Raw genomic sequence first — 57671 nt, 5'->3', positions numbered from 1 at the left:
CAGTTGTATTTTTGCTTACATTGCCAAAAGGCCAAAGCAATATTATTGATTATTCGGCTATTATTTGCGCTTTTGAATGCAAAAATTGAAATAGTGCTTTACAACCGATGGATAACTCCATAAAATGCGCGCCAACAACGGAGAGATGGCTGAGTGGTTGAAAGCACCGGTCTTGAAAACCGGCATACGTTAATAGCGTATCTAGGGTTCAAATCCCTATCTCTCCGCCACCTCATTCCCAAAACCGCCTCCAAATGGCGGTTTTTTTCGTTTGGAGGCGTGTATGTCTGCGGCTAGTAACATGGCAATAATAAAACATAGTTCTATTTGGATTGTATTTAGTTATTTTTATCTTAGTGGTCTAAATATGGCGCTAACGTTGTCGATTGATTCGCAACAAGACCCTGATATCACAATGACGCTGCTGCATGTTTTTTTATTCAATTGCCTTGTTGGCCATCTGATCACTAAATATGAAAAATCTTGGCCAGAAATCGCCAGTGTGGTTATTGCATTATTTGGTGTGGTTGGATTTGGACACTACTTTGTTGGTAGCTTGGGAGAGTACAGTGATGAGCTTAATATTGGTCTTGTATTATTGCTGCCATTTGCAACCTTTGTAATGAAAAAACTCAAACAATATGCCGAAGAGAAAGCCGCTAGTTAGCGGTTTTTTTGTGTCCGACGAATAGCTTGACTGCTTGATAATCAAGCAGCTCCGGTATCTTGCCTATTTTGGCTGTGATACAATCTAAGATTCTTGTTAATAAAAAATATGGAAAGACTATGTCTCAATTCAACACAGACGCAGATAAAGCGAGTTACGGTATTGGTTTACAAATGGGGGAGCAACTTAAAGCAAACCCTTTTGAAGGTCTAAACCTTAACTCTGTATTCGAAGGTATGAAAGACGCTTATGCTGGTGACAGCTTCCGCGTTGAGATCCCTGAAATTCAAGCGGCATTTGAGAAGATCAATGCTGAGATCCAACAGCGTCGTGAAGAAGAAGCTAAAGTGTTAGCTGCTGAAGGTGTTGCATTTCTAGAAGAAAATGCGAAACGTGCTGAAGTAACAGTAACTGAGTCAGGTCTTCAGTATGAAGTAGTTGAAACTGGCGAAGGCGATAAGCCTGTTGAAGATTCAAAAGTACGCGTTCATTACCACGGTACTCTAATCAACGGTACGACTTTTGACAGCTCTTACGAGCGCGGCCAACCAGCTGAATTCCCAGTAAATGGCGTGATCAAAGGTTGGACTGAAGCACTTCAAATGATGCCTGCAGGTTCTAAATGGCGTCTATACGTACCGCATGAGCTTGCATACGGCGAGCGTGGTGCAGGTGCTGCAATCGCACCTTTCTCAACGCTAATTTTCGACGTAGAGCTACTAGAAGTTTTATAATAGTATCGTGTGATCAAAAAAGGCCTTCTCAATGAAGGCCTTTTTGCGTTTAGCCAAAGCTGCTGAGAACACAACTTTGGCTGTTCGACAAGACTTTAGTAAGTCGCACTGCCTTTAGTACGAGGGAAGGCAATAACGTCACGTACGTTGCCCATGCCAGTAACATAAGCAACCAAGCGCTCAAAGCCAAGGCCAAAGCCTGAGTGAGGCACTGTTCCATACTTACGTAGGTCACGGTACCAGCTGTAATCTTCTTTGTTTAAGCCCATCTCTTCAAGACGCGCATCTAGCACATCTAAACGCTCTTCACGCTGTGAGCCACCAATGATTTCACCAATACCAGGCGCAACGACGTCCATAGCGGCAACGGTTTTACCGTCTTCGTTTTGGCGCATGTAGAATGCTTTGATATCACGAGGGTAGTTTTTGATAACTACTGGTGCGTTAAAGTGTACTTCAGCAAGGTAACGTTCGTGCTCTGATTGTAAGTCGACGCCCCACTCAACAGGGAATTCAAACTCTTTATCACATGCTTTTAGAATTTCGATAGCGTCTGTGTAATCTACCTGAGCAAAGTCTTTATCGATGAATGATTCTAGGCGAGTAATGGCATCTTTTTCGATGCGCTGTGCGAAAAACTCCATATCATCACGACGTTCATCAAGTACTGCTTTAAACACATACTTCAACATGTCTTCTGCAAGCGCTGCGATGTCGTTAAGGTCGGCGAATGCCACTTCAGGCTCAACCATCCAAAACTCTGCTAAGTGACGAGAAGTGTTTGAGTTTTCAGCACGGAATGTTGGACCAAAAGTATAGATTTTTGAAAGGGCACTCGCGTATGTTTCACCGTTAAGCTGACCAGATACGGTCAAGAATGCTTCTTTACCAAAAAAGTCTTCTGAATAGTCTACATCGCCTTTGTCTGTGCGTGGTAGGTTGTTCATATCAAGTGTAGATACACGGAACATCTCGCCTGCGCCTTCACAGTCACTTGCGGTAATGATAGGCGTGCTGATCCACTGGTAGCCACGCTCATGATAAAAACGGTGAATAGCTTGCGCAAGACAGTTACGTACACGCGTAACCGCGCCCATAACATTAGTGCGAGGGCGAAGGTGCGCATGTTCGCGTAAGTATTCAATACTGTGGCGTTTTGCAGCCATTGGGTATGAATCTGGATTCTCAACCCAGCCTAATACCTCAACGCTGTTCGCTTGGATCTCAAAAGATTGACCTTGACCTTGTGATTGTACAAGCACACCAGTCACCGCTACTGAACACCCAGCAGTAAGACGAGTCACTTCGTCATAATTATTCAGCGAATTAGGGACTACGGCTTGAATAGGGTCAAAACAAGAACCGTCATGAACGGCTAGAAATGAAATACCTGCTTTTGAATCACGTCGTGTACGGATCCAGCCCTTTACTGTTACTTGGCTGTCAACCGCAACGGTGCCTGCTAGTAGCTCCGTTATCGCTGTGTGGCTCATCTTTACTCCAAATGATTTATTTTTTATTTGTAAATTAAAAGACAGAGTGTCTTATCGTCATGTAAGCCGTATCTTACCTGCGATGGACAAATAAAAAAACACTGAAATGCAAAAAACTGGGCTGAAAAGAATGAGTAAAAGCCATGAAAAAACAGTCGGACTGTGGCATTATGAATGTTCGATGATAAAAATAGCTTTATTAATACTAACAGTGACGTTCAAAACTCGATGAAACAAGTTTTTATTTTGAGGGGTCTACCTGGCTCTGGAAAATCGCATTATGCGCAAACGCTAGCCGACGATCTCGTCTCCGGCGATGAAACACAGTATTTTATCTGTTCAACCGATGATTATTTTCTTAATGAAAACGGCGAGTATCATTTTGAAAAACAACGCCTTTCAGAATATCACAATTTAAACTTAGCCCGGTTTATTAATGCCTTAGCTGAAGATATCCCTTTGGTCGTTGTAGACAACACCAATATCAAGAAGTGGGAGTTTGTTGCTTATGCGTCAGCTGCTGTGGCAATGGGTTATCAAGTGAAAGAAGTCATTGTTGGTGAAATTAAAGATAAGTCCCTACAGCATTTATATGCCAAACGTAATAGCCATGGCATTGGCTTGAAAACAATTTCAAAAATGGCCCACCTTTTCGAATGGTGATAAAGCTTAGGGTCGAGCAACCCTAACAACGCTCGTGCATGTTAAACAGGGTAGTATCGTATCCGATCTTACAGTTAAAAAGAGCGGGTTTAGACTTCGCCTTCGAGCAAACAAGAGACGGTCGTCAATGTTAGTTTCATTCTACATAGCGGCCGGTTAGTCAACTCATTCCTGCTCCATTTCGATTCAGCAGTGGAATGTGCGACCAACTTTTTTAGCTTCAGTTGGCCCAATTTTAGTAATGCTAGTGAGTTTCGAAAGGGCTCTGACATTTATATAGTGTCTAACGGGCTAGTTGTACCTGCAAAATGTTGGCCAAGTACATGTGTATAGATTTGTGTGGTACTAACGTCATTGTGGCCCAGTAATTCTTGAACACTTCTTATATCACGACCAGCTTTAAGCAAATGGGTTGCGAAGCTATGCCTAAACGTATGGCAGGTGACGCGTTTATTTATTTGAATATTACGCACGGCATTCTCGAGCGCTTTACGAATAACACTTTGATGTAAATGGTGCCTGCAAAGTGTTCCTGTATAAGGATTGATACAAGTATTGCTGGAAGGGAAAATAAACATCCACCCATGCTGCCTAAACGCGTTGGGATACTTGCGTTCTACTGCATTTGGCAGAGATGGACCTATCCCGTGAAGGTTGTCATCCTGTTGAATTTTAATAGCCATTTCAATATATGTAGTGAGCTTTTTTGAGCATCTATTGCTGAGGATGGTTTGCCTATCTTTATGCCCTTTACCGTCTCTAACGGTCAGCGAAGCTCTATCAATATCAATATCTTGGATACGTAACCTGAGGCATTCTGAAACTCTTAGTCCGCTACCATAGAGTAGTTCTATTATTAGTCTATCACGGCCATCAAGTTCATTTAGTATTAGTGAGATTTCTGATGGGGATAACACTGTAGGTAAATGTCTTTGTTTAGTGGCATAGCAAAAACCTAAATCCCCAAGCTCATGGTGCAAATGCTTCTGATACAAATAGGCTAACGCGTTACGTGCAATTTTTTGTGTGTTGATAGCCACATTTCGTTGGTTGGTAAGGAAGGTTAAAAATTGTGTAACCTCTTCCGTTCCCATTGTTTCAGGGTGACGCTTGTGGTGAAAGTTAATGAATGCCTTAATCCAATATAGGTAGGTTTTTTCTGTTCTAATGCTGTAACCACGCATACGCATTTCTTCCTGAAGACCTTTCAGAAATGGGCTTTTTAGACTCATGATAACTCCTTAGCCCATATTGCTGTGTATGTATACAGTGTTATCTGGAATTCTCGGATATCAAGGGAAATAATGAAAAAATTTTTGCGCGTTTATGCATGAATAAATTAAAAATATTGTTGTTTATCATGAGGTTATATATCTTCGATTTGAAATAATAGGTTTGGGAAACGCGCATGCGCATTTTTCCAGATGGTATATTTAGCAGAATGCTGATAAGTTCTTTGCATACTGATAGTTAACTGTGCGCATTTTCACTGGTCCAACGAGGTAAACGCGCATGTGCACGAATAAAATGTTAAACGCTAACAACCTCTAGGAGAGATAGATGAAGAAAATTGGAATTTTGATAATGGCTGTTTTTCCATTGCTTGGGTGTCAGACTACTGGGCCTAAAACATACACTGGCAATACCCAGTCGATAGCTGCGACAAATTCAAAAAGTTGTAGTTTCGACCAAATCACTGGCAAAGCGTATTTGATTGCTCCTGACTTTAAAAAATATGTAACCAATAGCTTTTTCTACGATTCCGAAAAGGAAACGGTCTGGCAGCTTGATAAAGGCAATTACTCATCCTTGACTTCTCAAAAGTTCAAAATAGTTGACACGGGGCTCGTTACTAAAGAAGACGTCAAGTCACGACAGCCATATCTTTCCAAATACAGATATAGTGAAGATGATATAAAAGGTATACCTTATGTAAGAGATAAAGCATTCTCATCTAAGCTAGTGACAGAAGACTGCTCAATTTATTATCTGAGTGGTGGAACCATTATTAAATCTTTATTATCTAGCATCGTAAATACAGATGGTACAAAAATTAATGAAGATGATGTATTAGCGTTTTATGGAAGTGAACCGTTATCAAAAAAAAGCATGGATGCGGTGATTGAGTATGACCGTTTTGAGAAAAGACTCAAAGTAAAAACGCCATACTATGACGACATGCTTATCAGGGGGTCATTAAACGCCAAGGATCAATCAATATCACTTGTTCAGCTTTATGTGGACCTTACTTTTTTCGATAAATGGGGCTTTATTTCTAATGCCATTGACACAGATGGTGTAAACCATGAGGTGGTAAAGATTTCAACTGACACAGACTGTAGTAACTCTGATATGTTTGGTTGTAAATTAACAGAGACTGTTGGAGTTACAATTAGTGAGGAGTTTTTGAATAAACACAGGGATGGTTTTGAATTAAAACTTTTTGGTACTAAAGAAAAAATCGTCAAAGTGTCAGGCTATATGGTTGAAGGTTTTTTATCTGGAATGAGAAAAGCAAAGGAGCAGCTAAAGTCTGGTGACTTTGGCGTTTAACAAAGCGCTGCACACGGATAAATTTTACGCTGCGCTTCAAATTTACCGGTGAGCGCGGCGTTATGTGCCCTGTTTCGTTAAACACTTATTGAGAGTTAACCCTCAAGTTGTTAAAAGGAATAGGCTCCAGATATGAATTTTGACATCTATTATTTAGCTTTGACTTGTAAATTAACTTTGGAGAATTTTTATGGGATGGTTTAGCTCATGTGATCACGATTGGCATTACGATTATGAAAATGCTCGTCCATTTAAACCTGATTATCACAAATGTAGTAAGTGTGGAAAGAGAGAGAAATGTACTTACGATTTATTTAAGGCAAAGCATGACGGGACTCCTAGATGCGATGAATGTGACGCAGCGGCGTAGCTGTTTAGCACATAACAAACGCATCAAGTCGCCCCCTGAAATGCGGGGGCTGGGACATCAAAACTACGCGGCGGTTTAGTTTTGATGCATCGCAAAGTTTAAACCAATCGCCGCTACGTTTTGCTGCCCCTTATGCGGGCGTTAGCTCTTTATGACAGGAGTCGAAGATAGAATCAATGAGAGATAACTTCACTGAAAAAACTAAGTCGGTAATACAAAATCGGGCGGGAAATCTTTGTTCAAATCCAAAGTGTAGAGCTTTGACATCTGGACCAAATGCTGATCCAGAAAAGGCAACCAAGACTGGAATAGCCGCTCACATAACCGCCGCAGCTCCGGGTGGTCCAAGATACAACGCTAGTCTTACCTCACAGCAAAGACGGTCAGCTCAAAACGGTATTTGGCTTTGTAGTAAATGTGCTGGATTTATCGACTCAGATTTTCTTAATTATCCGGTTTCATCGTTATTAAAGTGGAAGCGAGATGCAGAAGGAGAAGCCGACGATCACAATAAGGGAAGAAAAGCAGGCCTTCCTATGCCACCAGAAAATGATGAAGTGATTGAGCAAGGTTGGGGTTGTCCATTTTGTGGGACAACCGTGCCATTCGGTAAGTCTGTATGCCTTGGGTGTCACGCAGAAGTGATTCCAGGATTAACGCGCCGAGAAAGAGAGGAAATCGGAAAGACGGGGATGATGGCTGGTGGTGGGTTGGCGCTACTTGTTCTTGTAATGCTCCCCAACTGGCTCAAAACATCCTACGCTTGGGATGTTGATATATTCTTTGGGATGGGCATTTATGGGATTTTAGGTATTGCAATTCCAGCACTACTAGGAGGTTTCTTTGCTATAAAAATCGCAACAGAAAAGAAGTTATGTGAGCCACCAAGATTTTTTAGGCACACACATGGTTGAGCTAACAAACGCGTCAATTGGGACTGGTTTTCCGCTGGCGCTCCAAACCAGCCCATTACGCGGGCGTTATATTCATTCATCGAAGTAGGGAATTATGAATCAGAATCAAATTAATCAAGTACAAGGACATGTTGATAGGTATTTTCAACTTAATATGACAAGCCTGCTGAATGCATCTTTTCCAGAACTAAATGAAAATGAAGTGTGCATTGGACAATATACCCTTAAGGAATTCCTATCACTTAGCAATAAAGTCTTCAATCAATTTAGGGAAGAACTAAAAACTTCATTCTTAAAGTCGCTTCCATTTCAGTATCAATTTCACAACGAATTTGGTGGTGGAGATTTAAACTCAGACTTAGCTAATTTCATTGCTTACAGTGAAACTAATAGGTTTCCAAATGCAGTATCTCACTTATCAAGATTAGTTCATTATCAAGCAGTTAATGGTTTTTGGGAAAAAACAAAAAGAAAGTACTTTAGGCACTCGGAAGAAAACTTGAATTCTGAACGTGAAAGAATTGAGCTTGTTAGCAAACAGTTAGAAAGCTCTCTGAATAAATATAATGAACAGCTGAAAAGTTTGGAGGCTACAAAAGAAGATTTATCTCAATTTACTCAAGTAAAGCAAAAAGAGCTTAGTGAAATTGAATCGCTTTTGGGCGCCTCAAGAAATCATAACTCAGAGATTTCAGAATTACATTCTACAGCTACATCTTTATCAGAAAGAATCCAGTCACTATTAGATAGCTCTGATACCAGAAAGGAAGAAATCGAAGAGATTAATAAAGAAGCAAAAAATGAATTAAACAAAATTGCCAATACTCTTGAAGAACAAATCAAAACGATTAAAAAACAAAACACCTCATTTGATTCATTGGAAAGTTCTTTTGATGAAAAATTAGAACTAGTTAATTCCAAGACCTCACTTTTCGAAGAAAGAAACAAATATTTAGATGACTTAATTGGTCGTGAGGTCGGTGCTTCATTGTTTGAAACCTTTAAACAACGAAAAGGCGAGCTTTCATCTTCTATCACCTTTTGGACTTGGGCTGTTCCTGTAACAGCTTTCGCTACAATTGCATGGATATTTTTCTTGTTCGGAAACGGTGATCTAAATGCATTGGGTTGGCAAGTAGTATTTGTTAATTCTCTTAAAGCATTACCCGCTATAGGTCTATTGTTATTCGCTATTTCTCAATATACAAAAGAGCGAAACTTCCAAGAAGAATACGCTTTTAAGTCTGCGGTTGCATTGACGGTAAATTCATATGCTGATCAATTACAAAAAGAAGAAAATAAAGACCAGTTAATAATGGATTCAGTTAATGCAATTTATAAAACTCCCTTACCAACGAAAATTGCTAAGAATGCAGATAGCAAAGGTTTAGCCGAAACAGCCAAAGAACTAAAAGACCTTGCAAGTACTTTTGTGTCTAAAAAATGAATATAACAAGGCGCTCAAACGGAAAAATTACAGTTGGCTCGCGCTTCGCACAATTTAGCCTAACTGTATTTTTCCGCTTAGCTTAGCGTTAGATGAATAGTAGGTAACGATTTATGTCAGACAACGAATTACCTTTAGAACGTAAGCAAGAAGAGGAAGGTTACAGGCTGCTTTATGATGTTATGAAGCACCTGACAACTATAAGCACGGGTACGCTAGTGATATTAGTTTCCTTTTTAACTAAAGTGTTTTCGCAGCCAGAATGGGTATACCTAATTCCAGTAGTGATGGTGTCATTCCTTATTTCAATCGTCTCCAGTCTATTTTCCATGCTTTATATTAGTGATGCTATTCAAAAAGTTGAGATGAATGAAAATACTAAGACTTATGCTCAGAATTCCTATTTAGTAGCTGGTGGATCATTTATCATGGGCATCATCATGCTAATTGTTTTTGCAACAAAAAATTTGATTTAAAAACATCTAACAAGCGCATGTTGCCAGACTGATTTTCCGCTGTGCTCCAAACCAGCCGCAAATGCGGGCGTTAGCCCATAGAAGTCTTTATGCGAAACTCACCTAATACAGACGTTCTCCCAACTCGTTTTGTCCAAATACGAGTCAGTCGAGTGTCCGTTATCGCAATTAGATTGTAAGCGTCGCTTAAACCCCACCTAGCTACTGAATACGCTCGGCTTATAAAGTACAGCTCTGATCTCAATTCGGAGCTGAATATGCCTAAACATAAAACCGCGGAGCAATGGCTGCAACTTATCGAACAACAGGAACTCAGTGGTTTGTCTGTCTGTGATTTCTGCACGCAGCACAATCTCAGTACCAAGTCTTTTTATAATCGCCGAAGTAAGCTTCGCAATGAAAAATCACCTGAGTCATCTTTTATTGCCGCTAAGCCCGCTGCATCTGAGTCCGTTTCTCTGCCTGAGTTGTTGCAGCTCAAGCACGCTAAGAGTACGGTGTTGTTGCCATCAAATACTGATGCTCTGTGGTTGGCTGCACTGCTCAGGGCGCTGTCATGATCTGCTGGCACAATGGAGCTGTTTACTTGCACCGCCAGCCGGTAGACTTTCGTAAATCCATCAATGGCCTCGCGGCGATTGTTGAGCAAGAAATGGATGAGTCTGTGATGAACGGCCAGGTGTTTGCGTTTTGTAATAAAAACAAGGACAAGCTGAAGGTGCTGTACTGGGATAAAACCGGCTTTGCCTTGTGGTACAAGCGCCTTGAAAAAGACAAGTTTAAATGGCCCGACAAAGAAGACGATGACGTCGTTACACTCAGCGCTGAGCAATGGCAATGGTTGCTATCGGGCTTATCGGTCATCGCACATAAGCCACTCAGCTATGGTTATAACGTATGATCATAACAGGGGTTTTTAGAACACGAATTAATCTAACCTATTAATTTAAAAACAGTTACTTAGCTGATAAAGTAATACACATGCAAAACGAACTTGATGTATTACGTCAGCAGCTCGCAAAGCAAGAAGAGATCATTGCTCAGCTTCAGGCGCGTAATAACTACCTCGAAGAACAATTCAGACTGGCCCAGCAAAAACGCTTCGGTGCCAGCAAAGAGTCACACCCCGCGCAAGCTGACTTGTTCAATGAAGCCGAAACGCTGGTTGAAGAAGCACCTGAGCAAGACGTGGAAACCATCGAATATCAGCGCAAAAAGCCGACACGTCAGCCACTGCCAAAAGAACTGCCCCGTGAGCGGATTGTCCATGACATAGATAATAAACAGTGTGATTGCTGTGGCGGTGAGCTGCACAAAATGGGCGAGGATGTGAGCGAAAAGCTGGAGTTTATCTCGGCTCAGGTCAAAGTCATCGAACACGTCAGACCAAAATATAGCTGTCGACACTGTGAAAAAACGCACACTCAGGTTGAGATAAAACAAGCCCCAGTACCACCGAGTCCAATCCCGAAAGGCATTGCCACAGCCAGCTTACTAAGCCAGATCATCACCAGTAAATATCAATATGGCTTACCGCTGTATCGGCAGGAAAGTCTGTTCAAACAATATGGTATCGCGCTGGGAAGAGGAACTATGGCAGACTGGATGTTACGCTGCGCCAGTTTATTCAAACCGCTCTACGACAGGCTGCACGAAGTGTTGCTACAGCAACCGGTACTGCATGGTGATGAAACCACGGTTAAGGTGGTGAAAGAAGACAAACAGACCAGTTACATGTGGCTGTATTGCAGCGGCATGGACTCGCCTGCGCCAGAGGCAAGCATCCCCAATATCGCTCTGTTCGACTATCAGAATAGTCGTGCGGGTCGCTGTCCTGTGGCGTTTTTACAGGGCTACGACGGCTATCTGCAAGTTGACGGGTATGCGGGTTATGAGCAAACGCAGGCGACACTGGTTGGCTGCTGGGCGCACGCAAGACGCAAGTTCAAAGAAGCCGCAGATGCGCAGGCCAAGGGCAAAACCGGCAAGGCGAACTGGGCACTCAACCAGATCCAAAAACTATATCGAGTTGAAACTGCAAACAAAACAGCAAGCGCAGAGGCGCGGCAGGCTGTACGGGTACAACAAAGCGCACCGCTGCTGGCCCAGTTTAAAACCTGGTTAGATAAATCAGCACAAACGGTGGTACCAAAATCGAAGCTGGGCGAGGCCGTCCACTATACGCTAAGGCAGTGGCCGAAACTCATTCGCTACCTCGATGACGGACACCTAAAGATAGACAACAACCGGGCCGAGCGGGCCATCAAACCGTTCGTCATAGGGCGAAAGAACTGGCTGTTTAGCTTCACCACAAGTGGTGCTGAGAGTAGCGCAACCCTCTATAGCGTGATCGAAACAGCCAGAGCAAACGGCCACACCCCATTCGACTATGTGATGCATTGCTTAAACTAATTAGCTCAGCCACAGTGCGATATCGACAGTTTACTGCCTTGGCATGTTAGCCTCCAGGTGTAGTTCGCCGCACGCTTACATTAGATTAATATATGAAGTTGCTGTTGAACCGCCGAATTTGGCCCTTATTCGACAGTCAGATTTGATTAATTCCTAGCAATCAAACCTGATAGATACAGTTAAGACTTATCCAAATTAATGCTTTTAACAGCCAGTTATCCGCAAAACGCTCTGGCTAGATAAGGAAATAATTTACTGTGATTTTATAAGCAATGAGTTAGCCCAGCCCTTATCCATTAAATGCGCCAGATAAAATAAAAGCCAGCAGTTTGCTAGCTTTTTTGATGTTTTTACATTTACATGGCGTCGTACTCGTCCTGCCAGAAAAACTTCTCTTCGCCAAATGCTGGTTTTAAGTCATCCAGCCAGTGGGCATTTTCGTCGAACTTGGCAAAGAACGGACGCTGCACCCAGTCTTGGTTTCGTGCTTGAATAAAGCGCAGTACAAACACCTTTTCGCCTGCGACTTCGGTTACGCCAGACACTTCAACTTTACCAGGACCCGCACTCATTGATGGTCCTCGAACTGTACGACTCACACCAGAGACTTGCTTATAAGCTTCACGGAATGTTTCCCACGTTTTGTGTAACGGGATTTCAAAGTAACGCTTAGCGCCGGTATCTCGTTCGATAAACATGTAGTAGGGGATCATGCCAAGCTGCGTTTGCTCTTTCCACATGTCAGCCCACATATCAGCGTCTACGTTTATATTATTTAAAAGCGGAAAAACAAATGACACCCATCATAATTAGCATCAAAGCTGAGGAAGTGAAGTAAAAGAGTATCTAAACATTCCAGTCATTTTGGTCAAAAACGTTTATCGATAGGCTAATTCTTATCGCCTCGGCATATCTCTACACTAAAACAGGGTTATCGCGCACGGCAAAGCGCTGAAAATACAGCAGCAAGAAACTCTAGAATTGAAAATGTTCGTTTTACTAAGCCAGCAAGCGCTCGCAGTTTGTTAGGTTTGTCCGTCGTCGTTTTTGCAATGTTTCACAGTAAGCGGTTATTTTTCGCTCTCGACCAACAGCACCGTGGAATACCCGAGAAAATTGCGTAGTAAGTTTTATCCAGTTCTCAGGCTCTATATTTAATCGAGTGAGTATGGGTTGAGACTCAAAGATATAGCCTCGCTTGTTGGCTCGAATGCACTGGCCTGTGAGTTCAACTAATTCGATATAGGGTTTGAGTTCAAAAGGCAGGCCTTTTGGCATATGTTTTCGTGGGCTGCCAGCAAAGCGTAATAGGCTTTTTGGTTGTTTGCCCAGCTTTGCGTGGTCAATGCGCTTTTTGATGCTGGTGTAGTCTGAGGTTTCAGGCGTTGCGGCAATGTTGGCTCTAATGGGGTTTAGGTCTACGTAAGCGAGACAAGCAGCCAATGCAGCCTCGTCTAGTAGTGCTTGGGATTTGAATCGTCCTTCCCAAAACCGGCCTGTACAGTTATCTTCTATATTTGCTCGGCGGGCGATATCTTCGTTGAGTACTCGCATAAACCAGCTAATATCTGCGAGCCTTTCTCTGTATTTGGCGACATGCTCATTGAGTATCAACTGCTCCGACTCATTGAGTGGCTCACCTTCAGTAAACTTTTGGCTTATCCAGTTGCCCTTAAACAACTTGTGCCATCGTATCACAATCGCTTTATCCGACAGGCGCTTAGCTTTTTTATCATCAACATATAAAACAATGTGAGTGTGATTACTCATCACCGCATAAGCACAAATATCAATACAAAACACAGACCCCAACATCAGAAGTTTTTCTTCAACCCAATCTCGGCGGTGTTCGTATGATTTTCCGGTAAATTTATCTTCACCGCACAGAAAGGCGCGCCTTACGCAACGGGAGATACAGTGATAATATTTGGTGTCGGTTAAACTGATTTGTCTTTTACGTGCAGTCGCCATAATTTGTTTTCCTCAATCCTTTGAGTGCAGAATTAAAGCTTAGGCGGTATATTTGGAAGGTGCAAATTAATAGTGGGTGTCAGTGATTTGTTGTGGTGGTGGGTGTCAGTGATTTGTTTCAGCGATTTGTTACTTTGTGAGGTCAAGTGTGAATAAGAAAGAGTGTAGGGAAAGCGGTATTTTATATGCCGTCTTCATTACCGTGTTGTTGTATTTCTTCTTTAAAATTACTTTAATTTTCTCAATGGTGTCAGATAGAGACTTCACTTGCCTAAGCTCTATTTGGAGTAACTCTGATACTGTAATAACACCTTTCTCTGCATTTTTTATTCTGGCGATATTTAGCTGTATTTGGTTTTTTTATTGTGGCATAAAGTACAAACAAAAAGCAGGAAAATCTGTATATTTACTATTAGTCGTCGGAACTATGTTCTATTACTTTTGGTTCAAAGGGTTTTACGGTTTATGGCACCTAATGAGCTACGAGCAAAAAGAAATTACATTACAAGAGTTTTTTGAAAAAACAGGTGGTACAGAAAGGTTAAAGTTGTATGGTAATGGGACTAGTCAAAATGTATTGTGTAAATTGTGATACAACAAAAAAGCAAATTAAAAGTACGGACAAAAAACAGTTGGCTTTGTTCGTATCTCACAAATTTTAGCCAATTATTTTAGCCGTTTATTTGCGGCGTTATATCTCATTGTTGAAAGGGGCTAAGCATGAAGTTTTGGATTTTGGCTGTAGTTGTTTTTGTTGCAACGAGATGTGCATGAATACCGACGTTCCAATCTAAGTACAACTTGACAGAGTATCAACCAAATAGAGTTATAGGCTTGGAAAGTGACAATATCTATCAAGTGAGAAAAGGTATGGTTACTTGGTTTTTTGGAGTTAAAAAAGGTAGCTATATCGCAAAATATCAAGACGAATCAGGTTATTATTTTGAAGGTTCAAACTATTCAGCCTGTATGGGAACGCAAGGTAAAACGGGAGAGTGTACCTCACGCTTGATGGGCGGAATATGGCAATCAAAAACCGACCCAACTGATTTTCGCATGTATTCCATCGATGGTTCGTCAGAGGAAGAGAGCTCTAGTGTTCAAGGATATGCTCTTACTTTAGGCAAGTATGTGATTGAAACTAAATCAGAAGAATTTTCAAAGAAAGTCGGTGGAAGTTTTTAAATTGAGATATAACAATCAAATTATGTCGCCCGTCAGGGTGGGCTGGGACGCAAATACACGGGCGGCTTCGCCATTCTCGCATCCACATCCCATATTTGGGCGTTAGATTTTCATTTAAATTAGGAGAAGTTGTGAGAAACACATATTCGTTTTTAGTTATTCTGTTGTCTATTTTCTCTTCGTTTACATTTGCTGACGAGTTTTATAGTGGCTGGGAGGGTAAATGTTTCGAGGATAAGTACGTGATTCAGCTTTACTTTGGGTGGAGTGAAGAAGGATATGCGCAATATAAAAAGAAAATAAAATCGACTATAAAAGAATGTAAGCTGGGTGAAAAGGTGTACAAAATTTTACATAAACCAGCCGGTTATATTGCGACTGGACGCTGCGGAGCTCATGATCCTGTGTTCTTACTTATAGGAGAGGAGAATAAATTAATATTTGAAGATTTTGCTTGGGATTGCGATTGGTCTGCAGATAGTTATCTATCAAAAGTTGAAATTATAAAAGGCGTTAATAAGCCAATAGTAACTAGAGTAAAAGGTGATCCACGTTAATCTAACAAGGCCAATCATTATAGCGCTCTACGCTAGAGGAAAATAAAGACACCCACGACTATTAATGAATTAAGTTGTACCCCATACAAACTAATTAAACAGTGGACGCAAAGCAGCAGGCTTGCGCTTATTCTTTGCTTAGTTTAGTCTGCTATTTCCCGCTGTTTATTAAGGCGTTATGCATGAACGGAGTGTCAGTAAATATGAAATGGATTATCTTCAGTTCGATCTTAATGATCGTTTCAGGTTGTGCTATTAATCAACCGAGAAGTATTGATCAAGAGCCTAGTATTAGCGAAGTAGTGACCATACAAAAGGAATTTCCACCACAAATTTGGTCTGATCATATATTACTGGATATAAGTGAATCTAAATACGCGGATAAAAGTATAGAAATATTGTCATCACTTGGATTCGTCGGGGTTGTCAAAAGCTCCCACGGGGAGTTTGTGTGTGGGAATTATTCAAATAATAGAGCCGCTATAAAGTGTACTCGGGTAGAAGGTAAGACCTTTGTTTACGCAGTGGTTGCAGGCCCCAAGGTTGAGGTCGTTCAAAAGCTAAGAAATGAGATAATGTGGCAACTCTAAAAAATGCATAACAAATTGGTTAACAGGAACTAACTACGCGGCATAAGCGACCTCATTACCAAAGTGCTAGCCCTTAGAAATTTTTATGCGAAATTTGCCTTGCACAGCCGGCGACCTAAAGCGTTTTTGTCCTAATACGAGTTGGTTGAGTGCCCGTTATCGCAATTGGGTTTAAGATATGAAGTTGCTGTTGAACGGCCAAGTTTGGCCCTTATGCGATAGTCTGATTTGATTAAGCCGTAGCAATCAAACGTGATAGGTATAATTAAGACTTATCCAAATTAATGCTTTTAACAGCCAGTTGTCCGCAAAACGCTCTGGCTAGATAAGGAAATAATTTACTGTGATTTTATAAGCAATGAGTTAGCCCAGCCCCTATCCATTAAATGCGCCAAGTAAAATAAAAGCCAGCAATTTTCTGGCTTTTTTGATGTTTTTACATTTACATGGCGTCGTACTCGTCCTGCCAGAAGAATTTTTCTTCCCCAAATGCAGGTTTTAAGTCATCCAGCCAGTGGGCATTTTCGTCGAATTTGGCAAAGAACGGACGCTGCACCCAGTCTGGGTTTCGTGCTTGAATAAAGCGCAGCACAAACACCTTTTCGCCTGCGACTTCTGTTACGCCAGACACTTCAACTTTTCCAGGACCCGCACTCATTGATGGTCCTCGAACTGTGCGGCTCACACCGGAGACTTGCTTATAAGCTTCACGGAATGTTTCCCACGTTTTGTGTAACGGGATTTCAAAGTAACGCTTAGCGCCGGTATCACGCTCGATAAACATGTAGTAGGGGATCATGCCAAGCTGCGTTTGCTCTTTCCACATATCAGCCCACATATCAGCGTCTACATTTATATTATTTAGAAGTGGTGCTTGTGTTCTGATCTGTGCACCAGTTTTGCGGATAAGTTTAATCGCTTCACGTGTGACTTCAGTACGCAGTTCTTGTTTGTGGTTAACGTGCGCCATGATTGACACATGCTTTCCGGCATCAACCAGCTCTTTTAGTAAGGCTAACAACTCTTGTGCGTCCGGATCGGTGACGTATCTAAATGGCCAAAAAGTGAGAGATTTAGTGCCGATCCTGATGGTGCGAATATGGTCAAACCTTGGCTCTTTTAGTGCCTCAAGGTATTTACGCAATTTAACGGTGCGCATTACCATAGGATCGCCACCAGTCATCAATAGATCGGTCACTTCAGTGTGTTCGGCCAAGTAGTTGTGGAGCAGCTCGGCGTCGTTATTGTTAAATCGGGTAGCCTTGCCAACAAACTGCGCCCAGCGGAAGCAGAAAGTGCAATATGAGTGGCAGTATTGTCCTTGAGACGGGAAAAACAACACTGTTTCTTTATATTTGTGTTGGATCCCGTCTACACGTTCACCTTCATACTCAGGAACATTTTTTTCCATTTGACCCGCAGGGTGCGGGTTTAACTTTTGACGAATTTTGGTTGCGAGGTTAAACACTTCTTCTGGGGTATGTTCGCGACTTAACAAGTCGGCCATTTGCTCGTAAGACTCATCGTCTAGCATGCCACGTTGTGGGAAAGTTAACTGAAAAACGGGGTCGTTAGGCACTTTATCCCAATCGATGAGCTCTTCAATCACAAAGTTATTAACGCGAAAAGGGAATACATTGGCGACGACTTTCATTTGAAAGCGAAGGTGTTCAGGTAGTTTATCCAATTGCTCAATCTTATCGATTTGACGGTGTTGGTAAACAGTAAAACGAGGGGGCTGATAAGCTTCAGCTGGCTGCAATTTGACGGTTTGCTGCATAGATAATATGTCTCTTTTCTCACTTGCTAATGATAAAAGCCACCATGGTAACATGTCATTGATATCATTTCAGGTACAAGGCGAGGAAAGTTCAAAATAACGCAATTTTGCTGACTACGCGCCACCGTTTTAGATTACATTGTTGGAATTAGGTCAAAAAATAGACCTAATTCCAGATTTAATGTGCTTTAGAAATGTTCGCCTTCAATGGCGGCGTAAATCGCGTCAATGAGTGTTTCAATATCTTCATTTGAGGTGATATACGGCGGCATAATATAAATTAGCTTGCCAAAAGGTCTTATCCATACACCTTGTTGAATGAAGAATTTTTGGATTTTTGCAACATCAACAACTCTTTCTACTTCCACCACGCCAATCGCTCCAAGGACTCTGACATCTGTGACTGCACTTTGATTAAGACAGCGCTTGAGTGCGTTAAGCGCGCTCTCGACTCGTTCAATATTGGCTATTGTTTCTTGGCGTTTTAAGATTGTGAGACTAGCTACAGCGGCGGCACACGCCAGCGGATTTCCCATAAAAGTTGGTCCGTGCATTAATACTTTCGCCTCGCCTTGGCTTATACCCAAAGCCACTTCCTCTGTTGTCAAAGTGGCCGCAAGCGTCATGTTTCCGCCAGTAAGCGCTTTGCCAACACACATAATGTCCGGCGCGATATCTGCATGTTCACAGGCAAACATTTTACCTGTACGACCAAACCCAGTCGCAATTTCATCTAAAATTAGTAGCACCTCATACTTATCGCATAGCGCTCGAAGCGCCTTGAGATATTCTGGGTGGTAGAAGTTCATGCCGCCTGCATTTTGCACTATTGGTTCAATGATAAATGCCGCGACCTTTTCATGATGAGCGGCAAATGCTTTTTCTAAGGCGTTAAGTTCATCTTGACTTTGGCAGCCGTAAAACTCACTTCTAGGGGCATCGACAAACACCTGCTCGGGTAAAAAACCTTGGTACATGGCATGCATCGAATTCACAGGATCGCAAACGCTCATCGCCGCGAATGTATCACCGTGATAGCCTTTTTTGGCTGTCATTATTTGGTTTTTTTTCTTTTTGCCTTTACTCAACCAATATTGGATCGCCATTTTGATTGCAACTTCAACACTGACTGAGCCGCCGTCGGCTAGGAATACTCGATTAAGTGGGGCTGGGGTTAGCTCCACGAGTAGTTTGCATAACTCCACGGCAGGCTGATGAGTTAGCCCGCCAAACATGACATGGCTCATCGTGTCCGCTTGATTTTTTATCGCCGTGATTATTTCTGGATGACCATAACCATGCACAGCACTCCACCAGGATGCCATACCGTCAATGAGAGTTTCGCCAGTTTCAAGCTCAATTTTGTTCTCGAATGTTCTTGCGGCTGGATAGACGGGCAGAGGGTCAATCATCGATGTATAGGGGTGCCATATATGCTTGCGATCAAATTCAATATCAATTGTATGTTTATTGCTCATTTGTAAACCTTTTGGGCGCATGTAACGTTGACAATACTAAGCTAAGAAGTAGACTAAGCCAATCACCGTCAGTTTGACTGCGCTAAATTTAATCACTAGAAAATACGCGTGTTGTAAATTTAGGCAAGAATAAAAAGAGAATGAAAATATGGAATTAGGCGCGCTAAGACACGATTGGACACATGAAGAAGTAAAAACACTGTTCACCATGCCTTTTAACGACTTACTTTTTTATGCAGCAAGTATTCACCGCAAAAACTTCAATCCCAATGAAGTTCAAATCTCCACTTTGCTGTCTATCAAAACGGGTGCCTGTCCTGAAGATTGCAAATACTGCCCACAGTCAGGTCATTACAAAACGGATCTTGAACGTGAGCGTTTGATGGAAGTGGAAAAGGTTGTAACTCAAGCTAAGTTGGCGAAAGAAAAGGGCGCGACGCGTTTTTGTATGGGCGCCGCTTGGTCTGATCCAAAAGACAGAGATATGCCTTATATCGCCAAAATGGTGAAAGAAGTTAAAGAGCTAGGCCTAGAAACCTGTATGACTTTGGGTAAATTGGATAATCAAAAAGCGCACACGCTAAGAGAAGCGGGCCTTGATTATTACAACCATAATTTGGACACCTCACCTGAATACTACGAGCAAATTATCACGACAAGAACGTATCAAGACAGACTCGATACCCTTGATCATGTAAGAGATGCAGGAATGAAAGTGTGCTCTGGTGGTATTGTAGGAATGGGAGAGCAGGCATCTGATCGTTATGGCTTGCTGATCCAATTAGCAAACCTGCCAAAACAACCAGAAAGTGTACCGATTAATATGCTTGTTAAAGTGAAGGGCACGCCACTAGAAAATGTTGATGACCTCGATCACTTTGAATTTATCCGTACTATCGCGGTTGCGCGTATCATGATGCCACACAGTTACGTGCGTTTATCTGCAGGTAGAACGGCGATGAATGAACAGATGCAGTCTATGTGTTTCTTCGCTGGCGCTAACTCAATTTTCTATGGTGATAAGCTATTGACCACGGAAAACCCAGAAGCAGACGCCGATATGAATCTCATTAGAAAACTTGGGATGAACCCTGAAAAACGTGAAGATTATTCGGATGAAGCCTATGAGGCATCGTTAAGCTCTGCAATTGCAGACAAAGCGACATCAGAGCTATTTTACGAAGCCAACTAATCAATGTCGTTTGAGTATATTCAATCTGCTTTAGCAGCCCGTCACGCTGAAGGGTTGCTAAGAAAGCGCATTGTGGTTGAAAAGGCCTCTGCAAGTAAAATAAAAATTGCTGATCAGCAATATATTAACTTTGCTAGTAATGATTACCTAGGGCTTGCAGACTCGTTGGAGTTTAACACGCTCGCATGCACTGAAGCCGGAAGCCGAAGTTCGGCGCTTGTTACGGGTTATCTTGATATTCACCGTCAGCTAGAAGATAAGCTTTGCAGCGTTTTGGGTTACGATGCAGCACTGTTATTTCCAAGCGGTTTTGCTGCTAATATCAGTGTGTTAAAGGCATTGTTCACGCCCCAAGAAAAGCAATTAAGCGCTGCGGTGTTCCAAGACAAGCTCAACCACGCCAGCCTGTTGGACGGTGGTTTAGCGGGCAGCGCTAAGTTTGTTCGCTTTAATCACAATGATTTGACGCACTTAAGGTCTCGATTAGAAAAAACCAAAGCCGACAGTAAACTCATCGTGACTGAAGGGGTGTTTTCTATGGATGGAGACAAAGCGCCAGTATCTGAAATCAGTGTGCTGGCTCAGTCTCATTCTGCGTGGTTGATGGTCGACGATGCTCATGCGTTTGGTGTTGTTGGAGCGCAAGGACTTGGCACGATTGAAAGCGGCATTAAACCTGAAATTTTGGTGATCACTTTTGGCAAAGCGATGGGCTGTCAAGGAGCTGCGGTATTAGCGAGTCATGATGTGATAAATTACATGACGCAATTTAATCGTGAGTTTATCTATACAACGGCGTTGTCGCCTATTATGGCAAGCGTTGCACTATGCCAATTGAATAAGTTGCTTGCTGCATCTGAAGCGAGACACAAATTACAAGTAAACATCGACTATTTTAAGTCGTTAGTTGCGCAAACCAACTTATCTCTCATTCCAAGTGATACGGCCATACAGCCTCTTGTGTATGGTAGCAGCGAAAACGTATTAACGGCGCAACATAAGCTAAAGGAAAAGGGGCTTTGGGTTGGCGCTATTAGGCCACCAACTGTGCCGCAAAATACCGCACGATTGCGAATAACAATAACGGCACAGCACAGTCAAGAGGATATAGAAACATTAGTCTCGGCCTTAGTGGAGGGAGCATGAGCAAAGCACAAAAGACGCAAACAGCGAAGTGCTTTTCAAAAGCCGCGCAATCGTACTCTCAACACGCTAACGTGCAAAAACAGGCTGCAGATATACTCTTTTCACGTTTAACACAGCAAAATAGTGAGCTTGGTGCTGTGCGTATGTTTCCTCGGTTGCTCGATTTAGGATGCGGGCCACATGAAAACTTTCATAGATTAAACGCCTTCACGAATCATTATGTTGGAGCGGATCTAAGCTTGGCTATGTTGGCAAGCGCTGAAAATACGACAAATAGTGTTTGCTGTGATATGGATAAACTCGCTATTCAGTCAAATTGTATCGACTTAGTCTTTAGTAATTTTGCAATTCAGTGGTCTAATTCCCCACAAGCGTTGTTTGCGCAATTGTATGAAGTACTAAAAAAAGAAGGACGAGTGTTGCTAAGCTCAGTGCTAGACGGCTCGTTAAACGAAATCGATAACGCATGGCGAGCCATCGATGAGTGTGGCCATATCAATTCATTTTATTCGCTGTCTGCACTTAAATCTTTTGCGCTACAGGCCGGATTCGAAGTGACTTGGGCGGATGAAGCGTTATTGATAGATAGTTATGACACGCCATTAAAGGCGTTGCGCTCGGTAAAAAACATCGGTGCCAACGATGTAAAAACTGCTTCTCGCCGACAAGGTTTGTTAGGCAAATCAGCCTACGCTCAGCTGCTGAGCAGCTACCCTGAGAGTGAAACTGGTTTTGATGTAAGTTATCAAGTCGGATTTTTGGAGTTAAGGAAATGAATCAAGCATATTTTGTAACTGGGACCGACACTGAGGTAGGTAAAACCTATATTTCTACTTTATTACTAAAACTGTTGGCCAAGCACGGTAAAAAAGCTTTTGGCTTTAAGCCGATTGCAGCAGATGCTGAAGAGGCATTTGGTGAACTAGTGAATGTGGATGCTATCAGTTTAATGGAAGCTGCGACGGTTCACGGTACTTACGAGCAAGTTAACCCATTTTGTTTTGCACCACCAATTGCCCCGCATATTGCAGCCAAGCAGGTAAATGTTGACATCACAGTCGATAAGCTACACGAGTGTTTTAGTGAAATTCAGCAACTGGGCGCAGAGTATATATTATGTGAAGGTGCAGGTGGCTGGGCATTGCCCATTAACGACAATGAATATCTGTATGATTGGGTCGTCAGAGCACAACTTCCCGTAATTTTAGTGGTTGGCATGAAGCTAGGCTGTTTGAATCACGCATTCTTAACGGCAGAATCTATCAAGCAAAAAGGACTGAATTTGGTTGGGTGGGTAGCAAATCAGATTGACCCTGAAATGTCTGTATTTGAAGAAAACCTTGAAAGTTTAAAGCTTCGCCTAGACTGTCCGCTGCTTGCAACAGCGCCTTACAGTGAGGGCACACCAAAGCTACAGCTTCGTTCAGCGTTACTAGAGTTGTTTGAGCTTAAATCAGGTACCAGTTAATACTAAATAACCTGAGCTGCGGATAATTAATGCCTTTCTAGCAGCCAGTTTTAGCGCTAACTGCGCTGAATTCACTTCCAATAGCCAGCTATTGGTGCGTAAATTTGCCTTGCCTACAAGGATGTAGGTACCTAGGCGGTAGCAGGACGCGAGAGCGGAGTTATCTCCAAAACTCTCTGGCTAGATAAGAAGATAGTTTAAGGTGATTAAAAAAACAGTGAGTTAGCTCATTCCTTATCCAAACCTCAGGTTTAAACAAAGCGGCTTCTAAAAGTAGTAAGCCGCTTTGAGTCTGTTAGTTACAACCTTTTTGAATGGTTTGTGTTGTCACACTGACCTCAAAGTCATTGTAATCGTTATCGTTTTGGTCTTCCCAACGTTGGTTGGTACCTGAAACTTGGTACTTGGTTGATAGAGCATTACTGTTACCATCAATAGCGAGCACATAGGTAAAGGATTGTCCTTGAAGGATATCATAGCTGCCGGCACTGCCGTATTCATCAAGCAATTTAATATATTGGCCGTTTACTTTGATACCCCAGTCATTATTGAATAACGAGTCTTCTTTGACGAACGCGTAATTGATCCTCGTATAGTTGTCAGGCACACATGCGGTTTCATTGTCGAGTATGTTTCCCGATAGGGTTTCATTGCCTGAGGTATTGCTCACGCCTGTTACGCTCAAAGAGAGTTCCCGATCGCCAGTGTACTCAGTATCGTCTATTGTTGCTATTTGAATGGTAGCAGTTGTGCTGCCAGCCGGTATTTCCAATGAGGTAGGTGGTGCTACGTAGTCATCTGATTGCGTTGTCACATCATTGACCGCCACCGAAAAGCTGACGTCCTGCTCGAAGGCGTTACTTAAGGTAATTTGATAGCTAAGGGTACTTCCCTCATAAACCGCGTTTTCAATACTCGTTAACGTAAAAGACGGTGGCGAAGGAGGGGTTGGTGTACCGCCGCAACCAGAAACGGTATAGCATGTACTGCTGCCATTTGGGTTATATGCAAGGTCATTTACTCTTATTGGTAATGTATTGATATAACAGGTGCTTCCTGTATCAGGGTTTAGTTTATAAATCGCGCTTTTGTTGGTGTGTCCAGCGTCATTAATGATAACGCGACTGATAATAAGCTCTCCATTGCTATTAAGGCTTGCCCCTGTAACGGAAGTTAAGTCGTGATCAGATAATTTAGTCACAGAAAAGTCGTTGGTATTAACTTGGTAAACGGCTGCACTAGTGACTAGGATTAAGCGACCATTATAAAACTCAAGATCGCCGCGGTATTTTCCCGCCAGTGAGGGGAGATCCGAGAGCTTAGTCGCGTCGCCTGTGTTTTTATCTATGCTGTAAATAGAATCGTAACTCGTTCCAATGAGCCTATCGTTTATGCTGTCATATGCCAATCCCACCAAATAAGCCGTTCTACCGACTATGGTATGAGAGGTTCCATCAAAATATGCCAATTGAACATAGCGATGTTTTTTACCTTCAATGGGAATATCTGCGTCAGCTGGTAAGTTTAGATGACTGGTATCAACTTTATAGTCGATTGGCCTTGGTGCGGATGCATAGTACCAACGTGCACTGCTAGTATCAAAGGCGAGTGCAGCCGAACTAAAAGCGGCTAAACTATTGGCGCTGGCTTGTCCTGCACCTTCATCTAGACCAAACAAAATACCAATATCGCCGCGGCCAGCGTTAATACCAAAAACCTGACCTGGGCAACTATCTGCATAGGTGTATGTGGAAAGTAATGTTGAGATTAAACCAAGTGTTGTGAGTGATGCTTTTAACATAGCAGGAACCCTAAAAAGTTTACGTCCTGTAACTTAAAACAACACAAAGCAATGTCTTCGCAATTAAGTCCAACTCAATGCGATGACTTAATCCTTTAAGGCGGGCGCTTCCATTATTGACTTTGCAATCTAGCGCTATAATTGATCATAATTTACACTTTTACAACAGTGAAATAATTAAAAAGTATTAATTATTTGATTCTTGCCTATTTTTAAAGTTTGGTAATAATGACTCAACGATTTCTTTTGCTGAGATGGTATAGCGTACGCCAGAGAACATCACTGATGCGTTTTCATCGATCCCTGTAATGCCCGTTAACGTCCAACCTTCACCTCTCTCTGGGCAGTAAACCTTTGTCGTTGGGGGGATAACGGTAAACTCTTGACTCATATTCATTCTCCAAAAATGCTAAATTATAAAGCAATACAATCGCTTATAATATTGAAGGTGTATTTGCTGCAATCAGTGCTACCATTGCACCAGATACTTAGACCTGAGCATTTTATGGAATTTGAAACACCAAGGCTAGTCATCAGGCCCATAAGGCACAAAGATAATCCGCAGTTATTAGCGCTACTTAATTTACCGCAGGTAAAAGCGCATAACGATTACGGTGATAACCTCACTGAAGTAGATCTTAAATGTATGATCCAAATGGATATTGAGCGTCAATATGAAGGTAGGGGTGGACGTTTTTGCCTTGTGTGTAAAAGCACTAAAGCGGTGATTGGTTGTATTGGTTTCTATCATGAAGGCGGTGATATTGAGGGCCTACATATTGGATATGAATTAATGCCTGATTATTGGGGGAAAGGCGTGATGTTTGAGGCATTATGTTGTCTATTTGCAAACAAAAGCCAAATTGAGTTTGAGCTCAATGTGATTTTGGCGCATGTATCTGCCGATAATAAACGTTCATTAAATCTACTCAAGCGTTTAGGGTTTAGCGCTGTTGGAAGTAATCTGTATAAAATTGAGGTATAAAAAAGGGCAACTTAATCGTTGCCCTAGTACGAATGTGAAAAGAGCTACGAAAGTGCTCTAATTCTTTCATCTAGTGGCGGGTGAGAAGCAAAGAAGTCTGCAATAGATTTACCTGAAGCAATACCAAAAGCCATCATTGAGCCTTCTAATTGCGATTCATGGTTGTGCTTCAAACGCTCTAGTGCTGAACGCATTTTTTGCGCACCGACTAAATCCGCTGCACCTTTATCCGCTGCGAATTCTCGTTTACGACTAAAGTAAGCGACAACAACAGAAGCCAAAATACCAAAGAGGATCTGGAATATCATATCAAAGATAAAATATGTCCAGCTTCCACCTGATTCTTCTTCATCGCCATTCAAGAAGTTATCAACAATACCGGCCAATACTTTAGCGAAGAATATAACAAAGGTATTTACAACACCTTGTATCAAGGTAAGTGTAACCATGTCACCATTCGCCACGTGCGACACTTCATGCGCCAGGACAGCTTCCGCCTGGTCTTGATTCATGTTGTGGAGTAGGCCAGTACTTACAGCAACTAAGCTGTTATTTTTACTCGGCCCGGTTGCAAATGCATTCATTTCAGGGCTGTCGTAAATCGCAACTTCTGGCATTGCTATTCCTGCTTTTTTAGCTTGCTCTGCGACAGTAGAAACTAACCAATGTTCAGTTTCGTTTCGTGGTTGCTCAATAACATGGGCACCTGTAGATTTCTTTGCAATCCACTTAGACATGTAAAGAGATATAAAAGAACCACCGAATCCAAATACGGCAGCAATAACCATTATGCCTGTATAGCTTCGGCTAGAAATACCAAATACAGACATTAGGATAGATAACACGATCCCTAACACAAGCATCACTGCTAAGTTAGTGATAAGGAATAAGATGACGCGTTTCATTTTGACCTCGTTAGACAAAAATAAGGAACTAAGTAACTTTTCCCAAGCACTTGCTTATTACATTAGTCCTACATGCTTTATATGGTCAGAAGCTCAAAAGCACAAGTAAATTCGTATGAATATTTTATAAAAACACATCATACAGATGGTTGGCTAACCAATTTCAATTTCTGAGATAAGGAATGCAACATTTGGTCAACAGAGCTACGTTCATTGCTTAACCCTTCTAATAAGGTCATAAAGTAGCAATCCATCATAACGGTTGCTTTCAATTCATTGTATTCCTGCTCACTGAATAACAAATGTTTAAACAAATTAAGTTGTTCAGTAAAGAATTCGCCATGCCAAATAATCCCACAAAGCAGCTCTTTACTGAAATCTCTATTGCTAAGATAAAAAGCAAATAAATACTTTGCATAGTGGTGTAATTTTAAGCTGGCACTATGCTGCTTATCTGATGTTTTCGCTTCATTAATTAGCTCATCTATTTGATTATGCATTGCGACTTTGAGCATATCGAGCTTAGTGGGAAAGTGAGAGAAAACTGTTCCTGTCGCTACATTTGCAGCTTGGGCAATTTGCCGAGTGGTAGTGTTTTCAAACCCATTGTCCTGAAAGAGCTGCCAACTAACGCGGAGAATTTTATTGTACGTAATTTCTCTTTTTTTCATATGGTTACCTTTCTATCTGCGCCAGGATTGTAGCACAATTTCAGATTATTTAAGAGATAAAGTTTGCAAATAATGAGCGCGCTCATTATTATAATTGAGCGTGCTCATTAAATTTCAATAGGAGTTGTTATGCAATATTTGAGCTTATTCATCGGATACATTCTGTTCGTCCCTTTTATCTTCTTTTACAGCTATATTCTTGGCCCAGCTTTAAAAATGGTGCTGATCCCAGGAGGTCTGGCGGTGTTATGCTTAATTATGGGTCCTAAAACGTTTTTCTCTCACTTTAAGCGTGCGAAAGCATTAAGTATTGAAGAATTGGTGGTGTCTAAATAACTCAGGGTGCCATCGCGTGATAATTGCAATAAGTTGATTCTTCGCATTAAAGACGAACTCAGGTATAATGCCCGCAGCTAAGGTGTGAAGGACCTTAGCCCTGTATCGTTCAAAATTAGTCGAGGAATTATTATGACCGTTGGCATCATTATGGGCTCAAAATCAGACTGGCCTACAATGCAACATGCAGCTGAAATGTTAGATAGATTTGGTATTGATTATGAAACTAAAGTGGTTTCAGCTCACCGTACTCCACAGCTTTTAGCGGATTATGCTTCGACAGCAGCAGAACGTGGGATCAAAGTTATCATTGCCGGTGCTGGCGGTGCAGCACACCTACCGGGTATGGCGGCAGCATTCACAAGTCTGCCTGTACTTGGCGTTCCAGTAAAATCAAAAACACTAAATGGCGTGGACTCATTGCTGTCAATTTGCCAAATGCCTAAAGGTGTTGCGGTAGGTACGTTAGCAATTGGTGACGCTGGTGCTGCAAACGCAGGTTTGCTAGCAGCTCAGATTTTAGGTTGTCAGCAGCCAGAAATTTTTGCAAAAGTAGAAGCGTTCAGAAAAGAACAAACAGAAACTGTACTAGCTAATCCAGATCCTGCGAAATAACATGAATATTCTTGTTTTAGGGGCGGGACAATTAGCCCGTATGATGAGTCTATCGTCAACTCATCTTGATATAAAAGTGTTGGCTTATGATGTTGGCAGCCAAACGGTAATAAACCCCGTTACCTTTGCAACAACACCAGAGTCATTACAACAAGCCATTGACAAGGCTGATGCCATCACTGCCGAATTTGAACATATTCCACATGATGTTTTAGCGCTTTGCGAACAAAGCGGTAAGTTTTATCCTGGCGCAGAAGCGATAGCCACTGGCGGTGACCGCGCGAAAGAAAAAGCGCTACTAGATAAAACATCTGTGCCTTGTGCTCCTTTTAAAATCATTACCGATAAAACGCATTTTCTCACAGCTATTAATGAGTTAGGCATGCCGTTGGTCGTTAAAACTTGTCAGGCAGGCTATGATGGGAAAGGGCAATGGCGAGTAAAATCAGAGTCTGAAATAGACAACACTTGGGCCGAAATGTCGGAGTTTTTGCAAGCAGGCACTGAAGCACAACCACACTCCATCGTTGCTGAAAAAATGATACCGTTTGATCGTGAGGTATCAATTATTGGTGTGCGCGCTAAAAATGGTGAATGTAAAATTTATCCGCTGACTGAAAACCAGCACACCAATGGTGTACTGACTCTATCGATTGCTGGGAAAGAAAAAGCTAATATTCAAGCGCAAGCGGAAGACGCATTTGCAAAACTCGCGAATGCACTTGACTATGTTGGTGTACTTGCTATTGAGTTTTTCGATGTTGAAGGTCAATTATTGGTTAATGAAATAGCTCCTAGGGTACATAATTCAGGACATTGGTCTCAACAAGGCGCCCATGTGAGTCAATTTGAAAACCATATTCGTGCCGTTGCAGGTTTACCTATTGGCGATACAAGATTGCTTCGCCCAACCGCGATGATTAATGTTTTAGGGCAAAGTCACATTCCATCGCAAGTTCTTGCTGTTTCAGGGACAACCAGCCACTGGTATGGTAAAGATGCGAAACCGGGCAGAAAAATGGGGCATATCAACGTTTCAGCTGACTCACTTCATAAGTTAGGTGAAGCGCTAGCAGAGCTTGCTGAAATCTTGCCAGAAGCAGATTACCCTGGGGTCATGGAAACCGCTCAACAATTAATTTTGAATTAGTACTACTGTTTTTAGCGAAAAAGGTCCATTGTTAACTAAAAACCTAAGCTTATGATAATTATTGAGTTAACTCATTATTTATAACAGAGCTCAGGTTGGATATAAAAAATTTAATTTTTTTACTGTTATTTTTGGAACTCTTTTCTGATAGTGCGGTCTACTATTGTGAGGCGCGGATAGGCCTCATTTCATACTCGTTGTCCATCAACGACTATGTGAGCGCAGAGAGTATTTGGCCAGCATCCCTATGCTGGCCTTTTTTTGTCCCACCCATCGTGCTTTTAATCTTAAATCTGTCGATATTCCGCTGGCTTTCTGCTTAAATTAAGCAAATTTAACTATTATAAGAAAGTCACATGTTGAAACTCTCTCTTATCTCGATGGCTGTCGCTTCAGGTTTATTCCTTTCTGGCTGTCAAACCACTGAAGTAAGCCCAAAACCACAACAAGTAGAAGCCAATTCACCAGTCCCACAAGTCGTTGCTACTCCCGTTGATTTCGGTGGTGAGCAGATCACCTTAAAACAAGCAATGGCGCATCCTGATTGGTTGGGAAGACAACCAGAAAGCGCGTACTGGGGAGCTGATAGCAAAACCGTTTTCTATAAGCGTAAGCAAGCTGGTTCAGAGTTAAGAGATCTATTTAAAGTCAGTAGCGCACAAACAAGCGAAGCAGTTTCACTGTCGGATTTGCACGCCGTTGGTGCTGCAAACGCGGTCTATAATGAAGAAAGGACGCTACAATCTTATGAATTTAAGGGCAACATATTCGTTAAAAACCTGAAGTCTGGCGCTTTAACACAAGTTACTCATTCGTCGAACTATGAGTATGCACCGCAATTTTTAAGCGATAACCGATTAGCTTACCGTTCAGGCAATACGCTGTTTGCGTTTGATTTAGCCACTGGCTTAACGAAAGAACTGGTAAAGTTACATTTAGCGGATAAGCCTGAAGGGGTAAAAGAGCCAAGTGGATATATCGCTGAGCAGCAACATAAGCTTATTCAATTCGTCGCGCTAACGCACAAAAACAGCAAAGATCGAGAAGCGAGAAATCAAGAGATAGAAGCGAATAACGCAAGCATTCAAGATAACCAGTTTTATCTTGGTAAAGGAAAAACGCTTATCTCAGTTAGCCTTGCACCTACGGGTGACAAGTTAATCGCTGTGATCACGGACGATAAACCGAGTCGTTCCGACTCTGACATCATGCCTAACTACGTCAGTCAAAGCGGTGACATTGATCCGGTGAAAGCTCGTCGCCGCGTTGCAGACACTAAACCAATAAGTTCTGATGTGATTTTCATTGATTTAGTAAAATCAGAGCAAGTCACGCTAAGCTATGATACTTTGCCGGGCTTTGATGAAGATGTACTAGCCGAGGTGAAACGCGAAAATGCTAAGGCAAAAGGTGAATCATATAAGAGTGAAAAATCCCCACGTGATATCAATCTGATCGACACATGGGGCTGGAGTCAATCTGCTATTCAATGGAATAGTGACGGCTCTCAAGTCGCGGTGATGCTCGGTGCTTGGGATAATAAAGACAGGTGGTTAGCGACGGTTGATTTTGATAAACAACAATTCGTTTCTCAGCACCGCCTACACGATGATGCATGGATCAACTACACCTACAATGATTTTGGCTGGTTAAACAACCAAGACACTTTGTACTATCTTTCAGAGCAAACTGGATATAGTCAGCTTTATGTTAAGCCGCTTAACGGTAAAGCAAAAGCAATGACCGCAGGGAAGTTTGTGGTTTCTGAGCCAACCTTAACCCACGATAATCAATTTGTTTATTACAAAGCCAATAAAGATCACCCCGGTTTATACGAAATTTATCGCGTCAATTTGGCAAGCGGTGAAGACGAGCAGTTAACAGATTTAGATGGCCTGACTGATTACCAGCTAAGCCCAGATGAGCAAAAGCTGTTGTTAACTCACTCAAAAATCATGATGCCTCCAGAACTTTATGTGGCGGATGCAGCGCCAAAAGCAGCGGTGTCACGACTCACTAATACAGTCTCAGATGCGTTTTTAAATAAGAAGCTAATTGCACCTAAGATTGTCGCGGTTCCTTCAAGCCATCAAGGTGAGCCTGTCTACGCAAAAGTATATTACCCGGCAGATTATCAAGAAGGCGAAACGGGTAAAAATCGTAAGGCTGTGATCTTTAACCATGGTGCGGGCTATTTGCAGAACTCACATATGGGCTGGTCTAACTACTTTAGAGAGTTTATGTTCCATTCACTTCTTGCGAGCGAAGGCTATGTCGTCATGGATATGGACTATCGTGGCTCTAAAGGTTACGGGAGAGACTGGAGAACGGCAATCTATCGTCATATGGGTAAACCAGAAATCGAAGATTTGGCAGACGGTGTCGAGTGGATGGTGAACAACGCTAATGTTGACCGTGGTGCTGTAGGTACTTACGGCGGTTCATACGGCGGCTTTATGACATTTATGGCGCTATTTACTCAGCCTGATCTATTCCAAGCAGGCGCGGCTTTACGTCCAGTCACCGATTGGGCCTATTACAACGACCCGTATACCTCAAATATCCTTAATCGCCCAGATGTAGACCCAATTGCATACAAACGCAGTTCGCCTATCTATCATGCTGAAGGTTTGAAAAACAAGCTACTGATCAATGCTCCTATGGTTGATGATAACGTGTTTTTCCAAGACGTTGTACGTTTGGTGCAACGCCTGATTGAGCTAGAAAAGGAAGACTTTGAAACTGCGATTTATCCAGTTGAACCCCATGGCTTTAGACAGCCATCAAGTTGGTTGGATGAATACCGTCGTATATACAAGTTGTTCAAAGAAAACTTGTAATCAAATGAGTGGATAAAAAGCCAGCTTAAGCTGGCTTTTTTGTTTTATAAAATAAATAGATAACAGCTAAAACCACACCACCAACCGCACCAAATAGATGTGCTTCAATGGCGACTCTCGAGTCTATCAGTTTGGCTACATCTGCGCTTGCACCCGCATATTGCTCCCAACATACCTTTGCCCACACACCAATAAACAACAGATATCCAGTTGTTAGCTTGCGCTTAATATCTTCAAGCGCTCCCCATACGATAAGCCCATGTAATAAGCCACTCAAGCCTGTATATACAACAATGTTTGGGGAAAATAGCAAGATCATGAGCCCGGTAAAGAGGCCAAGAAAAAACACATTCAGCCAATATTTTCTTAGTCTTGTATACTCGGCATGTAATAGCCAAATAAATAAGATACCAAGCAGGTTTAGCATCAAGTGATACCAATTACTATGGGTAAACTGGCCGCTCAAAATACGCCATAATTCACCATCAGCAATTGCATTTCTGTCAAAATCTAAGTGTGGGCCAAGCCCGAACAACATTAGTATTGTTGATAATATCGCCAAAGACGCAGGGCCAATGAGATATTCTTTGTTCGTTGGAAGTTCAAACATACGATTTCACGTTATTATTTTTGCATATTGTGCCTAATTGCTTTTATGATGCCAAATATAAGACGTAAGCAAAGTGGGTATTATGAAACATACACTTGCATCACTAACCGTGATTGCCGCATTCAGCTTTTCAACCAACACCTTAGCTGAGCAACAAAAAATCGAAATTAGAGAGCCGGAAGCCGCAACCGGCTTCCAATCTAAAGAAGCACGCACCGCAGAAAAGTACATGGTCGTTGCTGCCAACCCCTATGCGAGTAAAGCAGGTCAATTGATGCTCTCAAAAGGGGGAAGTGCGGTTGATGCCATGATAGCGACTCAACTTGTGCTTACTTTGGTTGAGCCGCAATCTTCGGGCGTGGGTGGCGGGGCGTTTATCCTGCACTACGACAAGAAAACCAATGAATTAATTAGTTTTGATGGTAGAGAAACCGCACCAAAGCTTGCAGGTTCTGATCTATTTTTAGATGATTCGGGTAATGCGGTTAGATGGATTGAGGCGGTTGTGGGCGGTCGCTCTGTTGGTGTGCCTGGTATTCTGCACGCGTTTAAATCAGCACACGACAAATACGGTAAACTGCCGTGGCAAGAATTATTCAAGCCAGCGATTGAATTAGCTCGAGATGGATTTATTGTCTCTCCACGTTTAAACATGCTGCTTGAAAAGAAACTCAATCCTGGTTTGACAAAGCTCAGTCCTGCAAAAGAATATTTCTATCCGGATGGTAAAGCACTACAACCAGGGACCCTTAAAAAGAATCTGCCTTTGGCAAACCTATACTACAAGGTAGCAACACAAGGGATCCAAGCCTTTTATGAAGGGCAAAATGCCACCCAATTAGTGGAAGCTGTGCAAAAGTCTGAAATCGCACCTGGCAAATTGACGCTGAGCGACTTAGAAAATTATAAGAGCAAAACTCGAGACGCTATCTGTACTGAATATCGTGTATATAAAGTTTGCTCTATGGCACCGCCTAGTAGTGGCGGTATTGCCGTTTTGCAAATGATGAAACTGTTGGAACCGTACGACCTAGGTAAGTATAAGGCAAATGATCCAGAAGCTTTGCACCTCTTTACTCAAGCGTCTCGCCTAGCGTTTGCCGATAGAGACTTTTACGTTGCTGATCCTGATTTTGTTGAAGTGCCAGCAAAAGCATTGCTTAACGAACAATATCTACTAGGCCGCAGCAAACTTATCGGCGACATAGATAATCACGACTTTCCAGTAGGCGACCCAACTTCGGGCACACTCGCTTATGCTATGGATGATAGCTATGAATTACCTTCAACGAGCCATGTGTCGATTGTAGATGCAGAGGGTAATGCTATTTCAATGACAAGCTCGATTGAAATGGCATTTGGCTCGACGGTGATGGTCAACGGATATTTACTCAATAACCAATTAACCGACTTTGCGCTTTCTCCAAAAGTAGGGGATAAATGGGTTGCAAACAGGGTAGAAGCAAACAAACGTCCAAGAAGCTCTATGGCACCCGTAATGGTGTTCAATAAAGATGGGTCGCTTAAATTAATAGTCGGTTCGCCTGGTGGCAGCCGTATTATTAACTATGTTGCTCAAACCTTAGTTGGTGTTTTGGACTGGGGATTATCTGTGCAGGCAGCAATTGATTTACCAAAAATCACCAATCGCAATAAGTACACAACGCTTGAAAAAGGCACTGAGCTGACAAAACAAGTACCTTACTTTGAGAAAAAAGGCCATAAAGTACAGATCCGTGACTTAAACTCAGGACTACATGCCATTGAGGTTCGTGGAACACATTTAATTGGTGGCGCAGATCCAAGAAGAGAAGGTGTTGCTCTCGGTGAAAGCAGCGAATAAGCCGTGGTTTCTTAAGTGCTTTTAGGCTATAATTTCGCGTTCCAGAAAAATTGTGTTTAACGTGCTCTGGAGCGCGTTAATAATGGTCTGATGAGCACTAAATTCATTGTAATTTAATCCTTTTCGACAATAATGAACCCTTAGACTAAAAAATTAGTGTCAAGCTTGTAAATATGACTAAACAAACCGATCCAAATTATCTCTACATTCCCTATTCAGGTCCTACATTATTAGAAACGCCACTGCTTAACAAAGGGAGTGCATTCTCTCAACGCGAGCGTGAAAATTTCAACTTAGCAGGACTACTTCCTCCTCGTTATGAAACAATTGAAGAGCAAGTTGAGCGTTGTTATCAGCAATATTCAAGCTTTAGCGACAACCTAAATAAGCACATCTACTTGCGTGCGATTCAGGACAACAACGAAACGCTGTATTACCGTTTAGTACGCGATCATTTGGAAGAAATGATGCCAATCATCTACACCCCAACAGTAGGTGATGCATGTGAGAAGTTTTCTGATATCTATCGTAGTTCTCGTGGTTTGTTTATTTCATATGAAGACCGTTATCAAATCGACGATATTTTACGAAATGCCACTAAAGGCAAAGTAAAAGTTATCGTGGTTACAGATGGTGAACGTATTTTAGGCCTTGGTGACCAAGGTATTGGTGGTATGGGGATTCCTATCGGTAAGCTGGCACTTTACACCGTATGTGGTGGGATCAGCCCAGCTTACACGCTGCCTGTTATGCTTGACGTTGGGACAAACAACGAAAAGCTACTCAATGACCCAATGTACATGGGCGCAAGACACCCGCGTATCGGCCAAGCTGAATATGACGAATTCCTGGATCTATTCATTAAAGCGGTTAAACGCCGTTGGCCTAATGTGCTGTTACAGTTTGAAGATTTCGCACAACCTAACGCAATGCCGTTATTGAAACGTTACCGCGATGAAATCTGTAGCTTTAACGATGATATCCAAGGCACCGCTGCGGTTACTGTAGGTTCGCTATTAGCCGCTTGCCGCGTGAAAGGAGCGAAACTCTCGGAACAAAAAGTAGTTTTTGTTGGCGCAGGCTCTGCTGGCTGTGGTATTGCTGAGCAAATTATTAGCCAAATGATTTCAGAAGGGGTAACCGACGAGCAAGCGAGAAGCCAAGTATTTATGGTGGACCGTTTTGGCTTCTGACAGAAGGCATGGAAGGGCTAAGAGATTTCCAAGAAGCGCTAGTTCAACAACAAGCAAACCTTGCGGATTGGACATACAGTGGTGAATTTGCATCTTTATTAGATGTAATGCACTGTGCAAAACCAGACATCTTAATTGGTGTATCAGGTCAAGCGGGCCTATTCACAGAGCAAGTGATCCGTGCGATGCATGCAGGGTGCGAGCAGCCGATTATTTTCCCACTAAGTAATCCGTCACGCCAAGTTGAAGCGCATCCAAAAGATGTGATTGAGTGGACTGATGGTCAAGCAATTGTAGCTACTGGAAGCCCATTTGAGCCTGTAGTGTATGGTGAGCAGACAATCATCATACCGCAATGTAATAACAGTTATATCTTCCCAGGGATCGGCCTCGGTGTACTTGCAGCTAAAGCGAACCGTATTACAGATAGCATGTTGATGGTATCTAGCGAAATGCTTGCTGAATCATCACCACGTGCTAATACCGGCAAAGGTAGCCTACTACCAGCACTAACTGAAATTGAGCCGTTGAGTAAGCGTATTGCTTTTGCAGTTGCTAAAAAAGCAATGGAAGAGGGCGTTGCACTTGAAATGGAAGACGATGCAATTTGGGCCGCGATAGAGAAAAACTATTGGCTCCCTAAGTATAGAAATTACAAACGCTGTAGCGTCTAATTGCTTTTACTTAGCTAAAACAAAAATCGCCGCCAACTCATATTGGCGGTGATTTTGTTTATCAATCACGCACAAAATTTGGGAGTACCACATATAACCTCTCAAAGTGATAATCGCTCATTTTGTTAAAGTTTGTTACCTTGAAATCCAATTCAGTAGTTGTTAATTGAAATATGCTTGAATATGCAGGTATCACTTTTTAGGAGCAAAAGATGCGAATTTTAACTGGCTTACTGGCATTATGTTTATCTGGATTTAGCTTTGCGGGCGCATTGCCTGACTCGCCGCATTTATATGTTAAAGGCACTTCATTTATTCAAGTACAACCCGATGTTGCAACCATACGTGTCGCCATTACCGAAAAGCAAAAATCGCTACCCACAGCCAAAGAAAACGTCGATAAGATTATGGCTAAGGCTATCGAAATCGCTAAACGCTTCGATATTAAAGAAGACGATATTCATGCGGAGCAACTGAATGTTTACAGACAGACACGCTACAATCGCGAATCAAATGAAGAAGAGTTTGATGGTTTTCGTGTGAGCCGAAGCTTGACTGTAAAACTTAAAGACATCAAAAAATACCCAGAGTTACTTCAAGAGTTTGTAGACAGCGGCATCAATCAGTTCAATAACACAGAATTTGGTGTTGAAAATGAAGGCAAATATCTGCAAAGCCTCAAAAAAGCCGCCATTAAAGATGCAAAGAAAGCAGCTAAAGAACTAGCAGGCGAGTTTGATGTTGAGTTAGCAAAACTGTACTCAGTTTCATTCCAACCAATGCAAACGCCAATTCAGCCCTACGTGCGCTCTGCAGCAATGGCGATGGAAGCAGATCAAGGCGCATACAAAAATGCGTATAACACAGGTGCAATTACATTAAACGCGGAAGTCTATGCTGTTTACTTAATTGAGTAATACTGGCTGTAAACTAATTAAACTTATACACTAAGCCCTCCATTGGAGGGCTTTTTATGATCACTGGTTTATATGCGGCATTACTGGCACTAATCTATATTAAACTTAGTTTTAACATAATATCACTCAGACACAGACATAAAGTATCGCTTGGAGATGGTGGTATCGATGAACTGCAAAGTGCAATTCGGATCCACGGCAACTTTATCGAGTACACACCTTTCGTACTGTTAATGATGTTGTTACTCGAAACTCAGCAAATCAACCCGTATCTACTTCATGCTTTTGGCGTCGCTTTTTTGCTTTCTCGAGTTGCACACTATGTTGCACTCGGTAAAACTAACTTATCGATCAGAAAAGTAGCGATGGCGACAACATATGGAGTAATACTTATTTTAGCGTCATTCAACCTCGTGTATTACTTTATCTAACTATGACAAAACAAAAATTTCTGGTGACGGGTTTACCCCGAACCGGCACAACAAGCCTATGTATTGCTGCATTAGGTGCTGGATACAAAACAGCACACACTGCATACACGAGGCAAGCATTGGACAATGCTGAATTTATTGCTGATACTCCTGTCTTTGCTGACTATGAAAAATTATATGCTTTATATCCTGAAGCCAAAATAATCCAGTTAACACGAGATTTAGAGCAATGGCTTCCCTCAATTAAACGTTTGATGACGGCAATGAAAGAAAATTTACTGTCACAAAGAGGGGGCTTTAACGACACCATTAAGCGTTGTTATTTAGAAACTTTTCCTGATTTTGAAAAACATTTTGAAGATGATGGTTATTGGCGGGGTTGTTATAGTAAGCATCATGATAGGGTACTTAACTTTGCAAAAATGAATCATATTCCTTTTATTATGGTCAACCTAACCGCGACTGATGCCGAACACACGCTTGCCGAATTTATCGGTGTAACTCAAGACAAAGTGATCATCCCGCATGTTAATATCGGCGGTAAAGTAACTGCATGGAAGTGGTTTTCACATCCCAATAAAGTGGGATCAACACGTAATGGCAAAGCAGATAAAGACACGACGCTGTTTAGCATGCAAGTTCGCTCAAGCCCTTGAGTTTGTTATACTCACTACAAATGTATATACAAGATAGAATTATGTTTGAATTAAAATATCACACACCTTTTAGCTGGACTGAAAAAGTCCTAGCCGACTTTGATACCTTTCTTCAAGATCACGCCGCTGCAGAAAAAAAAGCAGCGGGAATGGCGATGGCAATGCTTGGTCATTACCCAGATAGGATCAAGCTGGTAAAAGCAATGGCAGATCTCGCAATAGAAGAAATGATCCATTTTAAACAGGTACTTAAGATCTTAACCGAGCGTGGTACGCTACTAGGTAACGATCAAAAAGACCCCTATATAAAACAAATGCGCGCACTTTTCCGCCAAGGCACAGATGAATATTTAATTGATAGATTGCTGATTGGCGCAGTAATTGAGGCTAGGGGCCATGAGCGTTTTTCTTTAGTTGCAGAAGCGCTTCCTGAAGGCAAAGAGAAAGACTTTTATGTTGCCATTGCTAAGTCAGAAGAAAAGCATAAAAACCTCTTTGTGGAGCTCGGCTATGAGTATTTCGACAAATTAACAATAGATAACCGCCTAGAAGAAATTCTCATCGCAGAAGCAGATATCTGCAAAGGCATTCCATTTAGCGCTGCGCTTCATTAGTATGAAATAACTGGGATTAAATAATAATAACAAGGACATAACAATATGAAATTAAGTGCTTTTTTATGCACCAGCTTCATTCTAACTTCAAATTTTGCAGCAAAAGCTGAGACCTTTAGCGCATTGAATGCTTGGAAAGAACTCGATCATAACTTGCAAACCCATTACGCTTATTTAGAGGACTTTAAAGGTTACCAACAAACTCGGCAGTTATTTGAAAAGAAGTTAAATAACTTAGACTCGAAGCAGGCCTTTATTGACTTAAGCCAAGCATATTTACGCCACTTTACAGATCCGCATCTCAATCTAGGTCCATTAAATGAAGAGGATTACAGTGTCTATCCAACAGGTGCAGATATGTATGTCGAATTCTATGATAACAGTGCACTTATTATTGACGTCAAGCGTAGCAGCGATGCAGATGTTAAAGGATTAAAACCCGGAGATATCGTGGTGAAGATAGATGGAAATACGATAACTCAAGCCATCCAAGACGTAATGCAGGTGCCATTGAGTCAATTAAATAAGGCTCAGAAGAGTTACGCACTGAATGTTGCGTTAGGAGGAAAACGTTATAAAACACGCGAAATTGAATTTAAAAGGGATACAAAGTTAGTCACCGTCGAACTTGCCGCAAGTTACGATGCAATAAATGCGCTAGGCAATGGGCCTAAAGTATCCTACGAAAAAATAGATGAATTTGGTCATATTCGATTTAATAACGCCATGGGTAACACCCAAACCGTTGCTGAGTTTAAGGCTGCATTAAAGTCTCTAGGTGAAGTGAAAGGTTATATTATTGACCTTAGAAATACTCCCAGCGGCGGAAATACAGGCGTAGCAGAACCCATACTTGGACATTTTACTGCTGCGCCAAGCGTATATCAAAAGTACCGTACGCAAACAGGAACTGTACAATTCAACAAATCAGAGTTAAAAGACGCACTCACTAAACCAGCAAAGCAACAGATAAAGGTTCCGTTTGTCGTACTTGCTGGACGCTGGACTGGCAGCATTGGAGAAGGAATGACAATAGGTTTTGATGCTTTGGGTGCGGATGCAATAATTGGTGCACCGATGGCTGATTTACTCGGCGGGATCAAACGTCTCGACCTTGCTCAAAGTGACGCTTGGGTTGAAGTTGGATTTGAACGTTTATATCACGTAAATGGTGGTTTTCGTGAAGACTTCGAACCAAATATAATCGTGGCTGGCGACATGGATAAAAATGGTAAAGACGTAGCATTAGAAACAGCAGTGTCAGTTTTACATTCGAAAACGATTTCAGGTCAAAAAGTATCCCGTAAACATCCAACGAAATTTTGATTGTATAAGAGAGTAAGCTAGTCTCTCTTTTAATTTATCGTATTTAACATAATATAAATTATAGGATGTTAAATATGTAGTGATTGTAATATCAAGAAAGCTAATTTAATCATCTCCAATATGTCCAATACTAGACGGTATCGGACATTAATAAAAAGTTTACCGTATTTTCTATTGAGCTATGGTTTAGCTTTTTATAGTATGTGGTTGAATTTGTAATTTGAAGTATCGACATATGGAATTTGTAAGACCGCTAGAACCAATCTTGATAATTGATGACGCTGTTGAGATCAGAGATTTTCTGACACAGATTTTGGAGAACTTAGGGTTTGAAGAAGTTTATGGTTGTGAAGACTTTGACTCCGCAAAGCCGCTACTAAAGCATAAGCAGCCCAGTGTTGTCTTTTTAGATATTGAGCTTCCCGATACAGATGGTACCGAGATCCTATCCTACATTAACGAAAACTTTCCAGTGTCTCATGTCATCATGTGCTCTGGCCATAATAGTATGGAGAATGTTCAAAATACTTGGGAACTTGGTGCTAAAGGCTTTATCGCTAAACCTTTCAATGCACACAAAGTGGATTCGGTAATGAAGCGTTTAGAGCTGGTTACATGAATGAAGAAATAAAGAAACTTACCGATGCGCTTTCTACCGTTATTTTAGAAAAGCCTGAACAAGTAAAACTCGCTATCTGCAGTCTTTTGTGCCGAGGTCATCTGCTAATTGAGGATTTGCCTGGTATGGGTAAGACGACGCTGTCTCATTCTCTTGCCGACGTGCTAGGTCTGACATATCGTCGAGTGCAATTTACTAGCGATCTACTCCCAGCTGATATTACAGGTACTTCCATTTTTAACCGTGAAAATCAGTCATTCGAATTCCATCCTGGTCCTATTTTCAGCCAAGTTTTACTGGCCGATGAAATCAACCGCGCAAGTCCAAAGACGCAAAGCGCCTTATTGGAATCCATGGAAGAACACCAAGTAACCATTGATGGCGTGAGCCATGAACTCCCTAGCCCATTTTTTGTGATTGCAACGCAAAATCCTCAGCATCAATCTGGCACGCATCCATTGCCAGAATCGCAACTAGACCGCTTTTTTATGCGTATAAGCTTGGGATACCCTTCGGAAATAGCAGAAGCACAGTTAATTAAATTAGCTGGAAAAGCGAGAAATCTGACTCAAGCACCGCAAGTGATCGATGGCAAAACACTTTTGGCGTATCAGCAAGTTGTGCCCAATATTGTGCTAAGTGACGCCATTATTGATTATATCCTTCGCTTAGTTAACTACACACGCAGCTCAGGTCAATTTAGCGACCCTTTATCGCCAAGAGCTAGTATCGCGCTTGCAGCCGCAAGTCGTGCATATGCGTTTATTAGTGGTCGAGATTTCGTGATCCCCGATGATGTTCAAGCCGTTTTCACTTCAGTCTGTGCCCATCGACTTGGCGTCACCACAACTAATGAAGCAGAAGTTCAGACGCAGGTCTTTCAAAACGTACCGGTACATTAAGCATGATTAACCGCTTGAAACGGAAAGTTCAGCAGCATATTTATAAACGACATCAACGTTCAGAAATACGGTTATCTCATAATAATATCTACATACTGCCATCTAAGGATGGCGGTTTTTTTATCGCTGTGGCTTTGCTTAATTTCGTATTGGGGATCAACTATCAGAATAATCTGATACTTGCAGTGTCCTACATTATGGCTGTGATGATGATAGCCGCCCTATTTTTAGGTTTTTTCAACCTGAACAATACAAATGTTCGGTATCTGGGTAGTAATGCTAATTTTAGCCCATATAGTTCATCTATTAGACTCAGTATTTCATCTGGCGCAGAGATCCAATCACTCAGACTATCAAGTGAATACAACCAAACGGCAACCCATATTTCGAAAGTAAGTGATGAAAAAGTTATCGAGTTAGCCGCCCCTGAATTACCTCGTGGTATATATGATACTGGGGTAATTAAAATTCTCAGCTACTTCCCATTTGGTCTTATTCGTACCTGGTCGTATATAAAACCACACGATGTTTTCTACGTTTACCCTACTCCATTATCCGTTATAAACACGGAGTTTAGCTACGGCAATGCATCAAATATCAGCCAAGGCATACAACAGAAAGAACGCTCAGTTGAATTTGACCATCTCGCACAATATCAAAAAGGCATGAGCTTGAGTCGTGTTTCTTGGAAGCATTACGCCAAGACGGAACAGATGTTAGTAAAACAAAACGCGCCAGAGTCTGCTGACTTACACCGCGTTATCTTTGACTATTCTAAGCTTTCTGGTAGCAAGGAAGAGCGCCTGAGCAAGCTCTGTAGTATGGTACTTGACGCCGATAAGCAACAAACAAGTTATGCTCTGTTACTTCAACAAAACAGGATCCCCTTCGGTCAAGGTGAAGCTCATAAACAATGTTGTTTGGAGGCGTTAAGTGAATTCTAGCTTTCCAAAATGGTACTACAGCACGTCATTCTTCTTATGGTTGTTGAGCATTATTCTTGTCGATGATTTTGGTATCGGCTTTGTCGGATTATGTACCGTTTTAACACTGTGGCAAGCATCAAGATTAGTGACTAAGCCAAACATGTTAAGCATTCGCTTTATTAACTTGGTCACTTTACTCGGCGCTATTGCGACGGCCTCATTAATAGGTCTAAAAAACAGCGTGAATGTTTTTGTGGCTCTGATGTTGGTTGCATCGCTGCTTAAGCAAATTCACGCTACGCAAGCTCGCCAATTTACACAAATATGTATTTTGAATTTTTTTACTTACCCGTGCTTATTTCTTTTTACACAAAGTATATTTGCTGCATTTTTGGTATTAATTTTGTTGGCAGTTAATTTAGCTATCATGCTTAATCTTGAGCAAAACCTAAGGTTCAAATCTGCGCTTAAGGTAAGTGCAAAGGGATTGGTATTGGTGCTGCCTGTGGCTACTTTATTAGTCGTTTTTTTACCAAAACTCCCAGCATTTTGGCAGTTACCTGCACCGCAGAATCAAGCAAAAACAGGGTTATCTGAGAATGTAGATCCTTTTAATATCGCAAACCTATCCCAATCCAGCGAATTGGTATTTAGGGCATCATTTGAAAACACTCAACAAACTGGACCTTTCTATTGGCGTGCGATTATTCACGATGAATTTGACGGACGACAATGGAAAGTTTCTGAGTATCAAGGTACCAATATTAGAGCATTACCCAATGAAGCGACTGGTACAGCGACTATTATTGCTCAGCCTAGTCAACTTCCTTGGTTATACGGCCTAGCATACTCGTATTCGAGAAGCGCTAAGTTAAATAGTAACGTATTTGGTACGGTTTATTTAAAAAACCTATCGGCAAAACCTGTCGAGTATCAAATCGATTTCACTGATTTTGAGCCACAAGATTCGTTGAGACCCTGGTATTACAGGCGCAACACCGCATTACCTGACGGCATTAATCAACAGGCAAGACAACTGGCGCGCGATTGGGATAGCCAATCGACAACAACGAGCCAATTCATTGAATTAATGCAGCGCTATTTTTTGCAAAATGGTTTCGTCTATACCTTAACACCAACTACAACCCAATCGGACGATAGAATTGATGACTTTCTATTTAACTCGTTTAATGGATTTTGTGGTCACTATGCCTCCGCAGCTGCATTTTTGCTACGAAGCGCGGATATCCCTGCTCGCTTAGTATCAGGTTATTTGGGCGGTGAAAAAAATGACAATCAAGGCTATTACAGCATTTATCAATATGACGCACATGCTTGGGTTGAGTATTTCACACCAGGAGTTGGCTGGCAGCGCTTAGATCCAACTGCTTGGATTGCTCCAGAAAGAATGACAGGAAGTCTTTCTCAATTAGAGCAATTATCAAGCGAGTTTAAAAGTGGTTTAGGCTACAGCTTAATTGGACTGTCTAATTGGCAGTCTATTAACTGGTTACGATTACAGCTTGAAGAACTAGACTATCAGTGGACTCGTGTCGTTATTAATTTTGATAAAGAAAAACAAGGTGCATTGTTTAAGGAATGGTTCGGTAGCAGTGGCCAACTTTGGGCGGGGATATTCTCACTGTTTATGCTGCTTTTGGTTTCAATCGCATTATTTTACCTCAGTAAGCGGTTCACTCAGCATAAACGCCCTATCGAACTTGTCTATTACAATGCTATAGTGTCCGATTTCAAAGAGCAGCTAAGTGGCACAACGGCGAAGCAGCATATTGCTGAGTTGTCTAAGTTATTTCCTGAATTAGAAGTATCACTTTGGCAGTTTTATCAGTTAATTGAAAAGTCACAGTATCAACAGAAACCACTCACCAAATTTGAGCTTAGTGAGTTGAAGATGTTGTACAAATCAATAAAAAGAAAGGCAAGAAAATAGTATGAATGCTGTTATTTTGGGCGTCTTGCTCATGTTGGGGTTAACCCTATGTAGAATAAATGTGATTGTCGCTATGACCGTCAGTGCAATGGCAGCAGGTTTAGTGGCCGGTTTGGATTTGAAGACAACCTTAAACGCCTTCAATGATGGCTTATCTGGAGGAGCAGAAATAGCTCTGAGCTATGCCATGTTAGGTGGGTTTGCAGTTGCTATTTCAAAGTCTGGCTTGACGCAAATACTCGCGCAAAAGCTTCTTAGATTAGTTAATGCCAATGATAGTGAAGGCTCAACTTTCTTAAGCATGTTTATAATGGTCATTATTTTGGCTTGCTCAATTGCGTCACAAAACCTTGTGCCTGTCCACATTGCGTTTATTCCGATCCTCATTCCGCCGCTATTAGTCGTACTGAACAAGCTGACGATAGACCGCCGTGCGATTGCATGTATTTTAACGTTTGGCTTAGCGACCAGTTATATGGTGTTGCCGTATGGATTCGGTGGCATTTACCTTTACTCTATTTTGCATAAAAACCTAGTAGACAATGGTTTAGAATTGGTTAAGTTTGACGTGCCTTATGCTATGGTGATCCCTGCGCTTGGTATGTTGATAGGACTGTTGGTTGCCGTTTTCATTACTTATCGTAAAAAGCGAGTTTATGAAATGAGTCAACAGCAAAGTACTCAATCAAGCACGGTACCTGAAGGCCAAGAAGCAACTAAAGTGATGATCGTCGGCGGCGCAGCAGTGTTGGCTTCTCTCATTGCTCAAAATATCAGTGGCTCAATGATATTAGGTGGGCTTGTTGGTGTGATGATTTTTAGCCTTTTTGGTATTGTGAAATGGGAACAAAACTCCGATGTTTTCAGCAAAGGCGTAGCGATGATGGCCATGATAGGTTTTATCATGATCTCTGCTCAAGGCTTTGCCTCTGTCATGAAAGCAACGGGCGATGTGACAAGTTTAGTAGCAAGTTGTGCCGATTTTGTTGGCGATAATAAACCACTTGCTGCAGCAATGATTCTACTTGTTGGTTTACTTATTACCATGGGAATTGGCAGTTCATTTTCAACCGTGCCAATCATTGCCACGCTATTTGTACCTTTGTCTCTAGAAGTTGGTTTTTCGGCTATGGCGACCGCAGCCTTGGTGGGAACAGCGGGAGCACTGGGTGATGCGGGCTCCCCAGCGTCAGATTCTACACTTGGACCAACCTCAGGACTTAATGCCGATGGACAGCATGATCACATCTGGGATTCCGTAGTACCAACGTTTATTCACTTCAACATCCCATTATTATGCTTTGGCTGGATAGCCGCAATGGTGCTATAGACTTCTTATAAATCGGAAGGTACCAAGCCCGTCAGCTTTGGTACCTTTAGCTCATCTCCCTTGTTGCTTTTATGAGACCGATAATTATAAGAGTTTAACCAATTCAATTAAGCGAAACCTCCAATTATTGAAACTTACACCTATGCTGAGTGAGTCGCTCTCTTTTGAACACCTTATATCGCTTGTTTGCGAGTACAAAATGCCCTCTCAAAAGACTTTATTAGCGACTATCAAATTGCAGAAAGTGGTCTACACTCTGATAAAGAATGATAATTAGCTAAGGTACTAACATAGATGATAAACCCGAGTACAGAAAAGCGATATGTTCAGTGATAGAAAAAAGTTATTTTATACAAAAAGCTGGTGATTGCTTTTAGCAAAAAAGTTGAGTTTGAAACGATTAAGGTTTTGGTTGCCTCTGCATTAAATAATTTTAAACTTGAGAAAGCCAAAGCTACAGATGCCCTTTCGACACTAATTGATAATTCTTTTCTGTTAGAAAGATTTAATGCGCTAATACAGGGGTAGCTATGAGTGTACCTATCATATTGGTTGATGATGAAGTTGATATTCTAAAGTCACTAAAGCGCACTTTGCGTTTACTACATTATGAAGTTATATATACCGAGGACCCCAAACAAGCGCTAAGTTTGATAAAGGAGCACAAACCTCAAGTACTGATCACTGACTTCAAAATGCCTAGTATGAATGGTCAGGAGCTTATTCAGGAAGCAAAAAAGCATGATCCTAATATAGAATGCATCGTCCTTAGTGGGCAAGCTGACTATAATGATATGAAGTCACTAATCAACGCTAACAATACCTTTAAATTTTTATCCAAGCCTTGGAATAATGAAGAGCTTTACACAACGGTTGAAGCGGCACTCACTAATCATCACAAAAACGAATTAAAAACCCAGATATTGCGCAGCAATAATACGCCTTTAGTGGAAGTTAATAGCATTGGTAATGTTATTGACTGCAATTACGCCTACACAGAATTAGTTTTAAACGAACTAAATAAAGGTAATTTTTTTCAACTGTTTAATTTTGAAAGTGATAAATGTCTTGATGACTTTGCTGAACGCAGAATTGCAACACTAACAAGCTCTAGGGTACTATGCCAAGTTGAGCTCAAGCTAAAAACAGAGTCAAGCTACTTACTTATCATCAAGCCCCTTTCCAACCAGCAGGATCAATACCCTAATTTCTATCAGAGCAAACTTAGCTTTCTAGAGCATATTAATCGCACTGATAATTCTGTCATGATCTGTCTTAAAATTCGTGACTTGCTTGTTAAGAATATTATTTCTAATACCCCGATATATTCAGATACTTTAAAGAAAATAATAGATTATGCGCTACTAAGTGAAACAACTCGTTTTTCTATGCTTGAAATCAGTTTTGATCAAGCAATATTTTGGTTAGATTCAGTACAAAGTGAAATTGAAGTTCATAAATTTTTAGATGAGCTGATCGACTCAATTAAGCAGTTCTTCGTTCGCAAAAATATCCAAATCAAATTTGCCGCCTCTTATACTATGATTGAGCCCAAGCAGCCACTGTCGGAGGCGATAGACCGCCTAGTGATCTATACCCAATTCGTCTGTGAATCTCGGACTGACTTTTACATGCGTTATTCACAATCGCTGCTTTCAGAGAAGCTAAATGAGCATAAAGTGTCTGAAGCATTATTCAACGCTGTCGATAATGGTGAATTTTATCTAAGGTTTCAACCAAAACTCAGTTTAAAAGAACATTCGATCAATAGCTGCGAAGTGTTGATCCGTTGGAAGAACAGCCAGTTTGGCGCTAACTCACCGGATTATTTTATTCCGTTGGCAGAAAAAGACGGACAAATAGTTAAAATAGGAAATTGGGTGCTAGAGCAAACGTGTATCGCACTGTCTGAGTGGCGAAAAGAGGCGCTTAATATTAAAAAAGTTGCAGTGAATATTTCACCTTATCAACTCTCCGACCCTGACTTTGTACAAACCATGTATTCAATTATCAAAAAGTATTCACTTCAACCAAAGCAATTTGAATTAGAAATCACCGAGAATTTTGTTTTGGAAAACCTCGAGCAAGCTAAGGCTAAATTAATACAGTTAAAAGAAATCGGATTCTCTATTGCTATTGATGATTTTGGCAGAGGGTATTCCTCTTTGGGTTATATTTCAAAGTTGCCAGTAGATGTTATTAAGATTGACAAAAGTCTGATAGAAAATATCGACAGTTCCAAATCGGCTCGTGATCTTGTCCAAAATGTCATTCGATTAGTTCATGACCTTGGATTAAAAGTTGTTGCTGAAGGGATAGAGACCGTCGAGCAGCTTGAAATTTTAGAGCAGTTACAATGTGACGAAGTACAGGGATATCTAATCGGAAAACCTGTTTTGTTTGAGGAGCTTACTCACTATGTCTATTAAAAACCAAGTACCACGGATTGTACTCGTTGATGACGATGAGTTAATGTTGAAGTCGCTCTACCGTCACTTCAATATAAGTATGGAAGGTGCAGATATATTGACCTTCTCATCCCCTAAACAATTTATTGAATCCCTAGATACGTTAACTAGCATCGATATCTTAGTTAGCGACTACCTTATGCCGGCAATTAATGGTGTTGAATTAATCAATATTGTGAGACGTCGCTATCCGCAAGTCCTCACCGTATTGTTAACCGGTGATACTACAGGAAAAGTACTGTGTAAGTCGTCAATTTCCGCGACCTTTATCGTAGCTAAGCCATTTAGAAGAGAAGAATTTGATGATGTTATTACTGCATTTTATCGACTCTGTGAGTTGCCATTAAGTGAGTCTATAAAGCAGGCGTTAAATGAAACTTTCATCCAAAACGAATTGCCTATTTTGCTAAGTAGAATTGAGGATATTGATTTAGATTTTCATAAGCTTGAAGCGATGCTTGAACAAGAAGTCCTCATTCAAGCTAAGTTATTCCACTTATGTAACAGTGCTTATGTCGGGTTATCGACAAAGCAATACTCCTTGTCTACCGCAATAAAGACACTCGGTGTGGACTTAGTTTCCGCAATTATTGTCTCTGCGTGTTATCACAATATGGTCGCAGCCAGATACAATATCGTAAACTGTGAGCAGTTAAGTGATATTAACTTTAGAAAGGTTAAGTTACTAAAAGAATTGGTACAAAAACGACGTGATTCATCAGTTGACACCGAGCGTATTGTTTTTATTCAATCTCTATTATTTCTTGGTGAGTTGGGCTCTGAAATAGTCCAGCTTATAACTGAAAACCAATGCCACTCCCCAGGGGGCTGCTATACAGAGAAATTACATATGGCCCTCTACACCGCTACCTTAATAGGCTACGAGTCAGCCATCACTGATGAACTGTATGCACTCATTGAAGCCTTAGAAACGGGAACCTCAGATAGTAATACCACTACATTGTTGTTGCTTACAGATACAATTACCAATAAGGAAGTGAATCAAGGCGTCATCGACATGTTTTGTGATCAAAAGGGCCTAGATTGGTTGGAGCTTTTCTATGAACTCAGAAGTAAATACTTTAGCTAGTTATAACATACTGATTTTAGACGATGAACTGTCTGTACTTAACGCATTAAAGCGACTTATAAGTCTGCCGCTAGTAGAAGTTGTCTGTTTTGACAATCCGTTTGAAGCACTTGAGTATTTAGACTCGCACCCTGTTCAGGTTATTATCTCCGATTTTAGAATGCCAATTATGAATGGCGGAGATTTTCTAAAACGAGCCAAAGAAATACGCCCAGGTGCAGTAAGCTTGATTCTCAGTGGTTATACTGACTCCGACATACTTATTGATATGATAAATAGCAAGGTTGCACATAAGTTTTTGTGTAAACCATGGGAGAACGACAAATTACTCGCAGAAGTCAACGCAGCAATAGATGTGTACAACCACAACTATTTTAAAACAGTGTTGCAAGAACAACTTAAAAAGCGTGATTGCCCTCGGGTCTTAATCAATAATGAAGGTCTAGTTGTCGAAGATAATCTCAGTCACGATATAGAATCTCAGATACTTGCTGAATTTTCGGCATGCTTTAGTGGTAACGGTATCTACCACACCCCTCTTGGTGTTTTAAGATGTGAGATCCGTAGTAATCCAAAAGACGAAGAGTTCTATTTGATCACTATTGAAAAGGTTGATGTTGCAGATGAAATAAACATCTATGAAGTGATCAATGAGCTTCTATTGTGCTACTCGATAAACCCTTTTTTAACTTACTATGCGTTGCCAACCTGCGAGCTCACCTCAGCGAAACTCGCTGCTGCGGCCCATGAAGTTTTTAGAAACTATAAAATACTACCTTCACCTACACATCATTATCTGTTCGTACTGGATAACATTGAAAATTCTTTATTGTCAAGAAAACAAATAGAACTAGAAATTCAGCTGGAAAAGTTACTCAATACTGCACTGCCTCACGAAATACAAAGTAACACGACTCAGCTTACCGAATTTTTAATTAATGGGGAGTGAGCGTGGATACTTTTGCAAAAGTCGAATTAACACAGGATTTAGTCGAATCAAGTTTTCCACTCGCTGACCTCAACACCCTGCTCACTTCTCTATCAAACTATTTTGATGTACCAATTACTTTGGTTACCGTCATTGAAGGTCAATGGCAACACCTAATCGCCAAGCATGGGATTCTTGTTGATAAAACACCAGAACAAGATGCTTTTTGTAAGCGCTTAATCAAGCATAACAAATCACTACTGATTCCAGATACTTCCTTAGATGAAAACTATGCAAACAATCCTCTTGTTACTGGTGAACCTCACATTCGCTCATATTTGGGTGTGCCTTTTCGGATCGATGGCAAACCAATTGGTGGTGTATGTCTAATCGATACCAAACCAAAGAATTATGCCGAGCGAGATATTCATTTGCTCGAGACAATTAGCGGCCTGATCACCACTATTTTGGAGCTACAAAAAAATTACTCGCTATACCTTGAGGATCAAGAGCTAATCCGCTTTTCACCAATCGTATTAATAAAATGGAAGTACAATAATGGGCTTCACATTCGTACCGTATCTCCTAACATTGAGCGCGTCATTGGTATTGACACTTTTAACTTATGCTCTGGTGAAATACATTTTGAAGATTTACTTACTGAATCAAGCGTTGAGAAGTTTCATTTTAACTTGCAAAACCATTTAGCTGGTTTAGAAGCGTCTGAAATTTTGCTAGAGATGGAACTGGATTCAAAACAGATCTGGATCCGAATGATCACGGTGGCGCATTTTAACCACGAAGGCAGAATGACGAGTATCCAAGCCTTTATTACCGAAAATACCGCACAAAAGTATACTGAAGACAAGCTCAATGAAACAAACCGGCAGATGCGTTTGTTATTAGAAGCTTCAGAACTTGGAACATGGGATTGGAATATTCCAGCAGATATAAACAAAGTAAATAAAAAGTGGTGTGATATGCTTGGGATCGAATTTGAATATGTCGAAACCAGCGTTAATTATTTCCGTCAGCTTATTCACCCAACCGACCGTAGTCATGTAGAAACAAATCTAGCTCAGCACCTACAGGGGCTAACTGATGCCTACACCACTTCTTATAGAATGAAACATGCTGATGGACACTGGGTATGGATTGAAACCTATGGCAAAGTGGTTGAGCGTGATAATAGCGGTAGAGCACTACGTCTTGCTGGAACTCACCGTGATATTACCGACCGAATGGAAGCCCAGCTACAAGAACGCAAGCAAAAGCAGTTGCTGTCGTTTATCAGTAAGGCACAGTCAGCCTATTTAAAGACGGGTGATCTTTCTAAATCATGCCGTGAAATTCTAGAAGAGCTCATTGACATTGCTGATAGTCAATTTGCGTTGATCGGCGAACTTGAACATTCCGCTGGTGTACCTAGGCTTTTTATCCATGCAATTTCGGAGATGCAGTGGAATGATCTAAGCTCTCAACTGGTTCAGCGATATTATGATAATGACCTCTATTTTACTGATTTTAATAATTTATTTGGTTCGGTTATCCTAACGGGAGAGACCGTCATTAGTAATGAACGAGGTAAACATCCTGCATCGAAAGGTACGCCAAAAGGACACCCTAGGATCTCTAAGTTTTTAGGGCTACCGATAAAGCTCAATGGTGAGTTAATCGGTATGATTGGGCTTGCGAATAAGTTTTTTGACTATACCGAAGAAGATGCACAATTCTTACAACCACTAGTCGACTCTCTAGTCGGTTTATACTATGCGGTTAAACTCGATAAAGAGCGCCAGGAAGCGGAAAACAAGCTGCTTGAGCTTGCGATGACCGACACCTTATCGGGCCTGCCCAACCGACGTGCCTTTATGGAAAAAGCCGCCGAAGTTGGTGAGATTTCCTTCCCCTATTTAATTGGTATGGTCGATATCGATAACTTTAAGTCTATTAATGATACTTACGGTCACGATGCTGGTGACAAAGCCATTAAGCTGATTGCTCACACTATAAAGGACGCGCTACGCAGTGATGATTTTACCGCGAGAATGGGAGGTGAGGAGTTTGCATTTGTGTTACTTGATGCTACATACGGATCGTCTAGTTCGCTGATTGAAACCATAAGAAAGTCAATATCTGACTTAGAAATTACCTTGTCAGAAGAAAAAAGCATCCATCTCACGGTTAGTATTGGTGTAAAAGCAGTACTTCCCGAGATGGAAAAAATGTCTATTACTGGACATCTAAACGATGCTGACAAAGCATTGTACGAGGCTAAACGCACAGGCAAAAACAAGGTAGTTTGGTTTAAATAATCAATATATTAACTCCACCGCTTTGAACTAACAGATAATGACAAACCAAAAAAGTGACCTATTTTTCTTTAATGAGTTAAGTTCGAGAAGGAAGGTTTGATTACATCTTCCTATACTCTTTAACTGCTGCAGATATCATAAATTTTTAATTTATCAGTATGATGTGTTCTTTATGTAATATTAAATATAGGGCTTAGCCCTATATTTGCTTCATAGATAGATTATTAAAGATAAAACTAGCTATCAAAGCCATTTAGCATCTTGTCACAAACCACAGGAGTTGGCCTATGATTGTCATCCACGGCAACAAAGGTAAAACTGCCTGTAATTGCTAAGTGTTTATCATCTTTGTGCATTCTTTCAAGGTAAATTTCAACATCAACCTTTAAGCTAGTATTACCAACATGCACCACTTTCGATACTAATTCCGCAAAAGTACCTGCCGGAATTGCCTCTTTGAAATCAACTCGGTCTGAAGAGATCGTTACCAAGGGTTTGCGACAAAAACGCGTTGCAGCAATAAAGGCAACTTCGTCCATCCAAGCCAGAGCGTCACCACCAAATAAGGTGTTGTGATGGTTAGTACGGCCCGGGAATACAGTCTTTGTTACGTGTGTGATTGAGCTTTTAATGCGTTGCTCAACAATGGCTTGTCTTTGTTCGTCTGTCATTTTTGTACTGCTTTATCCGCTAGTGTATCATTCATAAGTAGAGCTGGGTCGAGTCGCTCCCCGAACCAATTAAAGCGCCAATCCAAATGCGGGCCTGTTACCCTACCCGTTGCGCCAATTTCTGCGATTTTATCGCCTGTTTTTACTGTATCACCAACTTCAACGTCCAGTTTACTCAGGTGGATATACGTAGAAGTAATTCCATGACCGTGGTCAATAATCAAAGTGCCGCCACTGTAGTAAAGATCTGGATTTGCAAACACCACTTTACCCGATACCGGCGCTAAGACTGGTTCACCGGTTTTATTTGCGATATCCAAACCAAAGTGTGGGCGTCTTGGCTCACCATTAAAATATCTTTGACTACCATAAACGCCTGAAATACGGCCCTTCGCAGGTCTAAAAACAGGGTCTTTAAAGAATAATAAATCCGAATTACCTTGCCTTGCTTTTGATACGGCTTGTGCTTCTTCACGTATGCGCTTTAGCACCGACTCTGGTGGCGAAACATACTTCTTAGCAACACCTGTGATCTTGTCTATATCGTAATCTCGTTTCGTGATCACTATCGCTTGGCGATGCTTTTGGCCATCATCAGATTGCCAACTCAAAGTATGGTTAAGTTCTGCGTCACGGCCAAAACCAAACACAAAATAGCCATCTTTAGAGCGCTTTAATTTGGTCTCGTTTAGTTTTATCTCAGTTGCATTTTCAAGCTTGCCGACGACTAAGCCACCTTGTGTAAGGTTACCTTTTAATTCAAGCGCCTCAGCAAATAATGTAGTGCTCGCAAGCAATATGACAATTGCACGTTTAAGCATACGCAATCGCTCCTTTTCCAACCCCTTCGTACGCCCTTACTTCAACCTTATCATGTGGGTTTTGCAGCTTTATTTGGCCAGCAAGATACTCCGCAATACATTCAACTGTTGTATCACAAGGTAATATATCGCAACGTGATTTGCTGACCGCCAACTCAAAATATCCCTGCGACGAGGTATACGCGAACGCATAATCTTTATCTTGAGCGGTTACATACTTAAGCAAACTAGGATCAATTAAATCTTCTTCACTACCAAGATAAATATCTTGCCATTTATCCGCCCATTGTTTTTGTAATCTAGGCATGCTGATATCATTTAGCTTCACACCAATCAATGAGCGGTGACCATGAATAATACGTTGACAGTTACCATCGTGTTTCTTTAAGCCATGGCTATAGTGATAATAAAAGCCTGTAGCGGCCTCTGGACGCAATGTTATATCTAAATCTTTCACGTTTTCAGGCATATGCGGCATAATAACAGACTTAAGGTAAGCGATTGCATTGGCTGCATTGATTTCATCCCCTTCCACTACACAGACCGCTTCTTCCGGTGCATTCATGGCTAAGTGATTTCCATCAAATTGCATATCAAATCCAAATCGGCCTTCACTGTGCTTTGCATTACACACAAGCCCGCTGGGTACCGCTAATTTATGGTCCAGCTTTTCGTCGATAATACGTTTGATTTGCTTTTTAACTTTTGCAAAGTCTAACACCATAGACTCTTCGTTTAGCTCACCATGCAATACAATATCGGTGATCCAACTTTCACCTACCGCGCCACGACGTGGGCAAAGGTACGAAAAATCAATTACGGTCAAAGAGTCAACAAAAAGGAGCATAGATCACCCAAAATAGCCTGCTAAAAAATCATCCCAGATTATAATGATTTTCACATTATAAATCGCCCCTAATTGGAACTGATTTGCATTTAATCTCTTCAATTTTTTGAAATTTAATCAAATAGACATATCTTTAGCGCAAAATTTACAAGTCTCCGTACGCTTTTTAACTGTTCGGAGTTGTTTAGCGTACATCTGTACGCTAAAGTAGCGTCAATTTGCAAGCTAAGAAGAAGATTTATGGAACCGAAGAACAGCTATACAAAAGAAGAACTTATTTTATGTGGTCGCGGAGAAATGTTTGGTGAAGGCAACTGCCGCCTACCTAGCGACAACATGTTAATGATGGATCGCATCGTTCAAATTAATGATGACGGTGGTGAGCATGGTAAAGGTCAAATTATTGCTGAACTCGACATCAATCCTGATCTGTGGTTCTTCGATTGCCACTTTAAAGGTGATCCAGTAATGCCTGGTTGTTTAGGTCTGGATGCAATGTGGCAATTAGTTGGCTTCTTCCTTGGTTGGTCTGGTGGTCCTGGTCTTGGCCGTGCACTCGGTGTGGGCGAAGTAAAGTTTACGGGTCAAATCTTACCAACTGCTAAAAAAGTGACTTATCGCATTGAAATGAAGCGCGTTATCAAACGTAAGCTATTTATGGGTCTAGCAGATGGTATCGTCGAAGTTGATGGTCGTGTGATCTATGAAGCAAAAGATTTGAAAGTAGGTCTTTTCCAAGATACCAGCGCATTTTAACTTTTGAGCTATTATCGTTTAATAGCTTTAAAAACACACAAAGCCCCATTTGGGGCTTTGCTCTCCTAAAATTCGGTATCAGGTTTTAAAGATGTTGCGATTATCCATCGCTTCTCGCCATCCGCCTAACCATTCTGATCTGTGTTCTACTTGTTGATAGGGACAATTTTCTTTCGACCGACCGGCTAATCCTGCCTTAAATCCTTGTGAATGTGCTCTTTCTAAACGGTCTCTTTTCTGTCTCTTCATAGGTAATATCCTCACCTTTTTCTCGTTCAGCATTAGCGTTTCTAATACTGCGTAGTTCAAACTTAAGCGAACGTCACTCAAAACGAAGATAGTGACTTACGATGTAATGACAATTCGTACTAACAATTTAAATTAAAGATTTTATTGAGAAAAGTTAAACACGAGCGACATCGTATATTATACAGATGCGCTACTTACCGATGAGATTTGGCCAAACCCATACCTTCAATAAATCACATCTCAGCGAGTCATGCAACGATCAGAAATGTAATTCTTGTACAGCTGAGCACAAAAAGCATAATTATTTTACTTTTATATAGATATCTAGATATTCAAGACTTAAATTATTGGTTGATGATCTTGTTTTTCTATATTTCTCTGTAAAAAAACATTCATAATATAGTAATAAAAAGAGGCTGGACGAATCCAACCTCTTTTCAATAACTTGAGTTTTTAAATCGAGCAAAGCTCAATTAAGCAGTACTATCTTAGCTTGCTTTAATAACCTCTACACCACCCATATATGGTTTTAGTGCATCAGGCACAATAATTGATCCATCTGCCTGCTGGTAGTTTTCTAAAATCGCAACTAGAGTACGACCTACCGCTAAACCAGAACCATTAAGAGTATGAAGTAGTTCTGGCTTCTTCTCACCACTACGGCGGAAACGCGCTTGCATACGGCGCGCTTGGAAGTCCCACATGTTTGAACAGGAAGAAATTTCTCTGTAGGTATTTTGCGCTGGTAACCAAACTTCCAAATCGTACGTTTTCGTCGCACCGAAACCCATGTCTCCAGTACAAAGCACCACTTTTCTGTAAGGTAAGCCAAGTCGCTGTAAAATTTGTTCAGCGTGACCTGTTAACTCTTCAAGCGCTGCCATAGAATCTTCAGGTTTTACAAGCTGGACAAGTTCAACTTTATCAAACTGGTGTTGACGGATAAGTCCGCGCGTATCACGACCGTAGCTACCTGCTTCGCTTCTAAAACAAGGCGTGTGCGCCGTCATCTTAATCGGCAGCTCTTTTTCGTCATAAATAACGTCACGAGCGCAGTTCGTTAACGGTACTTCTGCTGTTGGAATTAGACTAAAGCCATCTTGGTCTTCAGATAATGCTTCTGTATGGAATAAAT

At 41.4% G+C, this 57671-nt stretch carries 55 protein-coding genes, 1 tRNA gene and 3 pseudogenes (2 of these 59 cut by a window edge); 43 read left to right on the top strand and 16 right to left on the bottom strand.

The window, feature by feature from the left end; all coding sequences use genetic code 11:
• From DRB05_RS17975 to DRB05_RS17960, 4 genes are all read left to right on the top strand, one after another.
• Positions 1-49, top strand: the 3' end of a protein-coding gene (locus DRB05_RS17975; protein WP_010379077.1) for a hypothetical protein. Its footprint begins 323 nt before the window's first position; 49 of the gene's 372 nt are visible here — the last part of the coding sequence; its start codon lies off the left edge, out of view; the stop codon is at positions 47-49.
• Between the two features lie 90 nt (positions 50-139).
• Positions 140-230, top strand: a tRNA-Ser gene (locus DRB05_RS17970).
• A 53-nt stretch (positions 231-283) separates the two neighbouring features.
• Complete coding sequence (locus DRB05_RS17965; RefSeq protein ID WP_010604797.1) at positions 284-667, top strand: hypothetical protein; 384 nt, start codon at positions 284-286, stop codon at positions 665-667.
• Positions 668-786: 119 nt separating this feature from the next.
• A complete protein-coding gene (locus DRB05_RS17960; RefSeq protein WP_010379072.1) occupies positions 787-1401 on the top strand; it encodes an FKBP-type peptidyl-prolyl cis-trans isomerase in 615 nt (204 codons plus the stop codon).
• Positions 1402-1496: 95 nt separating this feature from the next.
• Here the strand turns inward: DRB05_RS17960 and asnS are convergent, their stop codons facing one another.
• Entirely contained in the window at positions 1497-2894 is a 1398-nt protein-coding gene (asnS, locus tag DRB05_RS17955) for an asparagine--tRNA ligase (protein WP_010379069.1), read from the bottom strand.
• A gap of 228 nt (positions 2895-3122) precedes the next feature.
• On the opposite strand from asnS, the gene DRB05_RS17950 reads away from it, so the two are divergent.
• Complete coding sequence (locus DRB05_RS17950; protein WP_128728398.1) at positions 3123-3557, top strand: AAA family ATPase; 435 nt, start codon at positions 3123-3125, stop codon at positions 3555-3557.
• A 272-nt stretch (positions 3558-3829) separates the two neighbouring features.
• Here the strand turns inward: DRB05_RS17950 and DRB05_RS17945 are convergent, their stop codons facing one another.
• On the bottom strand, positions 3830-4789 hold the full coding sequence (locus DRB05_RS17945) for an integron integrase (protein ID WP_128728146.1): 960 nt from the start codon (positions 4787-4789) through the stop codon (positions 3830-3832).
• Between the two features lie 328 nt (positions 4790-5117).
• Between DRB05_RS17945 and DRB05_RS17940 the strand changes: the two genes are divergently transcribed.
• The 8 genes and pseudogenes from DRB05_RS17940 to DRB05_RS17910 form a co-directional block, all read left to right on the top strand.
• The gene (locus DRB05_RS17940) at positions 5118-6110 is read left to right on the top strand and encodes a hypothetical protein (protein WP_128728145.1); all 993 of its coding nucleotides are present in this window, start codon (positions 5118-5120) and stop codon (positions 6108-6110) included.
• A gap of 326 nt (positions 6111-6436) precedes the next feature.
• Entirely contained in the window at positions 6437-6559 is a 123-nt protein-coding gene (locus DRB05_RS23115) for a hypothetical protein (protein WP_275669093.1), read from the top strand.
• 181 nt (positions 6560-6740) lie between these two features.
• Positions 6741-7394 carry a hypothetical protein gene (locus DRB05_RS17935; RefSeq protein ID WP_128728144.1) on the top strand — a complete coding sequence of 218 codons (654 nt, stop codon included), beginning with the start codon at positions 6741-6743 and terminating at the stop codon, positions 7392-7394.
• Between the two features lie 94 nt (positions 7395-7488).
• Positions 7489-8841: a DUF5336 domain-containing protein gene (locus DRB05_RS17930; RefSeq protein WP_128728143.1), complete on the top strand. Its 1353-nt coding sequence runs from the start codon at positions 7489-7491 to the stop codon at positions 8839-8841.
• 113 nt (positions 8842-8954) lie between these two features.
• Entirely contained in the window at positions 8955-9317 is a 363-nt protein-coding gene (locus DRB05_RS17925) for a hypothetical protein (protein ID WP_010606842.1), read from the top strand.
• Positions 9318-9574: 257 nt separating this feature from the next.
• On the top strand, positions 9575-9877 hold the full coding sequence (locus tag DRB05_RS17920) for a hypothetical protein (RefSeq protein ID WP_128728142.1): 303 nt from the start codon (positions 9575-9577) through the stop codon (positions 9875-9877).
• Positions 9874-10218, top strand: coding sequence for an IS66 family insertion sequence element accessory protein TnpB (tnpB, locus tag DRB05_RS17915; protein WP_128728141.1), 345 nt, complete (start codon positions 9874-9876; stop codon positions 10216-10218). The genes DRB05_RS17920 and tnpB overlap by 4 nt, the downstream gene beginning before the upstream one ends.
• Before the next feature lie 80 nt (positions 10219-10298).
• Positions 10299-11726 (top strand): annotated as a pseudogene (locus DRB05_RS17910) (IS66 family transposase); the annotation flags it as partial.
• Positions 11727-12085: 359 nt separating this feature from the next.
• On the opposite strand, the pseudogene DRB05_RS17905 reads toward DRB05_RS17910, so the two are convergent.
• A pseudogene (locus DRB05_RS17905) lies at positions 12086-12514 on the bottom strand (lysine 2,3-aminomutase); the annotation flags it as partial.
• A gap of 214 nt (positions 12515-12728) precedes the next feature.
• On the bottom strand, positions 12729-13700 hold the full coding sequence (locus tag DRB05_RS17900; RefSeq protein WP_128728139.1) for a transposase: 972 nt from the start codon (positions 13698-13700) through the stop codon (positions 12729-12731).
• A gap of 148 nt (positions 13701-13848) precedes the next feature.
• Here DRB05_RS17900 and DRB05_RS17895 point away from each other — a divergent pair, with 148 nt between their 5' ends.
• From DRB05_RS17895 to DRB05_RS17880, 4 genes are all read left to right on the top strand, one after another.
• Positions 13849-14292, top strand: a complete 444-nt coding sequence (locus DRB05_RS17895) for a hypothetical protein (RefSeq protein ID WP_128728138.1) — start codon at positions 13849-13851, stop codon at positions 14290-14292.
• 242 nt (positions 14293-14534) lie between these two features.
• Entirely contained in the window at positions 14535-14885 is a 351-nt protein-coding gene (locus DRB05_RS17890) for a hypothetical protein (protein WP_205125741.1), read from the top strand.
• Between the two features lie 131 nt (positions 14886-15016).
• Complete coding sequence (locus DRB05_RS17885; RefSeq protein WP_128728136.1) at positions 15017-15442, top strand: hypothetical protein; 426 nt, start codon at positions 15017-15019, stop codon at positions 15440-15442.
• Positions 15443-15645: 203 nt separating this feature from the next.
• On the top strand, positions 15646-16032 hold the full coding sequence (locus DRB05_RS17880) for a hypothetical protein (protein WP_128728135.1): 387 nt from the start codon (positions 15646-15648) through the stop codon (positions 16030-16032).
• Between the two features lie 442 nt (positions 16033-16474).
• On the opposite strand, the gene DRB05_RS17875 is transcribed toward DRB05_RS17880, so the two are convergent.
• Together DRB05_RS17875 and bioA are read right to left on the bottom strand one after the other, a co-directional pair.
• Positions 16475-17812 carry a lysine 2,3-aminomutase gene (locus DRB05_RS17875; protein WP_128728134.1) on the bottom strand — a complete coding sequence of 446 codons (1338 nt, stop codon included), beginning with the start codon at positions 17810-17812 and terminating at the stop codon, positions 16475-16477.
• A 188-nt stretch (positions 17813-18000) separates the two neighbouring features.
• Positions 18001-19290: an adenosylmethionine--8-amino-7-oxononanoate transaminase gene (bioA, locus tag DRB05_RS17870; protein WP_128728133.1), complete on the bottom strand. Its 1290-nt coding sequence runs from the start codon at positions 19288-19290 to the stop codon at positions 18001-18003.
• Between the two features lie 148 nt (positions 19291-19438).
• Here bioA and bioB point away from each other — a divergent pair, with 148 nt between their 5' ends.
• Genes bioB through bioD form a run of 4 tightly spaced genes read left to right on the top strand, consistent with a single transcriptional unit; the run spans position 19439 to position 23096 of the window.
• Positions 19439-20482: a biotin synthase BioB gene (gene bioB, locus DRB05_RS17865; protein ID WP_010379433.1), complete on the top strand. Its 1044-nt coding sequence runs from the start codon at positions 19439-19441 to the stop codon at positions 20480-20482.
• Positions 20483-20485: 3 nt separating this feature from the next.
• Positions 20486-21628, top strand: coding sequence for an 8-amino-7-oxononanoate synthase (locus DRB05_RS17860; protein ID WP_128728132.1), 1143 nt, complete (start codon positions 20486-20488; stop codon positions 21626-21628).
• Positions 21625-22404 (top strand): methyltransferase domain-containing protein, encoded by a 780-nt coding sequence (locus tag DRB05_RS17855; RefSeq protein ID WP_128728131.1) that lies wholly within the window; start codon positions 21625-21627, stop codon positions 22402-22404. The genes DRB05_RS17860 and DRB05_RS17855 overlap by 4 nt, the downstream gene beginning before the upstream one ends.
• Entirely contained in the window at positions 22401-23096 is a 696-nt protein-coding gene (gene bioD, locus DRB05_RS17850; protein ID WP_128728130.1) for a dethiobiotin synthase, read from the top strand. The genes DRB05_RS17855 and bioD overlap by 4 nt, the downstream gene beginning before the upstream one ends.
• A 295-nt stretch (positions 23097-23391) precedes the next feature.
• Here the strand turns inward: bioD and DRB05_RS17845 are convergent, their stop codons facing one another.
• Together DRB05_RS17845 and DRB05_RS17840 are read right to left on the bottom strand one after the other, a co-directional pair.
• Entirely contained in the window at positions 23392-24897 is a 1506-nt protein-coding gene (locus tag DRB05_RS17845; RefSeq protein ID WP_128728129.1) for a hemolysin, read from the bottom strand.
• Positions 24898-25084: 187 nt separating this feature from the next.
• On the bottom strand, positions 25085-25288 hold the full coding sequence (locus DRB05_RS17840) for a hypothetical protein (protein ID WP_010604778.1): 204 nt from the start codon (positions 25286-25288) through the stop codon (positions 25085-25087).
• Between the two features lie 114 nt (positions 25289-25402).
• On the opposite strand from DRB05_RS17840, the gene DRB05_RS17835 reads away from it, so the two are divergent.
• Positions 25403-25882, top strand: coding sequence for a GNAT family N-acetyltransferase (locus tag DRB05_RS17835; RefSeq protein WP_128728128.1), 480 nt, complete (start codon positions 25403-25405; stop codon positions 25880-25882).
• A gap of 44 nt (positions 25883-25926) precedes the next feature.
• On the opposite strand, the gene htpX is transcribed toward DRB05_RS17835, so the two are convergent.
• Positions 25927-26787 carry a protease HtpX gene (gene htpX / locus DRB05_RS17830; protein ID WP_010604776.1) on the bottom strand — a complete coding sequence of 287 codons (861 nt, stop codon included), beginning with the start codon at positions 26785-26787 and terminating at the stop codon, positions 25927-25929.
• 137 nt (positions 26788-26924) lie between these two features.
• Entirely contained in the window at positions 26925-27458 is a 534-nt protein-coding gene (locus DRB05_RS17825) for a TetR/AcrR family transcriptional regulator (RefSeq protein ID WP_128728127.1), read from the bottom strand.
• Positions 27459-27587: 129 nt separating this feature from the next.
• Here DRB05_RS17825 and DRB05_RS17820 point away from each other — a divergent pair, with 129 nt between their 5' ends.
• From DRB05_RS17820 to DRB05_RS17805, 4 genes are all read left to right on the top strand, one after another.
• The gene (locus DRB05_RS17820; RefSeq protein WP_128728126.1) at positions 27588-27794 is read left to right on the top strand and encodes a hypothetical protein; all 207 of its coding nucleotides are present in this window, start codon (positions 27588-27590) and stop codon (positions 27792-27794) included.
• Between the two features lie 132 nt (positions 27795-27926).
• Complete coding sequence (gene purE, locus DRB05_RS17815; RefSeq protein ID WP_128728125.1) at positions 27927-28409, top strand: 5-(carboxyamino)imidazole ribonucleotide mutase; 483 nt, start codon at positions 27927-27929, stop codon at positions 28407-28409.
• A gap of 1 nt (position 28410) precedes the next feature.
• Complete coding sequence (locus tag DRB05_RS17810; protein WP_128728124.1) at positions 28411-29559, top strand: 5-(carboxyamino)imidazole ribonucleotide synthase; 1149 nt, start codon at positions 28411-28413, stop codon at positions 29557-29559.
• A 356-nt stretch (positions 29560-29915) separates the two neighbouring features.
• Positions 29916-32399, top strand: coding sequence for a prolyl oligopeptidase family serine peptidase (locus DRB05_RS17805; RefSeq protein WP_128728123.1), 2484 nt, complete (start codon positions 29916-29918; stop codon positions 32397-32399).
• Positions 32400-32424: 25 nt separating this feature from the next.
• Here the strand turns inward: DRB05_RS17805 and rrtA are convergent, their stop codons facing one another.
• Positions 32425-33009 (bottom strand): rhombosortase, encoded by a 585-nt coding sequence (gene rrtA / locus DRB05_RS17800; protein ID WP_128728122.1) that lies wholly within the window; start codon positions 33007-33009, stop codon positions 32425-32427.
• Between the two features lie 82 nt (positions 33010-33091).
• On the opposite strand from rrtA, the gene ggt reads away from it, so the two are divergent.
• The 16 genes and pseudogenes from ggt to DRB05_RS17720 all read left to right on the top strand — a co-directional run bounded on the left by ggt (position 33092) and on the right by DRB05_RS17720 (position 53192).
• Positions 33092-34852, top strand: coding sequence for a gamma-glutamyltransferase (gene ggt / locus DRB05_RS17795; protein ID WP_128728121.1), 1761 nt, complete (start codon positions 33092-33094; stop codon positions 34850-34852).
• 173 nt (positions 34853-35025) lie between these two features.
• Positions 35026-36719 (top strand): annotated as a pseudogene (locus DRB05_RS17790) (NAD-dependent malic enzyme).
• A 212-nt stretch (positions 36720-36931) separates the two neighbouring features.
• Complete coding sequence (locus tag DRB05_RS17785; RefSeq protein ID WP_045963762.1) at positions 36932-37636, top strand: SIMPL domain-containing protein; 705 nt, start codon at positions 36932-36934, stop codon at positions 37634-37636.
• 56 nt (positions 37637-37692) lie between these two features.
• Positions 37693-38067 carry an MAPEG family protein gene (locus tag DRB05_RS17780; RefSeq protein ID WP_128728120.1) on the top strand — a complete coding sequence of 125 codons (375 nt, stop codon included), beginning with the start codon at positions 37693-37695 and terminating at the stop codon, positions 38065-38067.
• A 2-nt stretch (positions 38068-38069) separates the two neighbouring features.
• A complete protein-coding gene (locus tag DRB05_RS17775) occupies positions 38070-38723 on the top strand; it encodes a sulfotransferase family protein (RefSeq protein WP_128728119.1) in 654 nt (217 codons plus the stop codon).
• 41 nt (positions 38724-38764) lie between these two features.
• Positions 38765-39337, top strand: a complete 573-nt coding sequence (locus DRB05_RS17770; RefSeq protein WP_039495868.1) for a tRNA-(ms[2]io[6]A)-hydroxylase — start codon at positions 38765-38767, stop codon at positions 39335-39337.
• A 45-nt stretch (positions 39338-39382) separates the two neighbouring features.
• The gene (locus DRB05_RS17765; protein ID WP_128728118.1) at positions 39383-40663 is read left to right on the top strand and encodes a S41 family peptidase; all 1281 of its coding nucleotides are present in this window, start codon (positions 39383-39385) and stop codon (positions 40661-40663) included.
• Positions 40664-40898: 235 nt separating this feature from the next.
• Positions 40899-41282, top strand: coding sequence for a response regulator (locus DRB05_RS17760; protein WP_128728117.1), 384 nt, complete (start codon positions 40899-40901; stop codon positions 41280-41282).
• Complete coding sequence (locus DRB05_RS17755) at positions 41279-42184, top strand: AAA family ATPase (protein WP_128728116.1); 906 nt, start codon at positions 41279-41281, stop codon at positions 42182-42184. The genes DRB05_RS17760 and DRB05_RS17755 overlap by 4 nt, the downstream gene beginning before the upstream one ends.
• Positions 42185-42198: 14 nt before the next feature.
• Positions 42199-43128: a DUF58 domain-containing protein gene (locus DRB05_RS17750; RefSeq protein ID WP_240036269.1), complete on the top strand. Its 930-nt coding sequence runs from the start codon at positions 42199-42201 to the stop codon at positions 43126-43128.
• Positions 43118-45061 carry a DUF3488 and transglutaminase-like domain-containing protein gene (locus DRB05_RS17745; protein ID WP_128728114.1) on the top strand — a complete coding sequence of 648 codons (1944 nt, stop codon included), beginning with the start codon at positions 43118-43120 and terminating at the stop codon, positions 45059-45061. Before DRB05_RS17750 ends, DRB05_RS17745 begins: the two co-directional genes overlap by 11 nt.
• A 1-nt stretch (position 45062) precedes the next feature.
• Entirely contained in the window at positions 45063-46391 is a 1329-nt protein-coding gene (locus DRB05_RS17740) for a Na+/H+ antiporter NhaC family protein (protein ID WP_128728113.1), read from the top strand.
• Positions 46392-46921: 530 nt separating this feature from the next.
• A complete protein-coding gene (locus DRB05_RS17735; RefSeq protein WP_128728112.1) occupies positions 46922-48820 on the top strand; it encodes an EAL domain-containing protein in 1899 nt (632 codons plus the stop codon).
• Entirely contained in the window at positions 48810-49949 is a 1140-nt protein-coding gene (locus tag DRB05_RS17730; RefSeq protein WP_128728111.1) for a response regulator, read from the top strand. The genes DRB05_RS17735 and DRB05_RS17730 overlap by 11 nt, the downstream gene beginning before the upstream one ends.
• Complete coding sequence (locus tag DRB05_RS17725; protein ID WP_128728110.1) at positions 49921-50898, top strand: response regulator; 978 nt, start codon at positions 49921-49923, stop codon at positions 50896-50898. Before DRB05_RS17730 ends, DRB05_RS17725 begins: the two co-directional genes overlap by 29 nt.
• Before the next feature lie 2 nt (positions 50899-50900).
• Entirely contained in the window at positions 50901-53192 is a 2292-nt protein-coding gene (locus tag DRB05_RS17720) for a diguanylate cyclase (RefSeq protein WP_128728109.1), read from the top strand.
• Between the two features lie 236 nt (positions 53193-53428).
• Here DRB05_RS17720 and DRB05_RS17715 read toward each other — a convergent pair whose 3' ends face one another.
• Genes DRB05_RS17715 through DRB05_RS17705 form a run of 3 tightly spaced genes read right to left on the bottom strand, consistent with a single transcriptional unit; the run spans position 53429 to position 55531 of the window.
• Entirely contained in the window at positions 53429-53863 is a 435-nt protein-coding gene (locus DRB05_RS17715; RefSeq protein WP_010372783.1) for an acyl-CoA thioesterase, read from the bottom strand.
• Positions 53860-54684 (bottom strand): M23 family metallopeptidase, encoded by an 825-nt coding sequence (locus DRB05_RS17710; RefSeq protein WP_128728108.1) that lies wholly within the window; start codon positions 54682-54684, stop codon positions 53860-53862. The genes DRB05_RS17715 and DRB05_RS17710 overlap by 4 nt, the downstream gene beginning before the upstream one ends.
• On the bottom strand, positions 54677-55531 hold the full coding sequence (locus tag DRB05_RS17705; protein WP_128728107.1) for a 6-carboxytetrahydropterin synthase: 855 nt from the start codon (positions 55529-55531) through the stop codon (positions 54677-54679). Before DRB05_RS17705 ends, DRB05_RS17710 begins: the two co-directional genes overlap by 8 nt.
• Before the next feature lie 240 nt (positions 55532-55771).
• Here DRB05_RS17705 and fabA point away from each other — a divergent pair, with 240 nt between their 5' ends.
• On the top strand, positions 55772-56287 hold the full coding sequence (fabA, locus tag DRB05_RS17700) for a 3-hydroxyacyl-[acyl-carrier-protein] dehydratase FabA (RefSeq protein ID WP_010372774.1): 516 nt from the start codon (positions 55772-55774) through the stop codon (positions 56285-56287).
• A 78-nt stretch (positions 56288-56365) separates the two neighbouring features.
• On the opposite strand, the gene rmf is transcribed toward fabA, so the two are convergent.
• Both rmf and serS read right to left on the bottom strand, forming a co-directional pair.
• Complete coding sequence (rmf, locus tag DRB05_RS17695; RefSeq protein ID WP_010372771.1) at positions 56366-56536, bottom strand: ribosome modulation factor; 171 nt, start codon at positions 56534-56536, stop codon at positions 56366-56368.
• Between the two features lie 488 nt (positions 56537-57024).
• Positions 57025-57671 carry the final stretch of a serine--tRNA ligase gene (gene serS / locus DRB05_RS17690; protein ID WP_128728106.1) on the bottom strand. Its footprint extends 649 nt past the window's final position, so the window shows 647 of its 1296 coding nt (coding positions 650-1296); its start codon lies off the right edge, out of view; its stop codon occupies positions 57025-57027.

This window comes from Pseudoalteromonas sp. A757 (genome assembly GCF_004103285.1).
In the GTDB taxonomy this organism is placed as follows: Bacteria; Pseudomonadota; Gammaproteobacteria; order Enterobacterales; family Alteromonadaceae; genus Pseudoalteromonas; species Pseudoalteromonas galatheae.
The sequence above is the reverse complement of the archived record's forward strand: the minus strand, read 5'-3'. Positions and strand labels throughout refer to the sequence as shown.

Bases quoted from the DNA above. Each gene is read 5' to 3' on its own strand.
- bioB (WP_010379433.1), top strand. From the start codon at position 19,439: ATGGAATTAGGCGCGCTAAGACACGATTGGACACATGAAGAAGTAAAA.
- DRB05_RS17945 (WP_128728146.1), bottom strand. From the start codon at position 4,789: ATGAGTCTAAAAAGCCCATTTCTGAAAGGTCTTCAGGAAGAAATGCGT.
- DRB05_RS17730 (WP_128728111.1), top strand. From the start codon at position 48,810: ATGTCTATTAAAAACCAAGTACCACGGATTGTACTCGTTGATGACGAT.
- DRB05_RS17770 (WP_039495868.1), top strand. From the start codon at position 38,765: ATGTTTGAATTAAAATATCACACACCTTTTAGCTGGACTGAAAAAGTC.
- ggt (WP_128728121.1), top strand. From the start codon at position 33,092: ATGAAACATACACTTGCATCACTAACCGTGATTGCCGCATTCAGCTTT.
- asnS (WP_010379069.1), bottom strand. From the start codon at position 2,894: ATGAGCCACACAGCGATAACGGAGCTACTAGCAGGCACCGTTGCGGTT.
- DRB05_RS17780 (WP_128728120.1), top strand. From the start codon at position 37,693: ATGATCACTGGTTTATATGCGGCATTACTGGCACTAATCTATATTAAA.
- DRB05_RS23115 (WP_275669093.1), top strand. From the start codon at position 6,437: ATGACGGGACTCCTAGATGCGATGAATGTGACGCAGCGGCGTAGCTGT.
- DRB05_RS17725 (WP_128728110.1), top strand. From the start codon at position 49,921: ATGAACTCAGAAGTAAATACTTTAGCTAGTTATAACATACTGATTTTA.
- DRB05_RS17835 (WP_128728128.1), top strand. From the start codon at position 25,403: ATGGAATTTGAAACACCAAGGCTAGTCATCAGGCCCATAAGGCACAAA.
- DRB05_RS17820 (WP_128728126.1), top strand. From the start codon at position 27,588: ATGCAATATTTGAGCTTATTCATCGGATACATTCTGTTCGTCCCTTTT.
- DRB05_RS17950 (WP_128728398.1), top strand. From the start codon at position 3,123: ATGAAACAAGTTTTTATTTTGAGGGGTCTACCTGGCTCTGGAAAATCG.
- DRB05_RS17760 (WP_128728117.1), top strand. From the start codon at position 40,899: ATGGAATTTGTAAGACCGCTAGAACCAATCTTGATAATTGATGACGCT.
- DRB05_RS17715 (WP_010372783.1), bottom strand. From the start codon at position 53,863: ATGACAGACGAACAAAGACAAGCCATTGTTGAGCAACGCATTAAAAGC.
- DRB05_RS17705 (WP_128728107.1), bottom strand. From the start codon at position 55,531: ATGCTCCTTTTTGTTGACTCTTTGACCGTAATTGATTTTTCGTACCTT.
- DRB05_RS17855 (WP_128728131.1), top strand. From the start codon at position 21,625: ATGAGCAAAGCACAAAAGACGCAAACAGCGAAGTGCTTTTCAAAAGCC.
- DRB05_RS17825 (WP_128728127.1), bottom strand. From the start codon at position 27,458: ATGAAAAAAAGAGAAATTACGTACAATAAAATTCTCCGCGTTAGTTGG.
- DRB05_RS17735 (WP_128728112.1), top strand. From the start codon at position 46,922: ATGAGTGTACCTATCATATTGGTTGATGATGAAGTTGATATTCTAAAG.
- DRB05_RS17965 (WP_010604797.1), top strand. From the start codon at position 284: ATGTCTGCGGCTAGTAACATGGCAATAATAAAACATAGTTCTATTTGG.
- purE (WP_128728125.1), top strand. From the start codon at position 27,927: ATGACCGTTGGCATCATTATGGGCTCAAAATCAGACTGGCCTACAATG.
- DRB05_RS17860 (WP_128728132.1), top strand. From the start codon at position 20,486: ATGTCGTTTGAGTATATTCAATCTGCTTTAGCAGCCCGTCACGCTGAA.
- DRB05_RS17925 (WP_010606842.1), top strand. From the start codon at position 8,955: ATGTCAGACAACGAATTACCTTTAGAACGTAAGCAAGAAGAGGAAGGT.
- bioA (WP_128728133.1), bottom strand. From the start codon at position 19,290: ATGAGCAATAAACATACAATTGATATTGAATTTGATCGCAAGCATATA.
- DRB05_RS17845 (WP_128728129.1), bottom strand. From the start codon at position 24,897: ATGTTAAAAGCATCACTCACAACACTTGGTTTAATCTCAACATTACTT.
- DRB05_RS17930 (WP_128728143.1), top strand. From the start codon at position 7,489: ATGAATCAGAATCAAATTAATCAAGTACAAGGACATGTTGATAGGTAT.
- DRB05_RS17880 (WP_128728135.1), top strand. From the start codon at position 15,646: ATGAAATGGATTATCTTCAGTTCGATCTTAATGATCGTTTCAGGTTGT.
- DRB05_RS17765 (WP_128728118.1), top strand. From the start codon at position 39,383: ATGAAATTAAGTGCTTTTTTATGCACCAGCTTCATTCTAACTTCAAAT.
- DRB05_RS17920 (WP_128728142.1), top strand. From the start codon at position 9,575: ATGCCTAAACATAAAACCGCGGAGCAATGGCTGCAACTTATCGAACAA.
- rmf (WP_010372771.1), bottom strand. From the start codon at position 56,536: ATGAAGAGACAGAAAAGAGACCGTTTAGAAAGAGCACATTCACAAGGA.
- DRB05_RS17755 (WP_128728116.1), top strand. From the start codon at position 41,279: ATGAATGAAGAAATAAAGAAACTTACCGATGCGCTTTCTACCGTTATT.
- DRB05_RS17710 (WP_128728108.1), bottom strand. From the start codon at position 54,684: ATGCTTAAACGTGCAATTGTCATATTGCTTGCGAGCACTACATTATTT.
- DRB05_RS17775 (WP_128728119.1), top strand. From the start codon at position 38,070: ATGACAAAACAAAAATTTCTGGTGACGGGTTTACCCCGAACCGGCACA.
- DRB05_RS17900 (WP_128728139.1), bottom strand. From the start codon at position 13,700: ATGGCGACTGCACGTAAAAGACAAATCAGTTTAACCGACACCAAATAT.
- DRB05_RS17810 (WP_128728124.1), top strand. From the start codon at position 28,411: ATGAATATTCTTGTTTTAGGGGCGGGACAATTAGCCCGTATGATGAGT.
- DRB05_RS17785 (WP_045963762.1), top strand. From the start codon at position 36,932: ATGCGAATTTTAACTGGCTTACTGGCATTATGTTTATCTGGATTTAGC.
- DRB05_RS17805 (WP_128728123.1), top strand. From the start codon at position 29,916: ATGTTGAAACTCTCTCTTATCTCGATGGCTGTCGCTTCAGGTTTATTC.
- DRB05_RS17960 (WP_010379072.1), top strand. From the start codon at position 787: ATGTCTCAATTCAACACAGACGCAGATAAAGCGAGTTACGGTATTGGT.
- fabA (WP_010372774.1), top strand. From the start codon at position 55,772: ATGGAACCGAAGAACAGCTATACAAAAGAAGAACTTATTTTATGTGGT.
- DRB05_RS17840 (WP_010604778.1), bottom strand. From the start codon at position 25,288: ATGAGTCAAGAGTTTACCGTTATCCCCCCAACGACAAAGGTTTACTGC.
- DRB05_RS17940 (WP_128728145.1), top strand. From the start codon at position 5,118: ATGAAGAAAATTGGAATTTTGATAATGGCTGTTTTTCCATTGCTTGGG.
- bioD (WP_128728130.1), top strand. From the start codon at position 22,401: ATGAATCAAGCATATTTTGTAACTGGGACCGACACTGAGGTAGGTAAA.
- rrtA (WP_128728122.1), bottom strand. From the start codon at position 33,009: ATGTTTGAACTTCCAACGAACAAAGAATATCTCATTGGCCCTGCGTCT.
- htpX (WP_010604776.1), bottom strand. From the start codon at position 26,787: ATGAAACGCGTCATCTTATTCCTTATCACTAACTTAGCAGTGATGCTT.
- DRB05_RS17875 (WP_128728134.1), bottom strand. From the start codon at position 17,812: ATGCAGCAAACCGTCAAATTGCAGCCAGCTGAAGCTTATCAGCCCCCT.
- DRB05_RS17740 (WP_128728113.1), top strand. From the start codon at position 45,063: ATGAATGCTGTTATTTTGGGCGTCTTGCTCATGTTGGGGTTAACCCTA.
- tnpB (WP_128728141.1), top strand. From the start codon at position 9,874: ATGATCTGCTGGCACAATGGAGCTGTTTACTTGCACCGCCAGCCGGTA.